The following is a 57671-nucleotide window of genomic DNA, read 5'->3' on the forward strand; positions in this document are numbered from 1 at the left end:
GATGACCCGGGGACGGGTTGTGGCGCCCTTGAGCTCGTGTGGGGTCCCGCCACGGTGTTCGGTCGGGTCAGCCGGTGGGCTGGCCGTTGCCGGGCGGCGTCGCACCGGTCGTACCGCCGCCTCCCTGGGTGGGCGGCGCGGTCGAGCTGTTCCCGGGCTTCGGGGTCTTGGACGTCGGCGGGGGACTCGGCGGCCCCGAGGTCGTCGGCGGCGAGCAGTCGATGACGCCCGGCACCGGGAAGCAGGAGCCTCCGCCGCCGTTACCGCCACCGTTACCGCCACCGTTGGCACCACCACCGTTGGCACCACCGTTACCGCCACCGTTGGCACCGCCACCGTTGGCACCACCGTTACCGCCACCGGCAGGAGTCGTGGCCGGCTGGGTCGGGACGCCGCAGTCCAGGCCGGGCAGGCAGGTCTCCGGACCACCGACCGGCTTCTGCGTGGTCGGCGCGACCGTGGTCGGCGCCGCGGTGGTCGGCGCGGCGGTGGTCGCCGAGGCACTCGCGGACGCCGAGTCGCTCGCCGAGGCCGAGGCCGAGGGCGATGCGGTGCTCGGCGCACCCGAGGCGTCCACCTCGGAGTTGACCTGGCCGGGGGTCGGGAAGTCGACCACCGGGGTATTGGCCAGGGCGGCCTTCATGTAGTTGGTGAAGATCTCGGTCGGCAGGTCACCACCGTAGAAGGTCTTGCCGCCGCCGGTGCCGATCAGCGAGAGCAGTCCCGGGTGGGTCGGGTCCTCACGGAACATCGAGACCGCGGTGGCCAGCTGCGGGGTGTAGCCGTCGAACCAGGCCGAGGTGCCCTTGTCGGTGGTACCGGTCTTGCCGGCCACCGGGCGTCCGACGGCCTGCGCCTTGGTACCGGTGCCCTTGTCCACCACGTCCTGCAGCACGCTGGTGATGTTGTCGGCCACCGCCTGGTCGAGCACCTGCTTCGCGGCGGGCTTGGTGAAGTTGGTCATCGGCTTGCCGTTGAACTCCACCTTGGTCACCGCGTACATGTCGGTCTGCTGACCGCGCGCCGCGAAGACCGAGTAGCCGGAGGCCATCTGGAGCGCGCTCGGGGTGGAGGTACCGATCGCGAAGGCGGCGGTGTTCTGGTTCTGCACCGGCATCGACGCCGGGTTCAACCCCATCTGTGCGGCCAGCTTGGCGACGTTCGGACCGCCGACGTCCTGACCGAGCTGGACGAACGGCACGTTGAACGAGTTGATCATCGCGTCGCGCAGCGTCACGTAGCCCTGCGGGCCGTTCTCGTCGTTCTTCTGCTTGAACGGGGTGCCGTCCGGGTTGGTGATCAGCGAACCGTCCGGCCTGCGGATCGTGCTCAGGTCGTCGGCGTTGTAGCGGCTGTCCTCGTTGATCCGCATCGGCTTGCCGTCCGGACCGGTCTGGGTCAGCACGCCGTCCTGCATCGCGGTGGCGAGCACGTACGGCTTGAAGGTCGAGCCGACCGGGACACCGCTGGTGTCGGCGTTGTTGCTGTACTGGCCCTTGTCGATGCCGGGACCGCCGTAGAGGGCCACCAGCGCGCCGTCACCGGGCACCACCGAGGCCGCACCCACCTGGACGAAGTTGTCGTTGTTGGGGCGCTTGTTCAGGTCCAGGTTCTGCTGGGCCATCTGCGCGACGGCGTTCGAGAGCATGTCCACCTTGTCCTTCTGCAGGGTGGTGTAGATCCGGTAGCCACCGTGGCCGAGTGCGGCGTCGGTGATCGTCGGGTCCTTGCTCTCGATGTACTTGTCGACGGTGTCGACGATGTAGCCGATCTGCCCGCTCATGTTGCTCGCGGGCTGCTGCTTGATCGGCTCGGGAATGCCGGCCTTGGTGCACTGGTCCATCTGGTCCTGCGTGATGACCTTGGTCTTCACCAGGTTGCCCAGGACGTACTCCCAGCGGCCGCTGCCCGGGTCGGTGGGCGTGCCGAACATGCGCGCGTGGTTCGCCGCGCTGAGCGAGGGGTCGTAGTAGCCGGCGCCCTTCAGCAGACCGGCCAGCATCGCGCTCTGGCAGGTGTTCAGGTCCTTCGCCTCGACGCCGTAGTAGGCGTGCGCGGCGGCCTGGACACCGTAGGAGTTGCGACCGAACCAGCTGGTGTTGAGGTAGCCCTCCAGGATCGTGTCCTTGGAGACCTGCTGGTTCAGCTTCAAGGTGATGAAGAACTCCTTGAGCTTGCGGCTGACCGTCTGGTCCTGACTCAGGTAGGCGTTCTTCACGTACTGCTGAGTGATCGTCGAACCACCCTGGGTCGCCTGCCCGGAGGCCATGTTGTAGACGGCGCGGGCGATGCCCTTGGGGTCGATGCCGTTGTCGGTGCGGAACGTCTCGTTCTCGGCGGCGATCACGGCGTCCTGCATGGACTTGTTGATCTGCGAGATCGGGACGATCTCCCGGCTGGTGGAGCCGGTGCGGGTCATCTCGCTGCCGTCGGCCCAGTAGTAGACGTTGTTCTGGACCGGGGCGATGTCCTTGAGCTGGGGCACCTTGGTCATCGAGTACGCGGTCCCGATCGCCGCGACGCTGCCGCCGAAGAAGATCAGGAAGACCGTCAGCACCTGCTTCCAGGACGGCAGCCAGCGGCGCACGCCGCTCTTGCCCCAGCGCGGGTAGTCGATGAACCGCTTCTTGCCCGGCGGCTTGGCGGCCGGGCCGCGACCCGGCCCACTGCCGCCGTTGCCACCGCCCTTGCGGCCACCGCCGCCGCCCTTCTGGGCGGCCTTGCGCATCTCGGCGCGGGTCAGCCTGGGCTGCTGCGCGGTCTGCCGCATCGCCTGCGGCCCGCCGGGCGGGCCGGCCCGCCGAGGGGTCGGCCGGCCAGGCGTGTCGTAGGACGGCGCACCGTCCGGCGGGTTGCCGTACGCGTACGGTCGTCCGCCGCTCTGCCGACCGGGCGGTTGTTCGTCGCCACCCGGGTTGGGCGACCGGCGCCGGTGTTCGCTCATTGTCCAGTAACTCCTAGGCCAGGCACGGGCGCCTGAAGACAGGGTCCACACTTCCGATGCTCGCAACCGCCCTAGGCCCATGGGTACGGCCGCTGCCCCGATGGTGGTCCTCGTGCACACGCGACAGCGTACGCATCTCGAAATGGGAGCCAATCGGGCAAAACTGATCAAACGTCGCGAATCGGCGGCAAATCATTACATGCCCGTTGCCAAGACACCCCTGCTTGGCCTTGACGCACGGTCACTACCGCACTCGTGAGGGGTCACTGCGTCGGCTCCGAAGTCTTGTGATCACATTCACCCATGCCCCTCTTGCCCCAATCGTGACCTCCGCCTATCGTTCTCGATATATCGAGTCGATACATCGCAGCGGCATAAGCTGCTGCGGTACAGCGTGTGTGAAGGGAGGCCGGACCGCGTGAGCAGGCGCTCGGGAGTGCTGGAGTTCGCCGTTCTCGGCCTGCTGCACGACGCCCCCATGCACGGGTACGAGCTGCGCAAGCGGCTCAACGTGCTGCTCGGCTCGTTCCGCGCCTTCTCCTACGGAACGCTCTACCCCTGCCTGAAGAGCCTGGTCGCCCAGGGTTTCCTGGTCGAGGACAACCCGGACACCGAGTACGTCCCGGCCACGGCGCTGAACGGCAAGCGGTCGAAGATCGTCTACCGGCTCTCCCCGGAGGGCAAGGAGCGCTTCGAGGAGCTGCTGGCCGACTCCGGCCCGGACGCCTGGGAGGACGAGCACTTCGGTGTGCACTTCGCGTTCTTCGGTCAGACCGACCGGGCGGTGCGGATGCGCGTGCTGGAGGGCCGCCGCAGCCGGCTGGAGGAGCGGCTGGAGCGGATGCGCAGCTCGATCGCCCGGACCCGCGAGCGGTTCGACGACTACACCCTCGAACTGCAACGGCACGGCTTGGAGTCGGTGGAACGCGAGGTCCGCTGGCTGAACGAGCTGATCGAGACCGAGCGGGCCAACCGGAGCGGGCGCACCGCCGCTCCGCCGGGGGGCAACGAAACACCACAGTCTTCGGACGGCCGTGGCGACGAGGGCGGATCCTCCGATCCGCCCCGGCCACCGCACGACCGCCCGGGGCGCTCCGCCTAGGAGCGCCGCTGCCGCGCCCGCCCAGTGCCACGCGGCGGAAGTGGGCGCAGTGCGCCCGTCAGACAGTCAGTTGAGAAGCAGGATGAGGGTCGCCGGCCTCCGGCGGACCTCCGAGATCACAGGGAGCAACCGGAATGGGTTCGGTTCGCGTAGCCATCGTAGGCGTGGGCAACTGCGCCGCGTCGCTTGTGCAGGGTGTCGAGTACTACAAGGACGCCGACCCGGCCGGCAAGGTCCCCGGGCTTATGCACGTGCAGTTCGGCGAGTACCACGTCCGTGACGTCGAGTTCGTCGCCGCGTTCGACGTTGACGCCAAGAAGGTGGGCCAGGATCTGGCGCACGCCATCGTCGCCAGCGAGAACAACACCATCAAGATCTGCGACGTGCCGCCGACCGGCGTCACCGTGCAGCGTGGTCACACCCTCGACGGCCTGGGCAAGTACTACCGGGAGACCATCGAGGAGTCCGACGAGACTCCGGTCGACGTCGTGCAGGTCCTGAAGGACCAGCAGGTCGACGTCCTGGTCTGCTACCTGCCGGTGGGTTCCGAGGACGCCGCCAAGTTCTACGCGCAGTGCGCCATCGACGCCAAGGTCGGCTTCGTCAACGCCCTGCCGGTGTTCATCGCGGGCACCAAGGAGTGGGCGGACAAGTTCACCGAGGCCGGTGTGCCGATCGTCGGTGACGACATCAAGTCGCAGGTCGGCGCAACCATCACGCACCGCGTGATGGCGAAGCTCTTCGAGGACCGCGGTGTCCTGCTGGAGCGCACCATGCAGCTGAACGTCGGCGGCAACATGGACTTCAAGAACATGCTCGAGCGTGAGCGCCTGGAGTCCAAGAAGATCTCGAAGACGCAGGCCGTCACCTCGCAGATCGTGGACCGTGAGCTGGGCGCCAAGAACGTCCACATCGGCCCGTCGGACTACGTCCAGTGGCTCGACGACCGCAAGTGGGCGTTCGTCCGCCTCGAGGGCCGCGCGTTCGGCGACGTTCCGCTGAGCCTCGAGTACAAGCTCGAGGTCTGGGACTCCCCGAACTCGGCCGGTGTCATCATCGACGCGGTGCGTGCCACCAAGATCGCGATGGACCGCGGCATCGGCGGCCCGATCCTGTCGGCGTCCTCGTACTTCATGAAGTCCCCGCCGGTGCAGTACTTCGACGACGAGGCCCGCGACAACGTCGAGAAGTTCATCAAGGGCGAGGTCGAGCGCTGAGCGCAGCGAAGTTCGCGACTGTTCAGCACTAAGCGCTGAGCGCAGCGAGTTCGCGACTCTTCAGCGCTGAGCACCCTGCGCTGAGCTCGTAGTCAGTGACGACGGCCGATGTTTCACGTGAAACATCGGCCGTCGTCATGACACCCTGTCGGGGTGGCGATCCCCCGACGGCCGGCCCCGGCCTCCAGCACCCAGCCCAACGGTCGCGCCACGCTCGGCGAGCTGATCAGAGCCCGTGACTTCCGCCGGCTGCTCACCGCCCGGCTGCTCTCCCAGCTCTCCGACGGGGTCTTCCAGGTCTCGCTGGCCGCCTATGTGATCTTCTCGCCGGAGCGCCAGTCCTCCCCCGCCGACATCGCCTCGATGCTCGCCGTGCTGCTGCTGCCGTTCTCGGCGATCGGCCCGTTCGCCGGCGTGCTGCTGGACCGCTGGCGCCGTCGCCAGGTGCTCTACCTGGGCAACCTGGCCCGCTTCGGACTCGGCCTGGTGACCGCCGGGCTGCTGCTCGGCCGGGCCCCCGAGTGGCTCTTCTTCGGCTCGGCGCTGCTGGTCACCGCACTCAACCGGTTCATCCTGGCCGGACTCTCCGCCGCCCTCCCCCGGGTCGCGCGCCCTGAGCAGCTGGTCACCGCGAACGCGCTCTCACCGACCGCCGGCACCGTCGCGGCCGCCTGCGGCGGCGGGATCGGGTTCCTCTTCCACCAGATACTGCCGCCCGGACCGAACGCCGATGCCGTCCTGGTGACCATGGCAGCCGCGCTCTACCTGGCCGCCGCCCTGGCCGCGCACCGGATGGACCCCGAGCTGCTGGGCCCCGAGCACCACCCCGACCGACCCGAGCTGCGCGCCGCACTCGGCCAGGCCGGCCACTCGCTCGCCGACGGGATCCGGCACCTGGTCCGGCAGAGCCGGCCGGCGCTGCACGCGCTCGCCGCGGTGACCGCCGCCCGGTTCTGCTACGGCGTGCTGATCGTCACGGTGCTGATGCTCTCCCGGTACACCTTCAACGACCCCGCCGACGCCCGCGGCGGCCTGGCCACGCTCGGCACCGCGCTCGGCTTCTCGGCGCTCGGCTTCTTCCTGGCCGCGGTCATCAGTCCGTGGTTCACCCGCCGGCTGGGGCTCACCGGCTGGATGACCGTCTGCCTCGGCTCGGCCGCACTCTTCGTCCCCGCGCTCGGCCTGCCGTTCTCGGCGCCGCTCGCGATGGCAGCCGCTCTGCTGCTCGGCGTGGTCACCCAGGGCACCAAGATCTGCGCCGACACGATCGTGCAGAACGCCGTCGAGGACGACTACCGCGGCCGCGTCTTCGCGCTCTACGACGTGCTCTTCAACGTCGCCTTCGTGGCCGCGGCCGGCGCCACCGCACTGGTGCTGCCACTGAACGGCAGATCGGCCACCGTGGTGCTCGGAGTCGGCCTGCTCTACGCACTGAGCGCACTGCTCTACGCCCGCGCTGCCCGCCGCTCCACGCCAGCCGTCGTCGCCGGGCAGGTGGCGGCCCCGAACAACTGACGGACCGCCACCTGCCCGCTCATCAGATCAGCTCACCGATCGCTTCCACATCCCCTCGGGCGCCTCGGGGAGGTTGTCCACAGGGGGCACGCCCCGGTTGTCCACAGAGGCGCGGCGGTCCCGCTGCTCGACATCGAGCAGGTAGCACCGCACCTGACGTGCGGTTTCGCTGTCGCGCAGGAGCATCGCGACGTTGAGGACGGTCCGCCGCGTGAACAGCGCGAGGGACCGGATCCCACAGAGTTCCTTGAAGCAACCCAGTTCGCCGCCACTCAGACTTCCTTGAAGGAAGCCAGTCGCGAGCCGCTCAACGGACTCCGCCGAGCACCTTGTCACAGCTCACCCGCAGGTCATTCCCCCTGCTGCTGGGCCGTCCACCACTGGCGGAGTGCCGCGACTGCTTCCTCGTGCTCCATCGGGCCGTGCTCCAGGCGCAGCTCCAGCATGTGCCGGTAGGCCGCGCCGACCTGCGGGCCGGGCTTCAGGTCGAGCAGCTCCATGATGTCGTTGCCGTCCAGCGCCGGGCGGATCGCGTCCAGCTCCTCGCGCTCCTTGAGCTCGGCGATCCGCACCTCCAGGCCGTCGTAGGTGCGGGAGAGGGCGAGCGCCTTCTTCTTGTTGCGGGTGGTGCAGTCCGAGCGGGTCAGCTTGTGCAGCCGCTCCAGCAGCGGGCCCGCGTCGGTCACGTAGCGGCGCACCGCGGAGTCGGTCCACTCGCCGCCGCCGTAGCCGTGGAAGCGCAGGTGCAGCTCGACCAGGCGCGAGACGTCGTCGGTCAGTTCCTTGGAGTACTTCAGCTCGCGCATCCGCTTGCGGGTCATCTTCGCCCCGACCATCTCGTGGTGGTGGAACGAGACGCGACCGTCCGACTCGAAGCGGCGGGTGCGCGGCTTGCCGATGTCGTGCAGCAGCGCGGCGAGGCGCAGCGTCAGGTCCGGGCCGTCCTGCTCCAGCGCGACGGCCTGCTCCAGGACGGTCAGCGAGTGCTCGTAGACGTCCTTGTGCCGGTGGTGCTCGTCCTTCTCCAGCTTCAGCGCCGGCAGCTCGGGCAGCACGTAGCCGGCCAGCCCGGTGTCCACCAGCAGCCGCAGGCCCTTGACCGCGTGCTCGGCCAGCAGCAGCTTGTTCAGCTCGGCCTGGATCCGCTCGGCGGACACGATGGTGATCCGCTCGGCCATCGCGGTCATCGCCGCGACCACCTCGGGCGCCGGGTCGAAGTCCAGCTGTGCGGCGAACCGGGCGGCGCGCATCATCCGCAGCGGGTCGTCGGAGAAGGACTCCTCGGGCGTGGCCGGGGTGCGCAGCACCCGGGCCTCCAGGTCGTCCAGCCCGCGGTGCGGATCGACGAAGCCGCGGCCCGGCAGGTCGACCGCCATCGCGTTGACCGTGAAGTCGCGGCGGACCAGGTCCTGCTCGATGGTGTCGCCGTAGGTCACCTCGGGCTTGCGCGAGGTGCGGTCGTACGCCTCGCTGCGGTACGTGGTGATCTCGATCAGGAAGCTGCCGTCGGCAGTGTCCTTGCGCGCGCCGACGGTGCCGAAGGCGATGCCGACGTCCCAGACGGCGTCGGCCCAGCCCTTGACCAGCTTGAGCACCTGCTGCGGCCGGGCGTCGGTGGTGAAGTCGAGGTCGTTGCCGAGCCGGCCGAGCAGCGCGTCCCGCACCGATCCGCCGACCAGGGCCAGCCGGAACCCCGCCGCCTGGAACCGCCGGGCGATCTCGTCCGCGACCGGTGAGACGCGCAGCAGCTCCTGCAGACCGCGCGTCTGGGCCTCGCTCAGGCCTGGCAGCATGCCGGCAGCGGTGGCGGGCACGGCGGCGGAGACGGTGGCGGAAGCAGGGATCGCGGCACTGGAATCATTGGCGTTGGACACGGCTCACAAGGGTACGTGCCGCGGGGCCGCGCCCGCCCCCGGCTTTTCCCACACCGGCTTCCCGCCGCTGCCGCGCCCGCGAAGGACGGCCCGCAACACTGCGGGCCGGGCGGCGTCGTTACCATGCCGGTGGGGAACCTCTCGCGCGGCGCGGCGCGTCGTTGCCGACAGCGCACCGCGGACGGCGCGAACCACGGCACCGGACGACACCGAAGACGACAGCGAACGAGAACGGCGAGGGCGAAGCGCGTGGGCGAGCCAGCACGGCACTCCGGAGGTCCCCGCAGGTCAGACCGGGGTCCGCGAGGACCGCTCCGGGCCCGGCTGGCCGCCGTGCTCGCCGGCGGCAGCGCGCTGGCCGTGTTCGCCGGGCTGGCCGTGGCGCCGCAGGCACTGGCCGATCCGGCGCTGGCCGCGGTCTCCGCCGACTACCCGGTCAGCGTGGCGATCACCGACGTGCAGCCCACGGACCCCAACGCCAACGGCACCGTGACGGTCTCCGGCACGTTCACCAACTCCGGCACCGGCCCGCTCAAGGGCGCCCAGGCGGGCCTCGCGGTCGGCCACAAGAACCTGCTGCGCAGCGAGATCGCCGGCGTGCTGAACCGCAGCGACCCGGTCGCCGCCGACGGCACGGTGATCAGCGGCACCCTCAGCCCCGCCGCCGACCTGGCCGCCGGTGCCACCCAGCCGTTCAAGCTCGCCGTCTCGATGAACGACCTGAAGCTGGACACCAACGGCGTCTACGAACTCGCGGTGGACGTCGAGGCCGGCACCACGGACGACGACTCGCCGCACCAGGTCGGCATCGGCCGCACGCTGCTGCCGTACTTCAACAACACCGGCGACACCAAGCAGACCCAGGTCGCCACCCTGTGGCCGATCACGCACGCCCCGGAGCTGGTCGCCCAGACCCTGTCGGACACCGACCAGACGCCGGTGCTGCGCGACGACAGCCTGGCCACCGAGCTCGCCCCCGGCGGCCGGCTCGACCGGCTGGTCAGCATCGGTTCCCAGCTCCAGTCGCTGACCTGGGTGGTCGATCCGGACCTGCTGGACGCCGTCTACGCGATGACCAAGCCGTACCGGGTGCAGCTGCCCAAGCACGGCGACGAGCCGGCCCAGAGCGACAACACCACCGCGGGCACCGGCCGCGACGTGGCCACCGCCTGGCTCGGCAAGCTGCGTGCCGCCGTCGCCAAGAACAACTCCGAGGTGGTCGCGCTCCCCTACGCCGACCCGGACCTCGCCTCGATCGCGCACAACGGCGCCGGCCTGGCCGGCCTGAACACCGCGCTCAGCAAGGCCCGCACGGCCGGCAAGGTGACCGTGGACGGCCGGCTCTCGGTCGACTCCAGGGACAACTACGCCTGGCCCTACCAGGGCTACGTCGACCCGCAGATCGTCGCGACCGCGAACAGCCTGGGCGAGAACCAGCTGCTGGTCAGCAGCGCGAGCCTGAGCGAGTCGCGGCTGCTGGCGTACACGCCCAGTGCCGCGCGCCCGATCGGCGACGGCCAGAGCGCGATCGTCGCCGACTCCACCGTCTCCGGGCTCTTCCAGGGCGACCTGACCAGTGCCGAGGCGAAGAGCTCCATCGAGCAGCGGTTCCTGGCCGAGACGCTGGCGATCACGCTGCAGTCACCGTCCAAGCAGCGGACCCTGCTGGTGATGCCGCCACGCACGCTGACCGCCGACGCCGCCCAGACCCTGGCGACCGCGCTGCAGGCCGCGCAGGGCGGCCAGTGGACCGGCGCCGTCACGCTGGACAACCTGGCCGCCTTCCCGGTCGATCCGGACGCCGCCACCACAGTCCCCGGCACCGATGCGTACCCCGGCGAGCTGCGCGCCGGTGAGCTGAGCACCAACGACTTCGCCGAGGTCTCCCAGATGCAGCAGGGCGTGGACCTGCTGCTGCGGATCCTCACCAACCCGCAGCGGGTCAGCAGCCCGTTCAGCGCCGCCATGGTCCGCTCGGTCTCCACCGCCTGGCGGGACCACCAGGGCGACGGCGCCGCGTACCGGGCCGGGGTGCAGGGGTACCTCCACCAGCTGACCGCCGCGGTGGCGATCCCGACGAAGAGCCACACCATCACTCTCGCGGGTGATTCCGGCGTGCTCCAGGTCAGCGTCCGCAACGACCTCCAGCAGCAGGTGACCAACCTGAAGCTGGTGCTCACCTCCGGGCAGACCAACCGGCTGAAGGTCGGGCGGGCCGTGGACATCACGCTGAACCCGGCCCAGAGCACCTCGATCCGGTTCATCGCCCAGGCCCAGGGCAACGGCCCGGTGCAGATGAAGGCCCAGCTGTTCACCGACGGCCCGGACTCGCAGCCGTACGGGGACCCGGTGAACTTCGTCGTCGATGTCACAGCAGTGCCCAGCGGCGTCTGGTGGGTGGTCGGCGCCGGCGGCGTGCTGGTGCTGCTGGCCGGGCTGCGGATCTACCTGCAGCGCAAGAAGCGGGGCGGCGAGCCGCACGAGGACCCGGACGCGCCGCTGCCGGTCGAGCCGTCCCCGGCGGATCAGCAGACTCCGCCGGCCGACCCGCAGGCACCGCGCGAGTCGCTCAACCTGGACACGCTCAACCTCGACACGCTGCGTCCCGAGCACCGACGGCACCCGGACGGCGGCGGCGTCCAAAGCCGGGATCGGGTGAGCGGTGATGAGACAGTAGGTCTCTGAGACCAGCGGGCCCACGCAGGGCCGCCCCGGACAGCGGTGAGGTGGAATGAGCGAGCGATGGGGGTACCCCCGGCCGCGGGCTGGGGGAGAGCTCATCATCAACAAGGTGCGCGTTCGCGAAGCGACCGCCGAGTCCTACGAGGCGGGCGCATGAGTGAGCGAAGCGGGCACCCCCGGCCGGAGGCTGGGGGAGGGCCCTCTCCGGACGCCGGGAAGCAGCCGGGTGGCGGCGACCGGACGCCTGCCGCCGCGGGCCCGTCGGCCGCACAGGCCGAGGAGTCCGACTGGTACCTCGCCGACACCTATGCCCGGGACCCGTACGCGGCCGACCCGTACGCCGCCGCCGACGGCCCGGGCCCGTACGAGCGCGCTGCCGAGGGCGCCGCGGAGTCGGCACCGGCCGGACCGGCGGCCGGGGGCGGCCGACAACTGCCGGCCCAGCAGGGCGCCGAGACCGGTCCGGCGGCCGATGGCCTGGAGGAGCCGGTGGTACCGGCCTCCCGCTGGGCCCGGCCGGCCGCCGTCGTCGCCGCACAGCTCGCCGCGCAGCTCGCGGCACAGACGACCCCCCGCAGCGCCACGGCACCGGGCTCGGTGCCGGGCCCCGCCGCACCGGCCGGCTCCCACCGGGACCCCGAACCGACCGAGTACGTCGGCGTGGACTCACTGCTCGGCCAGGCCGCCGGCGAACCGGGCGGCGACCTCGCCGAGCCCGCAGCAGCAGCCGAACTCGCGGGCGCGGGCGCGGCGCCGGTACTCGCCGCCGAGCCGCCGGAGCCGTTCGTCCCGGTCATCGAATTCGACCCGCCGCTGACCGCCGAGGAGATCGGCCTGCGGGCGAACCCCGCCGCGCCGCCGGCCGCCGCCACCGAACCGAGCGCCGCCGCCGGCCGCCCGGCCGGCCTGCCCCCGGTGATCGAGGGCCCGGACGGCCCGGACGGCCCCGAGCTCATCGGCATCGGCGACCTCGGCAGCCTCGATTCCCCACTCGACGAGCTCGGCGAGACCACCGGCCCCGCCTCGTCCGTCGGCCTCGTCCTCGAGGAACCGGCCGGCGCCGCCGACCTCCGCCCCGACGCGGATCCCGAGCTCGACCCCGACGCCGACCTCGACCCAGACCTCGACCCGGCCTCCGGCCGGCCGGCCGAGCCCGGCGCCGCCGCCAAGGTCGCCGGCCTGCTGAACTCCAGCGCGATCATGGCCGCCGGCACCCTGGTCTCCCGAGCCACCGGCTTCCTGCGCACCATCGTGATCGCCGCCGCGATCGGCGTCGGCACGATGGGCGACTCCTACACGGCCGCCAACACGCTCCCCACGCTGCTCTACATCCTGATCGGCGGCGGTGCGCTGAACGCCGTCTTCGTGCCGCAGCTGGTGCGCAGCATGAAGCAGGACGAGGACGGCGGCACCGCCTACGCCAACCGGCTGCTCACCCTGGTGATGGCCGGCCTGGCCGGCGTCGTCTTCGTCGCGGTGATCGCCGCTCCGCTGCTGGTGCAGCTGATCTCCCATTCGCTGATGGCCGACCAGGGCAGCGCCGACACCACGGTGGCGCTGGCCCGGTACTGCCTGCCGACCATCTTCTTCATGGGCATCCATGTGGTGATGGGTCAGATCCTCAACGCCCGCGGCCGGTTCGGCGCCATGATGTGGACCCCGGTCCTCAACAACGTCGTGGTCATCTTCACCTTCGGCATGTACCTCTGGGTCTTCGGCACCTTCGAGCACAGCCGGGTCACCCCGCAGGACGTCTCCCCCGAGGGCCTGCGACTGCTCGGCATCGGCACGGTGCTCGGCCTGGCAGTCCAGGCGCTCGCGATGTTCCCCTACCTGCGGGCGGCCGGCTTCCGGTTCCGGCCGCGCTTCGACTGGCGCGGGCACGGCCTGGGCAAGGCCGCCCGGCTCGCCAAGTGGACCTTCTTCTTCGTCCTCGCCAACCAGGCCGGCTACCTGGTGGTCACTCAGCTGGCCACCGCGGCCGGGCACACGGCCGAGTCGGCCGGCTACCTCGGCGTGGGCCTGGCCGCGTACTCCAACGCGCTGCTGATCTGGCAGCTGCCGATGGCGGTGATCACCGTCTCGGTGATGAGCGCGGTGCTGCCCCGGCTCTCCCGCTCGGCTGCCGACGAGGACGCCGGGGCGGTGCGCGACGACCTCTCCTACGGGCTGCGCACCTCCGCGGTCGCGATCGTGCCGGCCGCCTTCCTCTTCCTCGCGCTGGGCCCGCAGATCGGCAGCGCGATCTACGGCCTGGGCAACGGCGGCGGCGTCGCGCACGCCACCACGGCGGTCGGCTACATGCTGTCGGCCTTCGCCCTCGGCCTGATCCCGTACTCGGTGCAGTACGTGCTGTTGCGCGGCTTCTACGCCTACGAGGACACCCGCACGCCGTTCTCCAACACCGTCTGGGTGGCCGTCGCGCAGGCCGGCACCGCACTGCTCTGCTACGTCGTGCTGCCCGCCCAGTGGGCGGTCACCGGCATGGCGCTGGGCTACGGCGCCTCCTACGCGGTCGGCGTCGCGGTCGCGGTGCCCAAGCTCAAGCGGCGGATCGGCGGGCTGGACACCGGCCGGATCGTCCGGACCTACACCCGGCTGGCGATCGCCTGCGTGCCGGCCGCACTGGCCGCCTTCGTGCTCTCGCTGGCGCTGCACGCGCTGCTCGGCGGCCTGCTCGGCTCCTGGCTGAGCAGTGTGGTCACGGTCGCCCTCGCCGGGGCCGCTCAGCTGGCGGTCTTCCTGGCGCTGGCCCGGCGGATGCGGATCGAGGAGCTCAACGCACTGATCGGCATGGTCCGCAGCCGGCTCGGCCGCTGACCGCAGATCAGTTTGTCCACCTACCGAGCAACCAGGAACCGGCGGGAACCGGATGGCCCCGCCAACGGTCGTACTCAGGTGAGAAGAGTGGGCACAATTGTCTCGAACGACTTGGTCTGCAGACCCAGGTCCTCGCCTGCCCGCCTCCCGGGGCCCTGCCGGCGGACAGCTTGGACCGGGCGCTACAAGGGGAGGCATGACGACGGTGGCTGATCGCACCAAGGATCGCACCAAGGCAGTCGTCGACACACCAGCGGCCGAACCGGAAAGCGATATCACCGCCGAGATCACAGCCGAGATCACCGCTCCGCTGTCGGCCGCCGAGATCGCCGCCGAGCTGGCCTCCGGCTCGGCCGAGCCGGAGGACGACGACGCCGCCGAGCCCGGCGCCGACGACACCGGGCACACCGAACCGGCCCCGGCCGACGACGCCGACGCCGACGCGGATCAGGACGCCGCCGATCGGACCGCCGTCCTCCCGCTGCCCGCCGGACCGGCCGGGCCCGCAGCGCTCCCCGAGACGCTGCCGGTGCCGCCGCGGCACAGCGGCGACCGGATCGCCGGCCGCTACCGACTCGAAGAGTGCATCACGCAGACCGAGGTCTTCAGCAGCTGGCGGGCCGTCGACGAGAAGCTGCGCCGCGCGGTCGGCGTCCACCTGCTGGCGGCCGGTCACCAGCGCGCCGAGGGCGTGCTGGCCGCCGCCCGCGCCGCCGCGCTGCTCGGCGACCCGCGGTTCGTGCAGGTCCTGGACGCCGTCCAGGAGGGCGAACTGGTCTACGTGGTCCGTGAGTGGCTGCCCGGCGCCACCGACCTCGCCACGCTGCTCGCCACCGGACCGCTGGAGGCCTACGACGCCTACCAGATGGTCCGTCAGGTCACCGACGCGATCGCCGCCGCGCACCGGGCCGGCCGCTCGCACCTGCGGCTCACCCCGCGCTGCGTGCTGCGCACCGACACCGGCCAGTACCGGATCAACGGCCTGGCCGTGGACGCCGCGCTGCGCGGCCTGCCCGATCAGAGCGCCGGACACACCGACACCCGGGCCATCGGCACGCTGCTCTTCGCGGCGCTGACCCACCGCTGGCCCTTCCCCGAGGACCGCTACGACCTGAAGGGCCTGCCCAAGGACCTCGGCGAGGTACCCCCCGACCAGGTCAGGGCCGACGTCCACCGCGGCCTGTCCGAGCTCACGGCCCGCGCGCTGTTCGACAAGCCACCGCGCCATCTGGAGCCGATCGACACCCCGGCCGAGCTGGCCACGGCGATCGGTCTGCTGCCCCGGATCCGCCAGCCCGAACCCGACCCGGCCACCACGGCGCTGCGCTACCCGTCCCCACCCCGCCGCACCGCGCCCCCGCAGCGACCGGCCCCGCAGACGGCCGTGCTGCCCCCTGTGGCGGCCCCGCACCCGTCGGCCCGACCGATGGCCCACCCCGCGGCCCGACCGGGCCGCCGCCGGGCCAAGCAGCTGCTCAAGTGGACCGTCTCCGTCGTCCTGCTGGCCGCGATCGGCTACGGCTCCTGGCAGCTGGCCGGCCAGCTCGGCGGCAACACCGGCCAGAAGCAGGCGCTCGGCACGCCGGCTGCGGGCACCGGCGCCTCGTCCGCCTCCTCGGCGCCGCCGTCGGCCGCCCCGACGGCGCTGAACATCGCGGACGTCACCTCCTTCAACCCGTACGGCAGCGGGCCGATGCACCCCGAGCTACTGGGCGCCACCCATGACGGCGATCCCAACACCGCCTGGACCACCGACGGCTACTTCGACAACCTCACGAAGATCGGCCACGGCACCGGCCTCCTGGTGGACCTCGGCTCGGCGAAGTCGGTCAGCTCGATCAACGTCCTCTTCAACGGCTCGACCACCGCAGAACTCCGGGTGCCCAGCGCCGCCGGGGACAGCCAGCCGGTCAAGCTGGACGACTTCGGCCAGCCGCTCGCCCAGAACACCGGCAGTACCGCGCAGTTCCAGCTCGGCACACCGGTCCACACCCGCTACCTCTTGATCTGGCTGACCAGCCTCCCGTTGGATGGGACCGGCAGATACCGCGGCCAGGTGGCCGAGATCAAGGTCGCCGGCTGACCGGCCGGACCGCCGCGGCAGCAACGCCCGCCGGTCCACCGGTGGGCTGGGGCGGCTCCGAAGGGCAGCACAGATGGCAGGATCGGCAGAACGGCCCCCACCGGCCGGTGAGCCGCGCGACGCCGAGGTGAGCAACGCCGAGGTGAGCAACGCTGAGGCGAGCGACGCCGAGCTGCTCGCCGCGCACGTCGCTGGGGACCCGGCCGCCTTCGGCCTGCTCTTCGCACGGCACCGCGACCGGCTGTGGGCGGTGGCCGTGCGCACGCTCGGCGACCGCGAGGAGGCCGCCGACGCCCTGCAGGACGCACTGGTCTCCGCCTTCCGCGCCGCCCACAACTTCCAGGGCCGCTCGGCCGTGACCACCTGGCTGCACCGGATCGTGGTCAACGCCTGTCTCGACCGGGCCCGCCGGGCCGGCACCCGGCGGGCCGACTCGCTGGACGAGCACCCGCAGCAGCTCGACGCCGCGCTCGGCAGCGCCGAACCCACCGACGCCTTGGTGCTCCAGCGCGAGCTGCGCCGCGAGCTCGGCGCCGCACTCGCCTCGCTGCCGCCCGAGCAGCGGGCCGCACTGGTCCTGGTGGACATGCAGGGCTACCCCGTGGCGGAGGCCGCCGAGCAGCTCGGGGTGCCGGTCGGCACCGTGAAGAGCCGGTGCGCCCGTGGCCGGGCCCGACTGCTGCCACTGGTCCGCCACCTGCGCCCGGCCGAGAACGCTGGCGAGAGCGCCGCCGCGGCGGACGGGCGACGCAGTGCCACCGCGGCGGACGGGCCACGCAGTGCCACCGTTTCACGTGAAACATCGCCACCCGGAACACCGGCTCGCGCGAGTGCACCGACCACGCCCCCGTCCGTTGTTTCACGTGAAACACGCGAAACAACGGATGCTCCTGCGGAACCCGGGAACCCGGAACCACCCGGCTCCGTCCAACCCCGGGGCGCTGCCATCCCCAACCAAGACCTGAGCCTGGAAGGAGACGCGAAGACCCGATGACGAACCAGACACCCGATCCGGTCGAGACGGCCCCCGCGTCCCATCCGACCGTCGAGCAGCTGGCCGACCTCCAGGAGGAGCTGCTCTCCCCCGCCGAGGCCGAGCAGCTGCGCGCACACCTGGCGGGATGCCTGGAGTGCACCGAGACGCTGGCCGCACTGACCGAGCTCGCCGAGCTCCTCGGGGCCGAGCTGCCGCCCGCCATGCCGGACGACGTCGCGCTGCGGATCGACGCGGCGCTCGCCGCCGAGGCGAGCACCCGCGCCGCCACCGCGGCCACTGCGGCCAGTGCGGCCACCCCTGCGGCCCCGACCGCACCGGCCGCCCCGACACCGCCACACGCTCTGACCGACCCGGGCGCACCGTCGGCCGGCCGCCCCGGCGGCACCGCCCCGCCCAGGCGCGCGGACGGCGGCAGCGCCGACGGCAGCGGGCCCGGACGCCGGGCACCGCGTCGGCACCGCCGGCGGCTGCTGCTCGCCGTCGGCGCCGCCTGCCTGGCCGTGCTGGGCCTCGGCACGGCGGTGCTCGTCTCGGGCAACGGGCAGCAGTCGGCGAGCGACTCCGCCGCCGCGAGCCGGCCCTCGGCCGCGGCTCCCGCGACGCCCGGCGCCGCCGTACCGCCGGGCTCCCTGGGGCCCGCGTACTCCAGCGCGCCCGAGTACACCGCGGCCGGCCTGTCGACCCAGATCCGGGCCCTGCTGCCGGCCGGCCCCGAGACCGTGCCACACGCCCGCACCGAACAGAGCACCCCGGCCACCACGCTGCCGTCCTGCGTCGAGCAGGCCGTCACCGGGCACGCCGGCGAGCAGCCGGTCGCGACCGGCCACGGTCGCTACGGCAACGCGGCCGCGGACGTCTACGTGTTCAAGATCGATGCCGATCCGAGCCGGCTCGACGTGTTCCTGCTCTCCCCGGGCTGTGCCACGGCGACCCCGCCCGGCCCGGCCACGGTGCTGCTGCACCAGGAGGTCCCCGCCCGCTGAGGCCCGGCCGGCCGCGGGCCGATCCATCATCCGGTGGGGCGGTGGTCGCATCCCCCCCGGGGAATGCGGGAGACTGGGGAACCGTTGTCCCGGGCGGCGGAGCAGGAACCGCCACCCTCCCCGCCTGGCGCGGGTCGCGATGCGAACCAGGAGATGCAGTGAGCGACGTCCGTAACGTGATCATCATCGGCTCCGGCCCGGCCGGGTACACGGCTGCGCTCTACACCGCGCGCGCTTCACTGAAGCCGCTCGTCTTCGAGGGTGCGGTGACCGCCGGCGGTGCGCTCATGAACACCACCGAGGTGGAGAACTTCCCCGGCTTCCGGGACGGCATCATGGGCCCCGAGCTGATGGACAACATGCGCGCCCAGGCCGAGCGGTTCGGCGCCGAGCTGGTCCCGGACGACATCGTCTCGGTCGACCTCACCGGCGACATCAAGACCGTGACCGACTCCGAGGGCGTCGTGCACCGGGCCCGCGCCGTGATCGTCACCACCGGCTCGCAGCACCGCAAGCTCGGCCTGCCCCGCGAGGACGCGCTCTCCGGCCGCGGCGTCTCCTGGTGCGCCACCTGTGACGGCTTCTTCTTCCGCGACCAGGACATCGCGGTCGTCGGCGGTGGTGACACCGCGCTGGAGGAGGCCACCTTCCTGTCCCGCTTCGCCAAGAGCGTCACGGTCATCCACCGCCGCGAGGAGCTGCGCGCCTCCAAGGCGATGCAGGAGCGCGCCTTCGCCGACCCGAAGATCAGCTTCGCCTGGAACAGCGCGGTCGAGGAGCTCCACGGCGACCCGAAGCTGAGCCACGTGACGCTGCGCGACACGGTCACCGGCGAGCTGCGCGAGCTGCCCGTCACCGGCCTGTTCATCGCGATCGGCCACGACCCGCGCACCGAGCTCGTCAAGGGCCAGCTGGAGCTCGACGAGGAGGGCTACCTCAAGGTCGACGCGCCGAGCACCCGGACCAGCCTCACCGGCGTCTTCGGCGCCGGCGACGTGGTGGACCACACCTACCGGCAGGCGATCACCGCGGCCGGCACCGGCTGCGCCGCCGCGCTGGACGCCGAGCGCTACCTCGCCAAGCTGGCCCACGAGGAGGCTCAGGCCGCCGTCCCCGTCGGCGCCTGACCCCTGCCCGGCCCAGCGCCGCAGCGGCGGCGAAACAGATCGCCGCTCGGCGTTGTTGTCCCTTCTGTAGAACGAACCCGCAGTAACCCACCGCACAGCGACCTTTAGGAGATCCCGTGGCCGGCGCCACCATCACCGTGACCGACGCGACCTTCGAAGCCGAGGTCCTCAAGAGCGAGAAGCCCGTCCTGGTCGACTTCTGGGCCACCTGGTGCGGCCCGTGCCGCCAGGTCGCCCCGGTGCTCGACGCGATCGCCGCGGAGTACGCGGACGAGCTGACGATCGCCAAGGTCGACGTCGACCAGAACCCCGCCGTCGCGGCGAACTACGGCGTGGTATCGATCCCGATGCTCAACGTCTACGTCAAGGGCGAGCTGGTGAAGACGATCGTCGGCGCCAAGCCGAAGGCCGCCCTGCTGCGCGACCTGGCCGACATCATCACGGTCAAGTAAGCAGGCTGAGCAAGCCTCGCTGATCGCCGAGAGGGCGGGCCCGACACCGGGCCCGCCCTCTCGCGTTGTGCGGCTGACAACGGCACCGCCAGGCCGCTCAGAACGGCCGCAGCGCCGGTTCCTTGCGGGCCCCGCCGAGCAGTCGCTCCAGCGCACCCTCGACATCGCCGCGCCAGGAGAGCGTGGAGCGCGCCTCCAGCCGCAGCCGCGGCGAACGGTGGTGCGGGCGGACCGTCTTGAAGCCCACCGCCCGCAGATGCTCGGCCGGCAGCAGACAGCTCGGCAGCTCCGCGCCGGTCGCTCCGAACGCCTCGATCGCCCGGACTCCCCGAGCCAGCAGATCCTTCGCCACCGTCTGGACCAGCACCCGCCCGAGGCCCTGTCCCTGGAACGGCGGCAGCACCCGGCTGATCATCAACTGCACGGCATCGGGCGAGACCGGGCTGGTCGGAAAGGACTGCGAGCGCGGCACGTAGGCCGGCGGGGCGTACAACACGAAGCCGGCCGGCACCTCGTCCACATAGGCGACCCGCCCGCAGGATCCCCACTCCAGCAGCACGGCCGAGATCCAGCTCTCCTTCTCCTGCGCCGCCTTGCCCCCCTCGACCGCCTCCCGCCCACGCACCGGATCGAGCTCCCAGAAGACGCAGGACCGGCACGGCTCAGGCAGATCCGCCAGATTGTCCAGGGTCAGCGGGACGACCTTGCGGCCCATGCAGCACACACCTCCTTGGTCGGTTCCTCCCCCGGGAGCCGCCCGAAATCCAGACTCCCATGTCCCACCTCGCACAGATGCCAATGGGTGCATGTTTCACGTGAAACATGCACCCATGCGCGCCGGAGGAGCATCCCGGCATCCCGCTCAGCTCTGCGAGAGCCGCAGCCCGTCCTCTCCCGGCGCCAGGCTGTCCAGGATCCGGTTGAGGTCCTCCACCGAAGCGAACTCCAGCACGACCTTGCCCTTGCCGAGCTTTCCGTTCCGCTGCGAGACCTCGACCTTCACCCGGGTCTCGAACCGGTCGGAGAGCCGCCCGGCCAGATCGTTGAAGGCCGGCGAGAGCAGCTTGCCCGCCTTCGGCCCGACCGGCCGCTGCGGCTTCTCCTCGTGGTCCATCAACGCCACGATCTCCTCGGTGCTGCGCACCGAGAGGCCCTCCGCGATGATCCGGCGGGCCAGCGTGTCCTGCCGCTCCACGTCCGACACCCCGAGCAGCGCCCTGGCGTGCCCCGCGCTGAGCACCCCAGCCGCCACCCGGCGCTGTACCGCGGCGGAGAGCTTGAGCAGTCGCAGCGTGTTCGAGACGTGCGAACGGGACCGGCCGATCCGGTCGGCCAGCTCGTCATGGGTGGAGCCGAAGTCGCGCAGCAGCTGGTCGTAGGCGGCAGCCTCCTCCAGCGGGTTCAGCTCCGCCCGGTGCAGGTTCTCCAGCAGCGCGTCCAGCAGCAGCTTGTCGTCCTCGGTGGCCCGGATGATCGCGGGGATCTGCTCCAGCCCGGCCTCCCGGGAGGCCCGCCAGCGCCGCTCACCCATGATCAGCTCGAAGCGCCCGCCGGCGACCTGACGGACCACCACCGGCTGCAGCAGACCCACCTCCTTGATGGAGGCGACCAGCTCGGCCAGCTTGTCCTCGTCGAACACCTCACGCGGCTGCCGCGGGTTCGGCGAGATCACGTCCAGCGGCAGCTCCGCGAACCGCGCGCCGCTCACCGGCGCCAGCTCCGGCTCCGCCGCCGACTCGCGCATGCTCTCCGCTGCCTTCGCCGCCACCGTGCCACGGCCCGGCGGCAGCACCGGAACCGCGCTGGGCGAGACGGCACCGGTCGGCAGCACCGCCGCCGCGCCCGATCCGGGCCGCGCCGCGGCGACCGTCGCCGCGCCGCCGGCAGACTCCGCCGAACCGGCCGGCGGGATCAGCGCTCCCAGCCCACGTCCCAGACCCCTGCGCCCACTCACCGATTGCCCTCCATCGTGCTCTGCTCTGCCGTCGGTGCCACCTGCGCGCCGATCGTGTGCCGGTGCCTGCCCACCGCGCCGAGGACGTCCGCCGCCGCCTGCTCGACCGCCGTCGGGCTCTGCAGCCCGGCCGCCCGCAAGGCCAGTTCACGCGCCGCCTCCAGGTAGGAGAGCGCGCCGGACGACCCGGGATCGTAGGTGAGCACGGTCTGCCCGTAGCTCGGCGCCTCCGAGACCCGGACCGAGCGCGGGATCGCGGTGCGCAGCACCTCCGAGGTGAAGTGGTTGCGCACCTCCTCGGCGACCTGCGCGGCGAGCCGGGTACGGGCGTCGTACATGGTGAGCAGGATGGTCGAGACGTGCAGCGCCGGGTTGAGGTGCGCCCGCACCAGCTCCACGTTGCGCAGCAGCTGGCCCAGTCCCTCCAGCGCGTAGTACTCGCACTGGATCGGGATCAGCACCTCCTGCCCGGCCACCAGCGCGTTGACCGTCAGCAGCCCCAGCGAGGGCGGGCAGTCGATCAGGATGTAGTCCAGCGGCTGCTCATAGGCCGCGATCGCCCGCTGCAGCCGGCTCTCCCGGGCCACCAGCGAGACCAGCTCGATCTCGGCGCCCGCCAGGTCGATGGTGGCCGGGACGCAGAAGAGCCCCTCCACCGCGACCACCGGCTGCACCACGTCGGCCAGTGGCTTGCCCTCCACCAGCACGTCGTAGATCGACGGCACCTCGGCATGGTGGTCGATGCCGAGCGCGGTCGAGGCGTTGCCCTGCGGGTCGAGGTCGATCACCAGCACCCGTAGCCCGTGCATGGCGAGCGCAGCGGCCATGTTGACGGTGCTGGTGGTCTTCCCCACCCCGCCCTTCTGGTTCGCCACGACGATGACGCGGGTCGCGGGCGGCCGGGGCAGGCCCTCGCCCGCCCGCCCCAACGCCTGCACGGCGGCCTGCGCCGCCCGCGCGATGGGGGTGTCATCGATCTGGTCGATGGTCTCCGAGTCCTGCATGGGGGTCAGTGTTTCACGTGAAACCGGAGCGGCAACAGCCGCTGTCGGGCCGCGGCCGAGCCCACGGGGAAACCGCAGGTCGAAACTGACGGAAAGCAGGGAGCGACGTTTCACGTGAATCACGATGCCCGCATTGTCCGGAATCCGACGGCACGACACTCCGGGACGACATGACACTCCGGGACGACATGACACTCCGGGACGGCGTCACTCCTGGAAAGGCCGGAGGCCCCGGGGCGTACCGCACCCCAGGGCCTCCGGCCGAACTCCTGAAACTCCGCGTTCCGACGTGTTCCGCAGGACCGCTCAGCGCCGACGGCGCCCGGCGGCGCGCGGCTCGCCCACCCGGCTGCCGGCCCGCCCGGCTCGGGCCGCCTTCGCCCGCCGAGTCGCCGCCTTCACACCACCGGGGCTCTCGCCGGCCTTCACCTGGACGACCCGGGTCGCCGCACCCAGCGTCCCCTCCCCCACCGGGATCACCGCCCACTCCACGGCGCCGAGCTTGCTCAGCGCCGAGCGCGAGTCCGCCAGCTCCTGCTCCGCGGTGTCGCCCTTGAGCGCCAGCATCTGCCCGTACGGACGGAGCAGCGGCATTCCCCAGCCGGCCAGCCGGTCCAGCGGCGCCACCGCGCGGGCCGTGACGATCTCCACCGAGATCTTCCCGACCATCTCCTCGGCCCGGCCGCGCAGCACGGTCACATTGTCCAGACCGAGCTCGCGCACCACCTCCTCCAGGAAGGTGGTCCGGCGCAGCAGCGGCTCCAGCAGCGTCACCGAGACGTCCGGACGGGCCAGCGCCACCGGGATGCCCGGCAAGCCGGCCCCCGAGCCGACGTCGCAGAGCGTCGCATCGGCCGGCAGCAGCTCCGAGAGCACCGCGCAGTTCAGCACATGGCGGTCCCACAGCCGTGGCACCTCACGCGGCCCGATCAGCCCGCGCTGCACGCCGGCCGTCGCCAGCAGCTCGGCGTAGCGCTGCGCCGCCTCGAACCGCTCGCCGAAGATCTCCCGCGCCACCGGCGGGGCCTCAGCCAGGTCCGCCGGCACACCGTCGGCCGCCGCACTCTCCGTCGCCATCTCAGCCTCTCCGCTCACCGATCACACCGACCCCCGTGAAGCACCGTTTCACGTGAAACATCCCCCCGCGAACCCGGCAGCTCCCGAACTGTTCCCAGGACAGCACAACTGCCCCGGGAACTGACGACCCCGTCCGCACGGCGAACCGTGCGAACGGGGTCGGACGAACGACGATCCCCGGGCCTCAGCCCGCCAGGACCACCACACACCGCTGGGGCTCCTCGCCCTCCGACTCACTGCGCAGCCCCGCCGCGGCCACCGCGTCGTGCACCACCTTGCGCTCGAACGGCGTCATCGGGCGCAGCTTGACCGACTCGCCGGTCTGCTTCGCCTGCTCCGCCGCCTGCGCGCCCAGCTCGGCCAGCTCTTCCCGCTTGCGTGCCCGGAAGCCCGCGATGTCCAGCATCAGACGGCTGCGCTCACCGGTCTCGCGATGCACCGCCAGGCGGGTCAGCTCCTGGAGCGCCTCCAGCACCTCCCCGTCCTGGCCGACCAGGCGCTGCAGCGCCCGGTCGTTGCTCTCGCCGACGATGGAGACCAGGGCCCGGTCGCCCTCGACGTCCATGTCGATGTCGCCGTCCAGGTCGGCGATGTCGAGCAGACCTTCCAGGTAGTCGGCCGCGATCTCACCCTCCTGCTCCAGTCGAGCGACCAGGGTGTCGGCCGAATCGGCCTGCACGGACTCAGCGGCCTGGTCGGCCTCGACGGCAGAGGTGGTGCCTTCCGTCACGGGAGGGACTCCTTCGGGGATGGGGCCCATCGATTGCGGGCCGAGATCGAGGATCAGAGAGGGGTTCCGTCGCACCGCGAACGGAACGGGCTCACACCCGCAGGCTCAGGACTTCTTCCGGGGCCGCTGGCCGCCCTGCTGCGAACCGCGCTTCGCCGAGCCGGACCCGCCGCCCTGCTTGGCCGCCGGACGCTTGCCCTGGGCCGCGGCGGGCTTACCGGCCGCCGACGAGCTCGGGACGGCATCCTCGGGCGTCGCCACCGTGACCTCGTCATCGGCGACCGTGTCGTCCTTGGTCGCCTCGGCCTTGGCGCCGGTGTGCACCTGCTGGCGCTGCGCCTTGGTCAGGTTCCGCGGCTGCTGCCGGCGCACCTGCACCGACTCCTCGACCACGGCGGCGGCCTGCGCCTGCGCGGTGGCCGTCTTGACGCCGAAGATCCCGAACGGACCGTTGCCCTTGATGACCGAGCCATCCGGGTTCAGCCGGCCGGCCGCCTTCAGACGGGCCTGACGCTCGTCCCAGGCCTTGCTGCCGGGCGTCGGGTTGTTGCGGATGACGATCAGCTGCTGGCCCATCGACCAGACGTTGGTGGTCAGCCAGTAGACGAGCACACCGACCGGGAAGTTGATGCCCATCACGGCGAACATCACCGGGAAGACGTACATCAGCATCTTCTGCTGCTGCATGAACGGCGTCTTGACCGACAGGTCGACGTTCTTCGTCATCAGCTGGCGCTGGGTGATGAACTGCGAGAGCGACATCATCACGATCATCACCGCGGTGACGAGCTTGACGCTGACCTCGGGGCTGTTCACGAAGGTCGCCGAGAGCGGCGCGCCGAAGATGTGCGCGTGGTGCGCGCTGGCCAGCAGGTCGCCCTTGATGACGCCGATCGGCTGGTTGTGCGCGACATGGCTCAGCACGCCGTACAGAGCGGTGAAGAACGGCATCTGCACGAGGATGGGAAGGCAGCTGGAGAACGGGTTGGTACCCGCCTCCTTGTACAGCTTCATCATCTCTTCGGACTGGCGCTGCTTGTCGTTCTTGTAGCGCTCCTGGATGGCCTTCATCTTCGGCTGGATCGCCTGCATGGCCCGGGTCGCCTTGATCTGCTTCACGAAGAGCGGGATCAGACAGATCCGGATCACGACCACCATCGAGGCGATCGCCAGACCCCAGGCCCAACCACTGTCGGGCGCGAAAATGTGGCTGTACAGCGCGTGGAACTGGGCAATGATCCAGGACACAGCGGTGTACAGGGGGTTCAGGAAGGACCAGGTCACCGGTCAGACTCCTTGAGCATTGGGCTTGGTCGTCAGGCTTGCGGACATCGGGCCTACCGACGTCTGACCAGCAGCCGTCGAGCCTGAGGTGACCGGGCCGTCAGCCGCGGAGCCGACCGGCTCCGGACTCGCGGCACTACCGGTCCTGGGCTGCACCAGGGCGCGCAGCCGCTGGTGCCATACGGGACGCTTGCGCGGTGGGACGTGGTCCACCCCACCCGGGGACCAGGGGTTGCACCGCAAGATCCGCCAGGCGGTCAGCACACTGCCTTTGAGCGCACCGTGCGTACGCACCGCCTCGTACCCGTAGTGCGAGCACGAGGGGTAGTAGCGGCAGACCGGACCGAGCAGTGGACTGATGGTCCACTGGTAGACCCTGATCAGCCCCATCAGCAGGTACTTCATCGCGCTGATCCTCCTCCCGAGGAGGCCGGATCCGTGCGGAGCAACCGCTTCAGCGCCGCATCCAGGTCGTGTGCCAGGTCCTGGTACGAGGCCGATGCCGCTGAGGGCAACGCCCGTACCACTATCAGGCTACCTGCGGGCAATGCGCCCAGACGCTCGCGCACGAGGTGACGCAGGCGACGTTTTACCAGGTTGCGCACCACGGCCGGACCGACAGCCTTGCTCACGACGAAACCCGCACGCGCCGAGGGAGTCCCCTCGGCGACGTGCGGGTGGGAGTCGCTGTACCCGCCGACCGGCTCCGGCTGTCCGTCCTCTCTGCGGAGATGGACGACCAGCAGGGGCCGACCGGCTCGACGACCGCGTTTTACCGCGGTCGCGAAGTCCTGGCGCCGCCGCAGCCGATTCTCGGAGGGCAGCACTACAGACCCTGCGCGCGGATCAGGCGGAGATGTTGGTGCGGCCCTTGGCACGGCGGGTCGCCAGGATGGCGCGGCCGGCGCGGGTACGCATACGCAGCCGGAAGCCGTGGGTCTTGGCGCGACGACGGTTGTTCGGCTGGAAGGTGCGCTTGCTCACTCGGGGGCTCCTGGGGTGAATCGTAGGATGACGATTTGCAGCTTGGCCGTCACCGTGCGTCCGCGTGATCTCCCCTGCAGAACTGGGAAATCCGGCCCGTTTCCCCAGGTCCGCTGGGGTTCAGGCAATCCACGGCGCCCGTGCTGCGCGCCTTCTGGAAGCGGGGCGGACCCGCGGACATGCGGCAGCGGCCATCGACAACTCGACCTGGTTACGGTACGCGGACGGGGGGTCGAGGGTCAAACCGGCCGTTTCGCCGGGCGCCGGCGCGGTCGCGCCGGGTGCCCCGCCGGACCCCGCGCCCGTCCGGGATGTACACAGCCTGTGGACAACAACTTGAATCAGCTCTGTCCGCTGACTACCGTTGCAGGACTTGTCTGGTTTTGTTCATCGACCTGAACCAACCAGCTTGGCTCGATCAACTGAGCCGGGCCAGGATCACCCCCTTCGGGGGAACGAGAAAGCGTGCACCAGTGGCTGATGTCAACAGCGACCTCGTCCCCGCCTGGGCGAAGGTCGTCGAGCGGCTGGTCAACGACACCTCGGTCGGTGACAAGGACAAATTGTGGGTGCAGCGCACCCAGCCGATGTGGATGATGCACGACACCGCCCTGCTGGCCGCCCCGAACGAGTGGGCGAAGCAGGTGCTGGAGGGCCGGCTGCTGCCGCAGCTGACCGACGGGCTGAGCCAGCAGTTCGGTCGCCCGGTCCGGATCGCCGTGATGGTCGATGCCAACGCCGTGCCGCCGAGCCCGGCCCCCGCCGCTCCGCTCGCGCCGCCGGTCCCCGAACCCCAGCCCGAGCCGATGCCCGGGGCCGAGGAGCAGCCCGGCTGGCAGCCGCCGTACCAGGAGCGCGGCTACCGCGAGCAGCCCTACGAGGAGTACCCGTACCAGGGCGAGCGCGGCTACCCGGAGCAGCAGTACCCGCCGCAGCAGTACGGCGACTACCAGTACCCCGCGGCCGAGCGCGGCTCCTACCCCGAGCAGCAGTACCCGCCGCAGCGCTCCTACCAGGAGCGGCCCTACCGTGACTGGGAGAGCGGCGAGCGGCCGCCGGCCCCCGAACCGCACCCGGGCGCCGGGCACCCGCAGGCGCCGGGCGGTCACGGCGAGCCCGCCCAGGGCGACCTGTTCGGCGGCGCCTACGACTCCACGGCCGAGGAGCACCGGCACCGCGGCCCGCGCCCCGGCGCCGGCCGCCGCGACCTGCGTGATCTCCCGCCCGGCCGTCCCGGGGGTCAGCCGCCCCAGCCCGGCCCCGCCCAGGGCGCCACGGGCCCGTCCGGGGCACTGCGCGGGAACGGCGGCGGCAGCGGCGACGGTGAGTCGCCCGAAGCCGGCCGCCCGAAGCCGGCCGGCCTGCCCGAGCGGGTCGCCGACCGCACCCCGGTGCCGGGCGTACCGGCCCCGCCCGGCGCGCCGTCGGCCGATTCACGCAAGGACGAACCGGCCGCCCGGCTCAACCCCAAGTACCTCTTCGACACCTTCGTGATCGGCGCGAGCAACCGCTTCGCGCACGCCGCGGCGGTGGCGGTCGCCGAGGCCCCGGCCAAGGCGTACAACCCGCTTTTCATCTACGGCGAGTCCGGCCTCGGCAAGACGCACCTGCTGCACGCCATCGGCCACTACTCGCGCAGCCTCTTCCCGGGCACCCGGGTGCGGTACGTGAGCTCGGAGGAGTTCACCAACGAGTTCATCAACTCCATCCGGGACGGCAAGGCGGACGCGTTCCGCAAGCGCTACCGGGACATGGACATCCTGCTGGTCGACGACATCCAGTTCCTCGCGAGCAAGGAGTCGACCCAGGAGGAGTTCTTCCACACGTTCAACACGCTGCACAACGCGAACAAGCAGATCGTGCTTTCCTCCGACCGGCCGCCCAAGCAGCTGATCACCCTGGAAGACCGGCTGCGCAACCGGTTCGAGTGGGGTCTGATCACCGACGTCACGCCGCCCGAGCTGGAGACCCGGATCGCGATCCTGCGCAAGAAGGCGATCCAGGAGCGGCTCAACGCCCCTGCCGACGTGCTGGAGTTCATCGCCTCGCGGATCACCCGCAACATCCGCGAGCTGGAGGGCGCGCTGATCCGGGTGACCGCGTTCGCCAACCTGAACCGCTCGCCGGTCGATCTGGAACTGGCCGGCATCGTGCTCAAGGACCTGATCCCGGGCGGGGACGAGGACGCCGGGCCGGAGATCACCGCGCAGGTGATCATGCAGCAGACCGCCGCCTACTTCGGCCTGAGCGTCGAGGACCTGTGCGGCTCATCGCGCAGCCGGGTGCTGGCGACGGCCCGGCAGATCGCGATGTACCTCTGCCGCGAGCTGACCGACCTCTCGCTGCCGAAGATCGGCGCCCAGTTCGGCGGCCGCGACCACACCACGGTGATGCACGCGGACCGCAAGATCCGCTCCCTGATGGCCGAGCGGCGCTCGCTCTACAACCAGGTCACCGAGCTCACCAACCGCATCAAGAGCTAGCCACAGCAGCCCGTTTGAAGGGGCGGCCCGGATCCTCGCCAGAGGACCCGGGCCGCCCCTTTTCGTCGCTTGGAGATGTGTGTGAAGTCAACTGCCGCGGGGAAGGCTTGCAAGCAGCTGACGTCCCGACAGCCCCCGGCCGCTTTCGTACATCTGAGCAGCAATTCGAACAGCGCAGGCCGGACGAGCCGCTGTCCACAGCAACGGGTGTTTTTCCCCGTCCACAGCCTGGGGAGCTCGGAGTTATCCCGAATTCCTCCACAGCCGCCGCACCGCTACGCTCTTCGCCGCAGGTCAGCCCCCTGTGTACTTGTGCACAACGGTTATCCACAGGATGTGGACAGTTGGCGGCCCGTCAACTCGGCTTCCGGGTTGTCCACCGGCCGTCCCCAGGGAGCGGCCAGTTATCCCCAGCTTCTCCACAGCAATATCCACTGTTCGACAACCTTCGCTGCCGGTTCATCGCCCGGTGTGAAAGGCGTCACGAGATGTTGACCGAGGCCCGTGGATAACCGGGGCAAGATCTGGGGAAGGCCCTGGGGATAACCTGTGGATACGTAGGGTGCCCTGTGAGTAACGCTCCGCTGTCCACAGTGGCGCCTGGTTATCCACCGGCTGGGTCCACACCCACTGTGGACAAAAAACAGGGCCTGACCTGCGGAAACGGGGTTATCCACGGTATCCACAGGCCCTACTACTACCACTACACCTATAGACCCCTTGACTCGTTCAACAGCGGGGTGCGCCGAAAACTGTGGACAACTCGTTCCCGACATCTGTTCGGCTTGCTCCCGCCCGTCTGCCCCGACTGTCGGCGGAGTACGTCAGACTGTCCTTCGGCACCTGGAGAACGGGTGCCCCAGTGCGAACAAGATCAGCAGCGACAGCAGGACCCAGGAGGCGGTTACCGGTGAAGTTCCGGGTGGAGCGTGACGTCCTCGCGGAGGCGGTGGCCTGGGCTGCCCGCAGCCTCCCCGCGCGGCCGCCGGTGCCGGTGCTCGCCGGCCTGCTGCTGACCGCCCAGGACGGCAGCCTGGCGCTGTCCGGCTTCGACTACGAGGTCTCGGCCCGGGTCGAGCTGGAGGCGGACGTCGAGGAGGCCGGCACGGTTCTGGTCTCCGGCCGGCTGCTGAACGACATCTCCCGCAACCTTCCCAACAGGCCTGTGGAGATCTCCACCGACGGCCAGCGGGTCAGCGTGGTCTGCGGCAGCTCGCGGTTCACCCTGCCGACCCTGCCGGTGGACGAGTACCCGGCGCTGCCGCAGATGCCGACCGCGACCGGCACGGTCTCCGGCGAGGTCTTCGCCTCGGCGGTCAGCCAGGCCGCGGTGGCCGCCGGCCGTGACGACACGCTGCCGGTGCTGACCGGTGTCCGGGTCGAGATCGACGGCGACCGGATCACCCTGGCCGCCACCGACCGCTACCGGTTCGCCGTCCGCGACCTGCTCTGGAAGCCCGAGCAGCCGGACATCTCCGCGGTCGCGCTGGTCCCCGCCCGCACGCTGCAGGACATCGCGAAGTCCCTGGGCAGCGGCGACACCGTCTCGATCGCGCTCTCCTCGGGCGGCGCCGGCGAGGGCCTGATCGGCTTCGAGGGCGCCGGCCGGCGGACCACCACCCGCCTGCTGGAGGGTGAGTTCCCGAAGTTCCGCACGCTCTTCCCGACCGAGTTCAACGCCGAGGCCTCGGTGCAGACCCAGCCGTTCCTGGAGGCGCTCAAGCGCGTCTCGCTGGTCGCCGAGCGCAACACCCCGGTCCGGCTCAGCTTCGAGCAGGGCGTGCTGACCCTGGAGGCCGGCTCGGGCGACGACGCCCAGGCCACCGAGCGGATCGACGCCGACCTGCAGGGCGACGACATCTCGATCGCGTTCAACCCGGGCTACCTGGAGGAGGGCCTGAAGGCGATCGACTCCGCCTTCGCCAACCTGTCCTTCACCACCCCGACCAAGCCCGCGCTGCTCAGCGGCAAGCCCGCGCTGGACGCCGAGAAGGACGACGCGTACCAGTACCTGATCATGCCGGTCCGCCTCTCCGGCTGACGCCGGGCCAACTCGGGTCGTCCGCGGCCCGGCTGGAGCGCCGGCTCGGCTGCCGGGCTGATCGCGACATTCCGGTTGATCCCGACCTGACGACATAGCGCCGTCCCCAGGCTCTCCCCGACCCTGGGGACATTCGCGCGGCGTAGGCTCGGAGCGCGGCAACGGCGCCGCCGTCAGGCACGACACCCCAGGTAAGGACTTGTCATGGAGCTCGGCCTCATCGGTCTCGGCAAGATGGGCGGCAACATGCGCGAGCGCATCCGCCGCGCCGGCCACACCGTCATCGGTTTCGACTTCAACCCCGATCTCACCGACGTCGCGAGCCTCCAGGAGCTGGTGACCAAGCTTCAGGGTCCGCGCGTGGTCTGGGTGATGGTTCCCGCCGGTGCGGCCACCCAGGCGACCGTCGAGGAGCTGGGCGAGCTGCTCTCCCCCGGCGACGTGGTGGTGGACGGCGGCAACTCGCGCTGGACCGACGACGTCAAGCACGCCGAGCTGCTGGCCGCCAAGGGCATCGGCTTCGTCGACTGCGGCGTCTCCGGCGGCGTCTGGGGCCTGCAGAACGGCTACGCGCTGATGTACGGCGGCGAGCACGCGGACATCGCCAAGGTCCAGCCGGTCTTCGACGCCCTCAAGCCCGAGGGCCAATTCGGCTCGGTGCACGCGGGCCGGGTCGGCGCCGGCCACTTCTCGAAGATGGTCCACAACGGCATCGAGTACGCGATCATGCAGGCCTATGCCGAGGGCTGGGAGCTGCTGGAGGCCGTGGACAGCGTCACCGACGTCCGCGAGATCTTCCGCTCCTGGAAGGAGGGCACGGTCATCCGCTCCTGGCTGCTCGACCTGGCCGTGGACGCCCTCGACAAGGACGAGCACCTGGACAAGCTCAAGGGCTACGCCGCCGACTCCGGCGAGGGCCGCTGGACCGTCGAGGCCGCGATCGACCACGCGGTGCCGCTGCCGGCGATCACCGCCTCGCTCTTCGCCCGCTTCGCCTCGCGGCAGGACGACTCGCCGCAGATGAAGATGATCGCCGCGCTGCGCAACGAGTTCGGTGGCCACGCGGTCGAATCCAAGTAACGAACCCCAGAAGGCGAGCCCAGTCCAGTCCCATGCACGTCGCGCACCTGTCGCTCGCCGACTTCCGTTCGTACGCCCGGGCCGAGGTTCCGCTCGACCCGGGCGTCACGGCGTTCGTGGGGCCCAACGGCCAGGGCAAGACCAACCTGGTCGAGGCGATCGGCTACGTGGCGACGCTGGGCAGCCACCGGGTGGCCACCGACGCCCCGCTGATCCGGCTCGGCGCCGAGCGGGCGGTGGTCCGCACCTCGATCGAGGACCGCGGCCGGACCACCCTGGTCGAACTGGAGATCACCCCGGGCAAGGCCAACCGGGCCCGGATCAACCGCTCCGACAACGTCCGCCCGCGCGACGTGCTCGGCCTGCTGCGCACGGTGCTCTTCGCCCCCGAGGACCTCGCCCTGGTGAAGGGCGACCCGGGCGAGCGCCGGCGCTTCCTGGACGAGCTGCTGACCGCCCGGGCCCCGCGGCTGGCCGGCGTGCGCCAGGACTACGAGCGGGTGCTCAAACAGCGCAACGCGCTGCTGAAGACCGCCGCGATGGCCCGCCGGGCCGGTGGCGGCAAGGCCGGCGACCTGGCCACGCTGGAGGTCTGGGACGGCCACCTGGCCCGGGCCGGAGCCGAGCTGACGGCCTTTCGGATCCAGCTGGTGGCGGCGCTGCGGCCGCTCGTCGAGCAGGCCTACGAGACGCTGGCACCGGGCGGGGGGCCGACCCGGCTGGAGTACCGCTCCTCCTTCGAGGGCGAGCTGCCGAACAGCCGCGAGGAGGCCGAGCAGCAGCTGCTCGCGGCGCTCCAGGCGGCGCGCAAGCAGGAGACCGAGCGCGGGCTGACCCTGGTCGGCCCGCACCGCGACGAGCTCCAGCTGCTGCTCGGGCCGCTGCCGGCCAAGGGCTACGCGAGCCACGGCGAATCCTGGTCCTTCGCGCTGGCGCTGCGGCTCGCCTCGTACGAGCTGCTGCGCGCGGACGGCGGCGAGCCGGTGCTGATCCTGGACGACGTCTTCGCCGAGCTGGACGCCAGGCGGCGGGAGAAGCTGGCCGAGCTGGTGGCCGGCGGCGAGCAGGTGCTGGTGACCGCCGCGGTCGCCGAGGACGTGCCGAAGGCGCTCGCCGGCGCGCGCTACACGGTGGCCGAGGGAGCGGTGACCCGGATCACCGGGTGAGGCGCCGTTGCCCGGTCCCACCCCGTACGCTGGTCTGTCCACAGCCTGGGGACGAAGGAGCACACCGGGTGAGCGAGTCAGAACTGTCCGGCGTCGATCTGGCCCGGGTCGCGCTGCGAGCCGCCAAGGAGCAGGCCCGCCAGCGCGGCGAACAGGTCCGCGAGAAGCGTGAGGCGAAGCGGCACGGGCTGCGCAGCGGTGCCCGCGCGGACGGCCGGGACCCGGTCCCGCTGGGCGCCGCGCTGAATCGTTTGATCACGGAGCGTGGCTGGGAGGCGCCGGCCGCGGTCGGCGGCGTGATGGGCCGCTGGGCCCAGATCGTCGGTCCGGACATCGCGGCGCACTGCACGCCCGAGCAGTTCTCGGAGGCCGAGGCGGTGCTGACGGTGCGTTGTGACTCCACCGCCTGGGCTACTCAGTTGCGTTTGCTGGCAAGGCAGTTGGTGGCCCGGCTGAACCACGAGCTGGGTCACGGCACGGTCCGGGTGATCAAGGTGCTCGGCCCGGCGGCACCGGAGCGCAAGTACGGCCGGCTGCGGGCGCCGGGCAGTCGCGGTCCGCAGGACACCTGGGGCTGATCCGCCCGGCGCGCGGCCGCACACGGAGCGCACACCTCCGGAACCGCTGACGGCCCTTGTGAGGCCACTGAGCCCCCAGGGCGAGTATCGGGTCATGTGCGGAGGGGATTTGGGGCGGCACATCCGCCCTCAGAGCCCGTAGAACGCCCATCTCTGTCAGTCGTACCGGTAGACTGGTGCCCAAACACTGCCGCTTGCGGTAACTGAGTCGAAACACTGTGGTCGCACGCTCGCCCGAACCCGGGCGGGGATGCGGCCCGTGCTGTGCCAGAGAGGGCGCTTCGTGGCCGATTCCGGCGAGTCCAGCCAGTCCCCTGTCCCCACCGACCCGGCCTCGGGTGCCTCCTACAACGCCAGCAACATCCAGGTGCTGGAGGGGCTTGACGCTGTTCGCAAGCGCCCCGGTATGTACATCGGTTCGACCGGTGAGCGCGGCCTGCACCACCTGGTCCAGGAGGTGGTGGACAACTCCGTCGACGAGGCGATGGCGGGGCATGCCGACACCATCGACGTGACGATCCTGGCGGACGGCGGGGTCCGGGTGGTCGACAACGGCCGCGGCATCCCGGTCGGCATCGTGCCCGGCCAGGACAAGCCGGCCGTCGAGGTCGTGCTGACGGTGCTGCACGCGGGCGGCAAGTTCGGCGGCGGCGGCTACGCGGTCTCCGGCGGTCTGCACGGCGTCGGCGTCTCGGTCGTCAACGCGCTCTCCACCCGGCTCGCGATCGAGATCCACACCGACGGCTCCCGATGGACCCAGGAGTACAAGCTGGGCGCTCCGACCGCGCCGCTGGTCCAGCACGAGACGACCGAGCGCACCGGCACCAGCGTCACGTTCTGGGCCGACCCGGACATCTTCGAGACCACCGTCTACTCGTTCGAGACGCTCTCGCGCCGGTTCCAGGAGATGGCCTTCCTCAACAAGGGCCTGACCATCTCGCTGACCGACGAGCGCCCGGAGCACACCGACGACGAGGGCAAGCCGCTCTCCGTGACGTACCACTACGAGGGCGGCATCGCCGACTTCGTCACGCACCTCAACTCCCGCAAGGGCGACCCGGTGCACCCCTCGGTGATCGACTTCGAGTCCGAGGACAAGGACAAGACGATCTCGGTCGAGGTCGCCATGCAGTGGAACTCCTCCTACACCGAGGGGGTCTACAGCTTCGCGAACACCATCCACACGCACGGCGGCGGCACCCACGAGGAGGGCTTCCGCGCCGCGCTGACCGGCCTGGTCAACCGCTACGCGCGGGACAAGAAGCTGCTCCGCGAGAAGGACGAGAACCTCTCCGGCGAGGACATCCGCGAGGGCCTGACCGCGATCATCTCGGTCAAGCTCGGCGAGCCGCAGTTCGAGGGCCAGACCAAGGACAAGCTCGGCAACACCGAGGCGAAGACCTTCGTCCAACGTGTCGTGCACGAGCAGCTGAACGACTGGCTGGACCGCAACCCGGTCGAGGCCGCGGACATCATCCGCAAGTCCATCACCGCGGCCACCGCGCGGATGGCGGCCCGCAAGGCGCGCGACCTGACCCGCCGCAAGGGCCTGCTGGAGAGCGCGTCGCTGCCGGGCAAGCTGAGCGACTGCCAGTCCAAGGACCCGGCCGAGTGCGAGATCTTCATCGTCGAGGGTGACTCGGCCGGCGGCTCGGCCAAGCAGGGCCGCGACCCGCGCACCCAGGCGATCCTCCCGATCCGCGGCAAGATCCTCAACGTCGAGAAGGCGCGGATCGACAAGGTGCTGCAGAACACCGAGGTCCAGGCGCTGATCTCGGCCTTCGGCTGCGGCATCCAGGAGGACTACGACGAGTCCAAGCTGCGCTATCACAAGATCGTCCTGATGGCCGACGCCGACGTCGACGGGCAGCACATCCGCACGCTGCTGCTCACCCTGCTGTTCCGCTTCATGCGGCCGCTGGTCGAGGCCGGGTATGTGTACCTGGCGATGCCGCCGCTGTACAAGATCAAGTGGGGCAAGGACGACTTCGACTACGTCTACTCCGACCGCGAGCGCGACTCGGTGATCGAGGCGGGCGTGTCGGCGGGTCGCCGGCTGCCCAAGGACGATGCGATCCAGCGCTTCAAGGGTCTGGGCGAGATGAACGCCGAGGAGCTGCGGATCACCACCATGGACGCCGCGCACCGCCTGCTGATGCAGGTGACCCTGGAGGACGCGGCCCGTGCCGACGACCTCTTCTCGGTCCTGATGGGCGAGGACGTCGAGGCCCGCAGGTCCTTCATCCAGCGCAACGCCAAGGACGTCCGCTTCCTGGACGTGTGATGAGAAGTCACTTCGCAGCTCACCAAGCGACCGTGATGGATCGCACACTCCAGTCACGCGTGAAAGGAAACTGACCACCAGTGGTCGACGAGAACCGTCCCGACGGCGAGCAGCCGGACACCAGCACCGCCACCGACACCTTTGTCTCCCGGGTCGAGCCGATCGAGCTCGAGACCGAGATGCAGCGCTCCTACCTCGACTACGCGATGAGCGTGATCGTCAGCCGGGCCCTGCCGGAGGTGCGCGACGGCCTCAAGCCGGTGCACCGCCGGGTGCTGTACGCGATGTACGACGGCGGCTACCGGCCCGAGAAGGGCTACTACAAGTGCGCCCGCGTCGTCGGCGACGTGATGGGCAACTACCACCCGCACGGCGACACCTCGATCTACGACACCGTGGTGCGCCTGGCCCAGCCCTGGTCGCTGCGGATGCCGCTGGTGGACGGCAACGGCAACTTCGGCTCCCCGGGCAACGACCCGGCCGCGGCCATGCGCTACACCGAGTGCAAGATGATGCCGCTGGCCATGGAGATGATGCGCGACATCGACGAGGAGACCGTCGATTTCGCCGCCAACTACGACGGCCGCTCGCAGGAGCCGACCGTCCTGCCCGCGCGCATCCCCAACCTGTTGATCAACGGTGCCACCGGCATCGCGGTCGGCATGGCCACCAACATCCCGCCGCACAACCTGCGCGAGGTCGCCTCCGGTGCGCTCTGGGCGCTGGAGCACCCCGAGGCGTCCAACGAGGAGCTGCTCGAGGCGCTGATCGAGCGGATCAAGGCGCCGGACTTCCCGACCGGTGCGCTGATCGTCGGCCGGCGCGGCATCGAGGACGCGTACCGGACCGGGCGCGGCTCGATCACGATGCGCGCGGTGGTCGAGGTCGAGGAGATTCAGGGCCGCCAGTGCCTGGTGATCACCGAGCTGCCGTACCAGGTGAACCCGGACAACCTGGCGCTGAAGATCGCCGACCTGGTGAAGGACGGCCGGGTGGCCGGCATCGCGGACGTCCGCGACGAGTCCTCCTCGCGGACCGGCCAGCGCCTGGTGGTCGTGCTCAAGCGCGACGCGGTCGCCAAGGTGGTGCTGAACAACCTCTACAAGCACACCGACCTGCAGACCAACTTCGGCGCCAACATGCTGGCGCTGGTGGACGGCGTGCCGCGCACGCTCTCGCTCGACGCGTTCATCCGGCACTGGGTCAGCCACCAGGTCGACGTGATCGTGCGGCGCACCCGGTTCCGGCTGCGCAAGGCCGAGGAGCGGGCGCACATCCTGCGCGCGCTGCTCAAGGCGCTGGACATGATCGACGAGGTCATCGCGCTGATCCGGGCCTCGGAGTCGGCCGACGCCGCCCGCAGCGGCCTGATGAACCTGCTCACCATCGACGAGCTGCAGGCCAACGCGATCCTGGAGATGCAGCTGCGCCGGCTGGCCGCGCTGGAGCGCCAGCGGATCATGGACGAGCACGACGAGCTGCAGCGCAAGATCGACGAGTACAACGCGATCCTGGCCTCGCCGTCCCGTCAGCGCGAGATCATCTCCGAGGAGCTGACCGCGATCGTCGAGAAGTACGGCGACGAGCGGCGCTCCACGCTGATCCCCTTCGACGGCGACATGTCGGTCGAGGACCTGATCGCGGAGGAGGACATCGTCGTCACGATCACCCGTGGCGGCTACGTCAAGCGCACCCGCAGCGACCTCTACCGCTCGCAGAAGCGCGGCGGCAAGGGCGTGCGCGGCGCGCAGCTGAAGCAGGACGACATCGTCGACCACTTCTTCGTGACGACCACGCACAACTGGATCCTGTTCTTCACGAACAAGGGCCGGGTCTACCGGGCCAAGGGTTACGAGCTGCCGGACGCCGGGCGGGACGCCCGCGGCCAGCACGTGGCGAACCTGCTGGCGTTCCAGCCGGAGGAGCACATCACCCAGGTGATGGCGATCCGCACCTACGAGGACAAGCCGTACCTGGTGCTGGCCACCCGCGAGGGCCTGGTCAAGAAGTCCCCGCTGAAGGACTACGACTCGCCGCGCTCCGGCGGTCTGATCGCGATCAACCTGCGCACCGACGAGAACGGCCGGGACGACGAGCTGATCGGCGCCGAGCTGGTCTCCGCCGAGGACGACCTGCTGCTGGTCTCCAAGAAGGCGCAGTCGATCCGGTTCACCGCCACCGACGAGGCGCTGCGCCCGATGAGCCGGGCCACCTCCGGCGTCAAGGGCATGGCGTTCCGCGAGGACGACGAGCTGCTCTCGATGAACGTGGTCCGTCCCGGGACCTTCGTCTTCACCGCGACCGACGGCGGCTACGCCAAGCGGACCTCGGTGGACGAGTACCGGATCCAGGGCCGCGGCGGCTTCGGCACCAAGGCCGCGAAGATCGTCGAGGGCCGTGGCTCGCTGGTCGGCGCGCTGGTGGTCGAGGAGACCGACGAGATCATGGCGATCACGCTGTCCGGTGGGGTGATCAGGACAAGGGTTTCCGGCGTTCGTGAAACCGGACGTGACACGATGGGCGTCCAACTGATCAACCTCGGAAAGCGCGACGCGGTGGTGGGCATGGCCCGCAACGCGGAGGCGGAGGACGAGGAGATCGCCGAGGACGAGGTGGGACCGGACGCTGTGGCGGACGCCGCACCGGCGTCCGAGGACGTCGCCGCACCGGCCCCTGACCTGGGCTGACGCGGTTACCGCAGCCGGTTGCTCCGAGTGACGCTCGGGGCGTACCGGCTGCCCCGGTTTCGGGCTTCTCAGCTTGATGCCGCACAGTGGAGTGCCGACCGGGTTCGCAAGCCGCGAATCCGGCGGGACTCGGCAGTCTCAACCAGCATGGGAGGACCAGAGTGAGTGGGACCACGGGCGCCGCGGGAGGTGCCGCTCCGGGCGGTGCGCCGTACGGAGGTGTGCCTCAGTCGCCGGCTGAGCACCCCGCGGCGTCCACCTCGCTGATGTCCGCAGTGGGCTCCGGCGGAGGGTACGGCGCGCAGCCGGGCACGCCGCCGGTGCCCCCGCCGCCGGGCGCGCCGCCGGCGAACGGCTACTCGACGCCGACCACCTACACCAAGGGCCAGCCGACCCCGGCCCGCGGTACCCGGGTGAACAGCGGCGCACCCGCGCCCGCGCCGGCCCCCGCGCCGCGCCGGCCCGCGCCGAGCGCGCCTGCCGCCCCCGCGCCGTCCGGCCTGGCCGGCAAGGCCCGCAAGGCCCGGCTGCGGGTCACCAAGGCCGACCCGTGGTCGGTGATGAAGGTCAGCTTCCTGCTGTCGCTGGCGATCGGGATCATCCTGATCGTGGCGGTCGGCGTGCTCTGGACCACGCTGGACTCGCTCGGCGTCTTCTCCTCGATCGCGAAGACGCTGAAGGAGGTCACCGGCAACTCGGACAGCGCCTCCAGCGGCATCAACCTGATGGACTACATCGGGTTCGGCACGGTGATCACGTACACCGCGCTGCTCGCCGTGGTCGACGTGATCCTGCTGACCGCGCTCTCCACGCTGTCGGCGTTCATCTACAACGCGGCGGCCGGCTTCACCGGCGGCATCGAGCTGACGCTGGCGGAAGAGGACTGACGGACGGACTTCCTGGCGCCCCGTCAGTCTGACGATCAGTCTGACGGGCAGTCGGATCGTGGTCGGCCGGTCGGCCGGCGGTCCGAAAATCACGAAGTACGAACGAATTTCGCGGAACGCCTCCGCTGCGGGCCCCCTCGGTTGTTTGATCGAGTCGGGGCCCGCGGTCATTCGGGTGACAGGAGTGGGGTTCCGGCGTGCCGCCGGGACGCCGTGCTGTCGGTCCGGATTGGCTGGGACGGCCTTGCACGGCTACCGGTTCGGCTCACCGGGCAGTCTCCGCGCGACGGCTGCCCACGAGGTTGCTCGGAGGTTCCACGTCATGGCACAGATCGCTCAGCAGCTGGTCGGCGCGCTGGAGGGTCTGCTCGGCACCAGAATGCCGTTCCGCCTGCAGGCCTGGGACGGCTCCCTGGCGGGCGCACCGGACGCCCCGCTGCTGGTGCTGCGCAACCGCCGGGCGCTGCGCCGACTGCTCTGGGCACCGGGCGAGCTCGGCCTGGTCCGCGCGTACGTCTCCGGCGATCTGGAGCTCGGCCCCGGCGAGGACCTGTACGGCGTGCTCAGCGAGGTGGCGCACTTCGTCGAGCGCCCCGAACTGCGCGGCCTGCACCTGGGCCTGGCGGACGTCGGCGGCCCGGCCGGGCGCCGGGTGATCACCGCGCTGGCCCGGGCCGGGGCGATCGGCCCGCAGCCCCCGCTGCCGCCGGAGGAGGCCCGCCCCGAGGGCCGGCTGCACAGCCGCAGCCGCGACCGCGCCTCGATCAGCCACCACTACGACGTCGGCAACGACTTCTACCGCCTGGTGCTCGGCCCCTCGATGGTCTACTCCTGCGCGTACTGGACGCCCGAGGGCAAGAGCCTGGAGGACGCCCAGAGCGCCAAGCTCGACCTGATCTGCCGCAAGCTCGGCCTGCGGCCCGGCATGCGCCTGCTGGACGTGGGCTGCGGCTGGGGCTCGCTGGTGCTGCACGCGGCCGAGCACTACGGGGTCAGCGCGGTCGGCGTGAGCATCTCCGCCGAGCAGGTGGCGCTGGCCCGGGAGCGGGTCGCCGCGGCCTCGCTGAGCGACCGGGTGGAGATCCGGCTGCAGGACTACCGGGAGATCCCGGACGGGCCGTACGACGCGATCTCCAGCGTCGGCATGGCCGAGCACGTGGGCAGCGAGCAGTACCGGGTCTACGCGACCGGCCTGTACGGCCTGCTGGCCCCCGGCGGCCGGCTGCTGAACCACCAGATCGCCCGCCGCCCCAGCCTGCCCGGCGAGCCGTACGTCACCAGCCCGTTCATCTCGCGGTACGTCTTCCCCGACGGCGAGCTCTCCCCGGTCGGCAGCACGGTGACCGAGCTGGAGCAGGCCGGCTTCGAGGTGCGCGACGTCGAGTCGCTGCGCGAGCACTACGCGCTGACGCTGCGCGAGTGGGTGGCCAACCTGGAGGCCGGCTGGCCGCAGGCGGTCAAGCTGGTGGGTCTGGGCCGGGCCCGGGTCTGGCGGCTCTACATGGCGGCCTCGGCGCTGGCCTTCGAGGAGAACCGGATCGGGATCAACCAGGTCCTCGCCGTGCGCACCGCCCCCCGCGGCGTCAGTGGGCTGCCGGGCACCCGTGAGCAGTGGCTGGCCGCCGCCCCGGGCACCACCGCCGCCGCGCCGGCGCCCCGCGCCGAGCCCACCGCCGGACCGGAGCCCGAGTCCGCCGCCGAGCCGGCCGACGCCGCCGTCCTGCGCCTTGCGATCCCCGGTACCGGCGGGGCTCCGCGGGCGGATTTGGGAGATCGGCCGTCGGTCCGCTAATCTTTCAGTGCGGCAAGGGCCTATAGCTCAGACGGTTAGAGCGCTTCCCTGATAAGGAAGAGGCCACAGGTTCAAGTCCTGTTAGGCCCACCTGCGGAAACGCCCCGGATGGAACTCCATCCGGGGCGTTTCGTTTTATCCGCCGATCGCCCGCCGGGCCGGTCGCCGATCGGCCGCCGGTTCCGGTTCTGCGGCGGCCGGAAATAGCGGTTCGCGCGCGGTGGTGGGCCGAGCGGGCGAAGCGATCGGCGCGGCGGGTTCGGACGCGGAACGATCCGGCGCGTCAAACCGTTGTCAGGGTCTGCGGGTTGAGGCGACGACAGCCGGTCTCGAACAGGACACGGGTGTGTATCATCGGCCGCAGGACGGCCTACCCGGCCGACCGCCGTTGTACGTGCACATTCGAAGGGTTCGCAGTCCCGGCCGATCCCGTCCGGGTACCCCACTGCTGAGCCCGCCCATGCTGAGAAGGACGAGGTCCCGCGGTGAAGAAGCTCCTCCTGGTCGCCCTGGTCGCCCTCGGCGGCTTCTTTGTCTACCGTCAGGTGCAGGCCGACCGTGCCGAGCAGGACCTGTGGACCGAAGCCACCGACCCGATCCCGGCCGGCCGCTGACCATTCTGCTGTGACGGCGGGAGGCCCGCACGGGGCCTCCCCCGCCGGTTCACCGGTGCTGCGTTATGCCCGTGTGGGGAATACCTGCGCTGGATCGTCCGGCGACCCGGTACGCTGTTTCCTGACAGCGCCCGGTGCGCCGTCGAGGGGCTTTAGCTCAGTTGGTAGAGCGCTGCCTTTGCAAGGCAGATGTCAGGAGTTCGAGTCTCCTAAGCTCCACAGAAGCCGTACAGCTTGACCGACCGATGGCCGGTCCGGGTTCACCCGGACCGGCCATCGGCGTCTGCGCTTCGGGACGGGCCGGAGCCCTGGGCCCAGCGCTCTAGGCGCGGTCGTCCGGTGGGGAGTCCGGGGCGTCCTCGTCGGCCGGGCCCGAGCCGTTCAGCGGGGCGGTCGAGTCCGCGGCGGTGGCGCCGGAGGCCGGGTGGCGGCGGTTCGGCGGGCCCTGCACCTCGGGCGGCTCGACCAGCCACTCCGGCTCGCTCTGCTTGCGGTACCAGTGCCAGATCAGCACGCCGCTGCCGACGGCCACCGTGCCGGCGATCGCCAGACCGGCCGCCATGGTGCCGCGGTGGCACCGGCGGGCGTTCTTCGCGGCCAGCTTGTCCACCTGGGCGGCGGTCACCTTGCCCTGCAGCGCGGTGAGCGCCGCCGAGCCGCGTGACTGGGCCTCCTGCGCCATCGGGACGGCGACGGCCCTGGCCTCGTCCAGTGCGCTGCTGAACCGGGGCAGCGCCCCGGTGCGGGCGTGGTCCGCCGCCCGGTCGGCGGAGTGCTTGGCGGCCAGCGCGGCCTCCTGGGCCCGGTGGACGGCCTTCAGGGCGCTCTCCTGGGCGTTCGGCGGCAGCTTCGCGAAGGTGTGCTCGACGTGCGGGGCGAGGTGCTTCACGTAGCCGACCCGGGCCGAGTGCGCGGCCGTCGCGGTGCCCGCCCTGGCCTGCTCGGCGGCCACCTCCAGCCGGGGCCCGAGCGACTCCAGGGCCGGCCCGAGCCGCTGGCGGGCCTCCTGGGCGTAGTGCGCCGCGCTCTCCCTGGCGCCGGTGGCGTACGGCGCGAGCGTGTCCAGGGTCCGACCGGCCGACTCTCGTGCGGTGTCCAAGCGGGTCACAGGTGTTTCCTCCTCCTGGGTGGCGTCGTCCTTGTGCACATATCCACCTGGTTCGAGATCATGCATCCCTATTTGTCCTACCGCGCGGCGGGCTGGGCCGTCTGCGGGGCGCCGCAGCGGAGGCCGCGCGGGCGGGCGTGGGATGATGTTGCGGTCAGAAGAAGCAGATAAGGAAGGCACATCTCGTGGCCGAGGAACTGTTCGCGACCCTCAAGACCAACCACGGCGACATCGTGATCAAGCTCTTCCCGAACCACGCCCCGAAGACGGTGGCGAACTTCGTGGAGCTGGCCGAGGGCACGCGTGAGTGGACCCACCCCGGGACCGGCAAGAAGAGCAACGACCGTCTGTACGACGGCACGATCTTCCACCGGGTGATCGAGGGCTTCATGATCCAGGGCGGCGACCCGCTCGGCCAGGGCATCGGCGGCCCGGGCTACAAGTTCGCCGACGAGTTCCACCCCGACCTGGCGTTCACCAAGCCGTACCTGCTGGCGATGGCCAACTCCGGCCCGGGCACCAACGGCTCGCAGTTCTTCGTCACGGTCGCCCCCACCGCGTGGCTGACCGGCAAGCACACCATCTTCGGCGAGGTCGAGGGCGAGGCGAGCCAGAAGGTCGTCGACGCGATCGCCACCGTCAAGACCGGCCGCAACGACCGCCCGGCGCAGGACGTCGTCATCGAGTCGGTGGAGATCACCCGCCGCTGACGCCTGTCGGCGCCGCCACGGCGGCAGTAGCCTTGACGGTCCCGGTGCTCCTCCGCGCGGCGGAGGGCGCACCGGGATCTGTCGTTGAGAGGAAGTCCGGATGGCCCAGGACGAGCCCGGCCAGCCCGTGGGCCCCGCCCAGGACGGGCACCGGCTGCCCGGCTGCTACCGCCACCCCGAACGCGAGACCGGCGTCAGCTGCTCGCGCTGCGGGCGGCCGATCTGCCCGGACTGCATGGTGAACGCCTCGGTGGGCTTCCACTGCCCGGAGTGCGTGCGCGGCGAGCAGGCGGCGGCCGGCCCCCGGCCGCGCCCGGCGACCACCAGGTTCGGCGGCCGGCTCACCGGCGACGGCGCGGTGGTCACGAAGGTGCTGATCGCCATCAACCTGGCGGTCTTCCTGATCGCGGCCTACGTCGACAAGTCACTCGGCGGGCAGAACACGCCGGGCAGCTGGGAGCTGTTCAGCGCGGTCGCGCCGAACGGGACCGGGTACGGCGTCGCGGCCGGCCCTGACCAGTGGTACCGGCTGCTCACCGCGACCTTCCTGCACGTCCAGCTCTTCCACGTGGGCTCGAACATGCTGGCGCTGTGGTGGATGGGTCCGCCGCTGGAGCGGGTGCTGGGCCGGCTGCGCTTCCTCGCGGTGTACCTGGTCTCCGGGCTGGGCGGCAGCGCGCTGGTCTACCTGGTGGCCGGGGACGGGGTGCGCTCCTGGGGTGCGTCCGGGGCGGTCTTCGGCATCTTCGGTGCCACCGCCGTGCTCTACCGGGTCGCCCGGCAGCCGCTGGGCCCGGTGGTCGCGCTGATCGTCTTCAACCTGGTGATCACCTTCGCGGTGCCGGGGATCGACTGGCGCGCGCACGTCGGTGGGCTGGCCTCGGGGGTGCTGCTCGGCATCGGCATGATGCACGCGCCACGCGCCAACCGGAACCTGGTGCAGGCGGGCACGGTGGTGCTGATGCTGGCCGCGGAGCTGGCGATGGTCCTGGTGGCGACGGCGCGCTTCACCGGTTGAGCCGGTTGACCCGGTTCAGCTGATTGAGCCGGTTGACCCGGTTGGCTGGGTGACCCCGGCTGCCTGGGGGCGCGCACGGGCCGGCTGTGCATCGATCGGACGGCCGCGGTTGTCCACCGCCGTCCACGGTTTTCCACCGTCCGGGCGGTCCATCGGCGCAAGTTGTCCACAGTGTGCAGCGGTCTGCGCACAGGCTGTGCGACCAGACGTTGTCCGAAGGTCGATCTACGCGTGTCCAGCTGTTACTTCGTCAGCTGGAGGGTGTTCGGACGAGGGTGGTCGGAGCACCCGCCGCAGTGTGGTATCCACCGTCGGCACCGCAGTTATCCACAGGATGCGTTGACTTTTCCCCACTGTGGATAACCGTGTGGATAAGAGCACGGTAGGACTATCCCCGATCGGCGTTCGGACAGCACGACGTACCGCCCCACCGGTCGGGTGAGGCGGTACGGGGACGAGCCGGGGACGTACCGGGGAGCGCGCGGTGGCGCTACTTCCACTGGGTGGAGACGCCGAAGCCCGCGGCGATGAAGCCGAAGCCGGCCAGGATGTTCCAGTTGCCCCAGGACTCCACCGGCCAGCTGCCGCTCGTCACGTAGTAGGTGACGATCCAGATCAGCCCGATCAGGAACAGCCCGAGCATCACCGGGGCGACCCAGTTGCGACCGGAGCTGATCTTGACTGCGGTCGCCGAGGTCGGCGGGATGTAGTCGGACTTCTTGCGGAGTCGAGACTTCGGCACGAGGGGCTCTCCTGTCGATGCGCTGTGAGACCGCGCAGGGTGCAGCGGGGGCGGGGCGGCTGTGGGAAGACCGGGTCCGTACGGGAGATGCTCCGCACATGCCACCGGCGTCCGTTAGCGTAGTGGCTCGCCGGGTCGGAAGGAGATAAGGGTACGGTGCTTAATTCGTCGATTCCCGGCGAGTCCGCCGCGAGCCCGCCCCCTCGGCGCCCCGGCTCCGCCCGAATTGTCGGCCGTGCCCTGACCTGCGGTGTCTTCGCCCTGGCCGGCGTCCTCTTCTACGTCAGCGCGCACGCCTCGCACGGCATCGATCTGCGCTCGGACAACTCGCTGCTGCAGCTCGGGGACGTCATACAGCAGCGCAGCGACCAGAACCAGCAGACCCAGGCCCAGCTCACCGACCTCCAGCAGCGCGCCGACCAGCTCGCCAAGCAGCAGGGGCTCAGCCCGGCCGACGCCGACCGGCTGGCGACCCTGCGGCAGCAGGCCGGGCTCGACCCCCTGCAGGGCCCGGGCCTGACCATCACGCTCAACGACGCGCCGCCCGACGCCACCGCCCGGATCCCCGGTGTCCCCGAGCCCGGCGTCAACGACCTGGTGATCCACCAGCAGGACATCCAGGCCGTGGTCAACGCGCTCTGGCGGGGCGGCGCGGCCGGCGTCCAGGTGATGGACCAGCGGCTGATCTCCACCAGCGCGGTGCGCTGCGTCGGCAACACGCTGCTGCTCCAGGGCCGGGTCTACTCGCCGCCCTACGTGATCCGCGCCGTCGGCCGGACCGCGGAGCTGCACGCGGCCGTGGACGCCGACCCCTCGATCCGCAACTACCTGCAGTACGTCACGGCCTACGGGCTGGGCTGGAAGGTGCAGGAGAGCACCGAGTTGACCATGCCGGGCTACACCGGAACCACCGACCTGCACACAGCCGTCGGACAGTAGGGGAACCGCTCCCCCGGACGGACCGGGACCCGGCGGATACCACGGCCGGGCTCACCGGAGGATCCAAAAGCCCACAGCCGCCGTCAGGCTCAGCTTCGAGGTCTACTCTGGTCCCCACCGCCCATCAGACAGGGAGCACCATGTACGGCTGGATCTGGCGACGCCTCCCGGGGAACGCCCTGGTGAAGGCCGTCATTTCGCTGCTGCTGATCCTCGGGGTGATCTACCTGCTCTTCCAGTACGTCTTCCCGTGGGCGGAACCGCTGCTCCCCTTCAACGACGTCACTGTGGACAACAGCGGCACCGGCTGACGCGCCCGCCGCGGCGCACCCCCCTCGCACCCTCGTACCTCACACGGAGTCAGCACGTATGGCCTCGCCCGTCACCGCACCGCGGATCCTCGTGGTGGACAACTACGACAGCTTCGTCTTCAACCTCGTCCAGTACCTCTACCAGCTGGGCGCGACCTGCGAGGTGGTCCGCAACGACGAGCTGACGGCCGAGCACGCGACCCTGCGGGACGGCGACCAGGGGTATGACGGCGTGCTGCTCTCCCCTGGTCCCGGGGCGCCGGAGGAGGCCGGGGTCTGCATCGAGATGGTGCGGCACTGCGCGCGGATCGGGCTGCCGCTCTTCGGTGTCTGCCTGGGCCTGCAGTCGATCGCGGTGGCCTACGGCGCGGTGGTCGGCCGGGCACCCGAGCTGCTGCACGGCAAGACCTCGCTCGTCACGCACGAGGACGGCGGCGTCTTCGCCGGCCTGCCCTCGCCTATGACGGCCACCCGCTACCACTCGCTGGCGGTCGAACCGGCCACCGTGCCCGCTGAGCTGGTGGTCACCGCGCGGACCGAGAGCGGTGTCATCATGGGTCTTCGGCACCGTGAGCTGCTCGTCGAGGGCGTGCAGTTCCACCCTGAGTCCGTGCTCACCGAGGGGGGACACCGGATGCTCGCCAACTGGCTCGCGGAGTGCGGCGATCCGGAGGCGGTCGGCCGCTCGGCCGGCCTCGCTCCGGTGATCGGCCGGGGCTGAGGACGTGACAGCGGTGCGCCCGGAGGGGCGTCAGGACGCCCACCGGGGCTACGGCGAGCAGCCGGGCCCCGGAGCGTCGGAGAGCGGGCCGGGGCGGGGGACGTACGGGCAGCAGTACCCGCCGTACGAGCAGCAGCCGCAGCAGCCGTACGGTCAGCAGCCGTACCCACCGCAGCCCTACCAGCAGCAGCCGCCGTACCAGCAGCCGCCGCAGCCGCCGCAGCAGCGCAGGCAGCCGTACCCGCAGGGCGGATACGCCGCGCCGGCGCAGCCGGAGCCGCAGCCGGAGCCGGACGGCTGGGGCGTGTACGAGCCCGAGGAGCCGGCCACCCAGGCCGTCGAGTACCCGTGGCTGGCCGACCAGACGCTGCAGCTGCGCACCATACGCGCGGCCGACGCCACGTCGGCCGAGGCCGGGGCGGGCGGCCGTGAGGAGCCGCGGCGGGCGGCCGGCGGCAACGTCTCGCTGCGCTCCGGCAGCGGCCGTCGCCGGGCCTCGGGGGCACGCCGGCCGGTCGTGCGTCCCAAGGAGTCCAAGGGCGTGCTGGCGGCGCGGTTCGTCGGCGAGCTGTGCATAACGCTCGGCCTGGTGATGCTGCTCTTCGTCACCTACCAGCTCTGGTGGACCAACGTGCAGGCCGACGCCTCCGCGAACGGCACCCGCAACAGCCTGGAGAAGCAGTGGGCCGCGCCCGGCGCCCCGCAGCCGTCACCCGGTCAGTCGAAGGCCCCTGACGCGGGTGTCTTCGCTCCCGGCCAGGGCTTCGCGATCCTGCACGTGCCCAAGATCGGCATCACGTACCCGATCGCCGAGGGCACCGACAAGGAGAAGGTGCTGGACCACGGCCTGGTCGGCCACTACGTCGGCACCGCGATGCCCACCGACGCGAGCGGCAACTTCGCCGTCGCCGCCCACCGCACCACGCACGGGCAGCCGTTCCGCCGGCTGGCCGAGCTCTCCCCCGGCGACAAGATCGTGGTGGAGACCGCGACCACGTTCTACACGTACGAGGTCGAGGGCGGGATCCCGGAGACGCCGCCGACCGACGTGGCGGTGCTGCAGCCGATCCCGAAGGGCTCACCGTTCAGCCAGGCGGGCAAGTACATCACCATGACCACCTGTACGCCGGAGTTCTCGGCGCGCGGTCGCCTGATCGTCTTTGGCAAGATGATTGCTGAACAACCGAGGAGCCAGGGGCAGCCTCCGGCGTTGACGAACTCCTAGGGGCCCGGCGCCCCTTCGGGGACGTACGGGCCGGTTCGCCGCCCGTACGTCCCCAGCACGCGAGGCGGTATCCCCGTGACGCAGCACCCGAGCAGCTCCGCTCCGCGTCGGCGGTCCCGGTGGACAGTGGGCCTGAGCATGCTGGGGGAGCTGCTGATAACGGCCGGCCTGGTGCTGGCCCTCTTCGTCGGGTACTCCCTCTGGTGGACCGACCTGACGGCCGATCACCACGCGGGGCAGGCCGGCGCCAAGCTGCGGCAGTCCTGGACGGCGCCCGCGCCGTCGGCGGGCCCGGTGGCCGGGCCGGCGTACCAGGGCGGGGACGCGATCGGCTTCCTGCACGTCCCGGCAATGGGCAAGGACTACTCGGTGCTGATCCGCCCGGGTACCGGCCCGGAGGTGCTCAACGAGGGCGTCGCCGGCGTCTACCAGGAGCCCTACCGCGCCGCCATGCCCTGGGACGCCACCGGCAACTTCGCGCTCGCGGCGCACCGGGACGGGCACGGCGCGAAGTTCCACGACCTGGACGCGGTCGACAAGGGTGACGCGGTGGTCGTCGAGACCCGGGACGACTGGTACGTCTATCGGGTGGATGCGGTGCTGCCGCAGACGTCGAAGTACGACACCGGCGTCATCGCCCCGGTCCCGGAGGGCGCCGGCTACACGAAGCCGGGCCGCTACATCACGCTGACCACGTGCACGCCGGTGTACACGTCGCGGTACCGGATGGCGGTGTGGGGCAGCCTGGTCCGGGTGGACCGGATGGACGCGCTGCGGACACCACCGGCCGAGCTGCGGGACTGACGGGCCCCCGGACAGCCGAAAGGGGCTGTGGACGACCGTTGCGTCGTCCACAGCCCCTTCTCAGCTGCTCGGCTCGGGCCCGCTAGGGCTTAGCCGTTCCCGTTCCCGGGCGGTGTGTTCCAGGGCCAGGTGATGCCGCCCCCGGCCCCTTTGGCCGGCGAGGCCGGCGGGGTGGTCGCCCCGCCCGGCGGGGTGGTCGGGGGAGTCGGCGGGGCCGCCTGGGTGATCAGCTGGACGCTGCTGTTCGGCGGGACCAGCTGGTTCGGACCCGGGTTCATCTGGTTGACGACGGACTTGTCGTCGCTCGGACCCGAGATCGTGTACTGCAGGCCCTTGGCGAGCAGTGCGGCGGTCGCTTCCTTGACCGTCTTGCCCGTGACGTCCGGCACCTGGACGTTCTGCGGCGTCGCGTAGATGGTCAGCTGGACGGTCGAGTTCGGCGCCGCCTTCTGGCCCGCGTTCGGGGTCTGCGAGGCGACCGTGCCGACGACCTGGCCGGCGTTGGTGGACGGGGTGGTCTTCGAGGAGTCGACCGTGAAGCCGGCGGCCTGCAGCGCCTGGGTGGCGGCGTCGCTGGTCTGGCCGACCACACCGGGCACCGCGACCTTGGCCGGACCCTGCGAGATGGTCAGGGTGATCGTGGCACCGGGGTTGGCGTTGCCGGTGACGTCCTGGGAGATCACCGAGTCCTGCGGGACGGTCGGGTCGTTGGCGTACTTGGGGACGACCTGGAAGCCCGCGGTGGTGAGCGCCTGGGTGGCGGCGTCCTTGGGCTTGCCGGTGACGTCCGGGACCGGGGTCTGGCCGGGGCCGGTGGAGAGCTGGACGGTGATCTGCCCGTTCGAGGCCATCTGGGTGCCGGCGGCCGGGCTCTGCTGGCAGATCAGGCCGCTGGCGATGTTCGCGCAGGCGGTCGGGGCGCCCTGGGTCAGCGTCAGCTTCGGGCCGGCGCTGTGCATCGCGGTGGTGGCGTCGTCGACGCTCTTGCCGGTCAGCGTGGGCACGGTGATCTGGCTGCTCGCGGCCCCGGCATTGCCGCCCTTGAACATCGCGGAGGCGACGAAGAACGAGCCGACCAGGACCAGCACGGCCGCCACGGCCAGGATGATCCAGGAGGTGTTGCTCTTGCGCGGCGGCTCGTCGCGGCGGCGGCCGGCGCGGCCACCGTCCTCGTAGCCGTCGCCGCCACCGGCGTAGGTGTCGTCGTAGCCGTTCTCCTGGTAGCCGGCCGGCGCGCCCTGGTGGTAGCCCTGCTGGCCGCCGACCGGGGAGAGCATGGTGGTCGGCGCGCTGCCGGGGCCCTGCTGGGGCAGCATGCTGGTCTGGCCGTACGGGTCGTGCTGCTGGGCCGGGTAGCCGTTCTGGTCGTAGCCGTAGCCGCCCATGCCGTAGGCCGCCGCCTGCTGGGCGGCGACGACCGGCAGGCCGTCGAGGAAGCGCTCGATGTCGTCGCGCATCTCGTCGGCGCTCTGGTAGCGGTAGTCCCGGTCCTTGGCGAGCGCCTTGAGCACGATCGCGTCGATCTCCGGGCGCACCTCGGGGTCGTACGCGGACGGCGGCTGGGCCTCCTCGCGGACGTGCTGGTAGGCGACCGCGACCGGGGAGTCGCCGACGAACGGCGGCCGGACGGTCAGCAGCTCGTAGAGCAGGCAGCCGGTGGAGTAGAGGTCCGAGCGGGCGTCCACGGTCTCGCCCTTGGCCTGCTCCGGGGAGAGGTACTGGGCGGTGCCGATGACGGCGGAGGTCTGCGTCATCGTCATGCCGGCGTCGCCCATCGCGCGGGCGATGCCGAAGTCCATCACCTTGACGTTGCCCTGCCGGGTCAGCATCACGTTGGCGGGCTTGATGTCGCGGTGCACGATGCCGGCCCGGTGCGAGTACTCCAGGGCCTGCAGGATGCCGATGGTCATCTCCAGCGCGCGCTCGGGCAGCAGCCGGCGCCCGGAGTGCAGCAGCTCGCGCAGCGTGGAGCCCTCGACGTACTCCATCACGATGTACGGGATGGAGATGCCGTCGATGTAGTCCTCGCCGGTGTCGTAGACGGCGACGATGGCGGGGTGGTTGAGCGAGGCCGCGGACTGTGCCTCGCGCCGGAACCGGGCCTGGAACGAGGGATCCCGGGCCATGTCGGCGCGGAGCGTCTTCACAGCGACGGAGCGGCCGAGCCGGGTGTCATGGGCGAGGTAGACCTCGGCCATGCCGCCGCGTCCGAGGACGCCGCCGAGCTCGTACCTGCCGCCGAGGCGACGAGGCTCTTCCATAGTTCCGACCCTCTCCCTCACCGGGCGGTGAGGATATGACGTAGGTGTCCCCGCACGTTTCAGTAGTGACGCTGCCTTCGCCACGATGGTTCTGTGACGCCCACTGGCCCGGTCAGCCGGGGCAGCCGGACACATGTCGCCGCTGCGGATACGCTACCGGTCACCTGCTCGACAACTCGACACGCCCGGCAGCTGAGACCAGACCGGTATCCGACAGCCCAGTATCGCCGACGGCGGGGAGAACCCGGAGAGCCGTCACCGGTCGATCACTGGCCGATGGCCGCCTGCATGATCGTCTTGGCGATCGGGGCGGCGAGGCTGCCGCCGCTGATCTCGTCACTCTGGGCGGCGCCGTCCTCGACCACCACCGCGACGGCGACCGGCACGTTGTTGCCGACCTTCGCGTACGAGACGAACCAGGCGAATGGCAGGCCGCTGTTGTCCTGGCCGTGCTGGGCGGTGCCGGTCTTGCCGCCGACCTCGACGCCGTTGATCTTGGCGTTCTGGCCGGTGCCGTTCTGCACGACGTCGACCATCATCGACTGGAGCTTCTGCGCGGTGGCCGGGCTCACGGCCTGGTCCATCTCGTGCTCGCTGTGCTTGGAGATGACCGAGCCGGAGCCGGTGCGCTCCTCGTCGACCAGGTACGGCTGCATCAGCTTGCCGTTGTTGGCGATCGCGGCGGCGACCATCGCCATCTGCAGCGGGGTCGCGGCGGTGTTGTGCTGGCCGATCGCGTCCTGGGCGGTGCCGTCCGGCGTGGAGTCGGACGGGAAGGTGCTCTTCGCGGACTTGATCGGGATCGAGACCGAGCTGTTGAAGCCGAACTTCTGCGCCTGGTTCAGCAGCTTCTCCTCGCCGAGGTCGGCGCCGAGCTTGCCGTAGACGGTGTTGCAGGAGATGGTCAGCGCGTACTTGAGCGTGGCCTGGCCGCACTGCTCGTCCGGGCTGTCGTTGCGCAGCACGGTGTTGGTGCCGGGCAGGACGTAGGTGTCCGGGGTGTCGGTCTGGTCGTCCGGATTCTGGTACTTGCCGGTCTCGAACGCGGTGGCGGCGGTGACCAGCTTGAACGTCGAGCCGGGCGGATAGGTCTCGCTGAGCGCCCGGTCCAGCATCGGCTTGCTCGGGTCCGCGTTGAGCGAGTTCCAGTTGTTCTGGTCGGGGTTGATCGAGTTGCCGGCGAAGCTGGCCGGGTCGTAGGACGGCGTGCTGACCAGCGCCAGGATCGCGCCGGTGCGCGGGTCGATCGCGACCGCGGCGCCCTTCTTGCCGTTCAGCCCGTTGAAGGCGGCCTGCTGGACCTTGGGGACGATCGTGGTGATCACGTCGCCGCCGGTCTTCTGCTTGCCGGTCAGCAGGTCCATCGTGTTGCCGAAGAACAGCCGGTCGTCGGTGCCGGCCAGGATGCCGTTCTCGGCGTAGTCCAGGCCGCTGTTGCCGAAGGCCTGGGAGGCGAAGCCGGTGACGGGGGCGTACAGCGGGCCGTTGGTCCAGCCGCGCTTGTACTTGTAGAGGTACCCGGTGGTGAGGTTCGACTGGGTGAGCGCCTGCTGCCCGCCGGCGGCGAAGATGTTGCCGCGCGGGTAGGAGTACTGGTCGTAGACGTTGCGGCGGTTGTGCGAGTCGTTCGCATAGCTGTCCGCGACCACGGCCTGCACCCAGTTGGCGCGCAGCAGCAGGGCGAAGATCAGCACCATGCAGAAGACGGAGACCCGTCTGATGGGCTTGTTCATGAGACGGTCCCCTCCTCGTTCCCGGTGCCGTGTGGTCGTTCCCGGTGCGTGCGGTGCGGCGGTGCGATGGTGCGGCGAGAGTCATTCAACCGCACAAACGGTTACGCACTGACCGCCCGGGTCGGTTCCCGGCCCGGTTCGGCGGCCGGGCGCCGGGCGGAGTCGCTGATCTTGAGCAGGATCGCGACCAGGCACCAGTTGGCGATCACCGGGGAGCCGCCCTGCGCCAGGAACGGCAGTGCCATGCCGGTCGGCGGGATCAGCCCGGTGACGCCGCCGGCGACCACGAAGACCTGGAGGGCGAAGCCGGCCGAGAGCCCGGCGGCCAGCAGTTTGCCGAACGGGTCGCTGGTGGCCAGCGCCGTGCGCAGGCCGCGCTGGACGATCAGCCCGTACAGCACGAGCAGTGCCATCAGGCCGGTCAGGCCAAGCTCCTCGCCGAACGAGCCGAGCATGAAGTCGCTCCTGGCGGCGAAGCCGAACACCCAGGAGCGGCCCTGGCCGAGCCCGGTGCCGGTGACGCCGCCGGTGCCCAGGGCGAGGAGCGCCTGGCCGGTCTGTTCGGTCGCGCCGGGCGCCGGGTGCGCGGCGAACGCGGTCGGCGGGTGCAGCCAGGCGTCGATCCCCACCCGCAGGTGCGGCGCCCCGGCGGCGGCCAGTGCGGTGCCGGCGGCGAGCAGCAGGCCGATGACGACCCAGCCGGTCCGCTCGGTGGCGATGTAGAGCATCACGACGAAGAGGCCGAAGAAGAGCAGCGAGCTGCCCAGGTCGGTGTCCAGGACCAGGATCAGCACACTGAACAGCCAGACCAGCAGGATCGGGCCGAGGTCGCGCCGGCGCGGCAGGCAGAGGCCGAGCAGACGGTGGCCGGCCAGGGCCAGCGTCTCGCGCCTGGTCACCAGGTAGCCGGCGAAGGAGACCGCCAGGACGATCCTGGCGAAGTCGCCGGGCTGGATCGAGAAGCCGCCCAGGTGCAGCCAGATCCGCGCAGCGCCGTCGGAGCCGCCGGCCGGGAGGAAGGCGGGGAGCAAGGCGGGGACGGCCAGCAGGGCCAGTGCCAGCGCCATCGAGGCGTGCCTGCGGCGCTGCAGGGTGCGGTGATCGTGGAGCAGGGCGATCACCGCGAGGAAGAGCGCGATCCCGAGCGCACACCAGAGCAGTTGGTGGGTGGCGGCCGAGGGGCTGCCGCGCAGTGGTTGGCCGGCCCGGTCCAGCCGCCAGATCATCACCAGGCCCAGCCCGTTGAGCAGGGTGGCCAGGGGCAGCAGCAGCGGGTCGGCGTGCGGGGCGTACCGACGCACCGCCAGGTGTGCGGTGAGCGCCAGCGCTGCCATGCCCGCCCCGTACGCCGCCATCCCGGCGGGCAGCTCGCCGTCCATCGCCAGGCCGGCGTCCGCATAGCCGAGGACCGGCAGCACCACGGCGAAGGCGAGCAGTGACAGCTCGGTGCGCCGCTGGTCCGGGGCGCCGAGCGGTTCGAGGGCGACCGGGCGGATCCGGTCCCCCGTCCGACCGAACCGCCCGGCGGGGCGCGGGTCGGTCGTCGGGGGCCGGCTCATGGTCGCGGTCCGGTCAGGAGCCGGTGCAGTTCCCGGCCAGCCGCTGCTCGTCCGCGGTGAGCGGGGGCGGGCCGGTCGGCGTGGGGGAGGCGCTGGGCGTCGGAGTGCTGGGCGCCGGGGCGCTCGTGCTCGGCGCCGGCTGGGCCGGTGACTCGGCCGGGGCCTGCGGGGTGGTCGTCGGGCTCGGCGTGGCACCGGCCTTCGGCAGGGTGCCGACCCTGGGCGCCGTGTAGTACGCGGCGCTGCTCGCCGGCGGGGTGCCGGTGTCGCCGGCGGCCGGCTTGGCGCCCTCGGCGACCTTCTTGCAGACCGTCGCCTGCGCGTCCAGGCTCTGGACCTGTTGCTTGGCGGCGTCCAGGCTGTCGGCGCTGATGGTGTTCTTGAGCTGGGCCTGCTGAGAGCTCGGCAGGTACTTGACCTCGACGCTCGGGTAGTCCTGGTAGACCGAGGAGAGGCTCAGGCCGGGCAGGCTCTGGTTGACGCCGCGGTAGACGGCGACGTGGCCGCCGCTGTCGGCCACGTAGTACCGGTCCTGGGTCCACTGGTAGCCGCCGTACGCCGCGCCGCCGACCAGGCCGAGCGCCACCACGGTGATCGCCGAGCGCTTGAACCAGCGGCGCTTCTTCGGCTGCTCGACCGGGGCGGGCTCCTCCTGCGGATACTCCTCGGGCTGGTACTCGCCACCGGGGGCGCCGGGGTCGGCCGGGCTGCCGTAGCCGTCGGCCGCGCCGCCGTAGCCCTCCTGCGGGTAGCCGGCGTAGCCGTCCTGGGCGTAGCCCTCCTGCGGGTACCCGCCCTCGTGGTAGCCGTCCTGCGGGTAGCCGGCCTCGCCGTAGCCCTCGGCGGGGCCGAAGCCGCCCTGGCCCTGGTAGTTGTCAGCCGGGCCGAAAGCGCCCTGCGGGGCCGGCGGCCGGCCCAGGCCGGCGGCGCGACCCGCCGGGGTGTCCAGCACCTGGTTGTCCATCACGGTGCCGTGCGGGCCTTCGGCGACCGCGCCGACCACCACGGGCACGGCCGTGAACTGGCCGCTGAGCGTGTCGCTCGGGCCGACGTCGAGTACATCTGCGACGACGCAGGTGATGTTGTCGGGGCCGCCACCGCGCAGCGCGAGCTGGATCAGCTCCTGGATCGTCTGCTCGGGCGCGTAGAAGCTCCCGAGCGTCTCCTCCAGCGTCTGGTGGCTGACCGGGCCGGAGAGGCCGTCGGAGCAGATCAGGTAGCGGTCGCCGGCCCGGACCTCACGGATCGACAGGTCGGGCTCGACCTGGCCGCGGCCGTCCAGCGCGCGCATCAGCAGGGAGCGCTGCGGGTGGGTCTCGGCCTCCTCCGGGGTGATCCGGCCCTCGTCCACCAGCCGCTGCACCCAGGTGTGGTCCTGGGTGATCTGGCTCAGCGAACCGTCACGGAGCAGGTAGGCGCGCGAGTCGCCGACGTGCACCATGCCCATCCGCTCGCCGGTCCACAGCAGCGCGGTGAGCGTGCAGCCCATGCCCTCCAGGTGCGGATCCTGCTCGACCATCACGCGCAGCCGCTCGTTGGCGGCCTGCACGGCGTCGTTGAGCAGGGTCAGCAGGTCGGCGTGCGGGTCCGACTCGTCCAGCGAGATGATCGAGCTGAGGGCCTCGGAGGAGGCGACCTCGCCGGCGGCCGCGCCGCCCATGCCGTCGGCGACCGCCAGCAGACGCGGGCCGGCGTAGCCGGAGTCCTCGTTCCCCTCCCTGATCAGACCCTTGTGGGATCCGGCGGCGAAACGCAGCACGAGGCTCATACGGTGCGTGCCCCCCTCTGGGCCTCGCGCGGGGCCGCGGCGCCGCTCACGCGGCCGGCCCGGCTGGTCATGGACGGGGTGCTGTCCCTCATGCGCCTACTACTTCCGCAGTTCGATGACGGTCCTGCCGATACGGATCGGCATGCCCGGCTGGAGCGGTGTCGGCGAGGTCAGCCGCTGCCGGTCCAGATAGGTGCCGTTGGTGGAGCCTAGATCCTCTACGGTCCACTGCCCAGTCTGGTCGGGGTAGATCCTGGCATGACGCGAGGAGGCGTAGTCGTCATCGAGCACGATGGTCGAGTCATGGGCCCGGCCGAGTGTGATGACCTGG

General features: G+C 71.1%; 44 protein-coding genes, 2 tRNA genes and 1 pseudogene (1 of these 47 cut by a window edge). 29 read left to right on the plus strand and 18 right to left on the minus strand.

Annotation, left to right across the window (positions count from 1 at the left end; all coding sequences use genetic code 11):
* Positions 1–67 precede the first annotated feature (67 nt).
* Positions 68–2944 (minus strand): transglycosylase domain-containing protein, encoded by a 2877-nt coding sequence (locus AC060L_RS03220; RefSeq protein WP_483796841.1) that lies wholly within the window; start codon positions 2942–2944, stop codon positions 68–70.
* A 418-nt stretch (positions 2945–3362) separates the two neighbouring features.
* Between AC060L_RS03220 and AC060L_RS03225 the strand changes: the two genes are divergently transcribed.
* The 3 genes from AC060L_RS03225 (at position 3363) to AC060L_RS03235 (ending at position 6778) form a co-directional block, all read left to right on the plus strand.
* On the plus strand, positions 3363–4046 hold the full coding sequence (locus tag AC060L_RS03225; protein WP_483796842.1) for a PadR family transcriptional regulator: 684 nt from the start codon (positions 3363–3365) through the stop codon (positions 4044–4046).
* Between the two features lie 134 nt (positions 4047–4180).
* On the plus strand, positions 4181–5263 hold the full coding sequence (locus AC060L_RS03230; RefSeq protein WP_483796843.1) for an inositol-3-phosphate synthase: 1083 nt from the start codon (positions 4181–4183) through the stop codon (positions 5261–5263).
* Positions 5264–5416: 153 nt separating this feature from the next.
* Positions 5417–6778: an MFS transporter gene (locus AC060L_RS03235; RefSeq protein ID WP_483796844.1), complete on the plus strand. Its 1362-nt coding sequence runs from the start codon at positions 5417–5419 to the stop codon at positions 6776–6778.
* Between the two features lie 350 nt (positions 6779–7128).
* Here the strand turns inward: AC060L_RS03235 and AC060L_RS03240 are convergent, their stop codons facing one another.
* Positions 7129–8571, minus strand: coding sequence for a CCA tRNA nucleotidyltransferase (locus AC060L_RS03240; RefSeq protein WP_483797055.1), 1443 nt, complete (start codon positions 8569–8571; stop codon positions 7129–7131).
* A gap of 204 nt (positions 8572–8775) precedes the next feature.
* Between AC060L_RS03240 and AC060L_RS03245 the strand changes: the two genes are divergently transcribed.
* The 7 genes and pseudogenes from AC060L_RS03245 (at position 8776) to trxA (ending at position 19796) form a co-directional block, all read left to right on the plus strand.
* The gene (locus AC060L_RS03245; RefSeq protein WP_483796845.1) at positions 8776–11337 is read left to right on the plus strand and encodes a DUF6049 family protein; all 2562 of its coding nucleotides are present in this window, start codon (positions 8776–8778) and stop codon (positions 11335–11337) included.
* 150 nt (positions 11338–11487) lie between these two features.
* Positions 11488–14154 carry a murein biosynthesis integral membrane protein MurJ gene (gene murJ, locus AC060L_RS03250; protein ID WP_483796846.1) on the plus strand — a complete coding sequence of 889 codons (2667 nt, stop codon included), beginning with the start codon at positions 11488–11490 and terminating at the stop codon, positions 14152–14154.
* Positions 14155–14350: 196 nt separating this feature from the next.
* Entirely contained in the window at positions 14351–16237 is a 1887-nt protein-coding gene (locus AC060L_RS03255; RefSeq protein WP_483796847.1) for a protein kinase family protein, read from the plus strand.
* A 73-nt stretch (positions 16238–16310) separates the two neighbouring features.
* A pseudogene (gene sigM / locus AC060L_RS03260) lies at positions 16311–16940 on the plus strand (RNA polymerase sigma factor SigM); the annotation flags it as partial.
* Positions 16941–17227: 287 nt separating this feature from the next.
* Positions 17228–18217 carry an anti-sigma factor family protein gene (locus AC060L_RS03265; RefSeq protein ID WP_483796848.1) on the plus strand — a complete coding sequence of 330 codons (990 nt, stop codon included), beginning with the start codon at positions 17228–17230 and terminating at the stop codon, positions 18215–18217.
* Positions 18218–18375: 158 nt separating this feature from the next.
* Complete coding sequence (gene trxB, locus AC060L_RS03270) at positions 18376–19344, plus strand: thioredoxin-disulfide reductase (RefSeq protein ID WP_483796849.1); 969 nt, start codon at positions 18376–18378, stop codon at positions 19342–19344.
* Between the two features lie 116 nt (positions 19345–19460).
* On the plus strand, positions 19461–19796 hold the full coding sequence (gene trxA / locus AC060L_RS03275) for a thioredoxin (protein WP_483796850.1): 336 nt from the start codon (positions 19461–19463) through the stop codon (positions 19794–19796).
* A 97-nt stretch (positions 19797–19893) separates the two neighbouring features.
* On the opposite strand, the gene AC060L_RS03280 is transcribed toward trxA, so the two are convergent.
* From AC060L_RS03280 to rpmH, 9 genes are all read right to left on the minus strand, one after another.
* On the minus strand, positions 19894–20511 hold the full coding sequence (locus tag AC060L_RS03280) for a GNAT family N-acetyltransferase (protein ID WP_483796851.1): 618 nt from the start codon (positions 20509–20511) through the stop codon (positions 19894–19896).
* Between the two features lie 147 nt (positions 20512–20658).
* Positions 20659–21750, minus strand: a complete 1092-nt coding sequence (locus AC060L_RS03285; protein ID WP_483796852.1) for a ParB/RepB/Spo0J family partition protein — start codon at positions 21748–21750, stop codon at positions 20659–20661.
* Positions 21747–22727: a ParA family protein gene (locus AC060L_RS03290; RefSeq protein ID WP_483797056.1), complete on the minus strand. Its 981-nt coding sequence runs from the start codon at positions 22725–22727 to the stop codon at positions 21747–21749. The genes AC060L_RS03285 and AC060L_RS03290 overlap by 4 nt, the downstream gene beginning before the upstream one ends.
* Positions 22728–23060: 333 nt before the next feature.
* The gene (rsmG, locus tag AC060L_RS03295) at positions 23061–23831 is read right to left on the minus strand and encodes a 16S rRNA (guanine(527)-N(7))-methyltransferase RsmG (RefSeq protein WP_483796853.1); all 771 of its coding nucleotides are present in this window, start codon (positions 23829–23831) and stop codon (positions 23061–23063) included.
* 184 nt (positions 23832–24015) lie between these two features.
* Positions 24016–24561 carry a Jag family protein gene (locus AC060L_RS03300; protein ID WP_483796854.1) on the minus strand — a complete coding sequence of 182 codons (546 nt, stop codon included), beginning with the start codon at positions 24559–24561 and terminating at the stop codon, positions 24016–24018.
* A 105-nt stretch (positions 24562–24666) separates the two neighbouring features.
* The gene (gene yidC, locus AC060L_RS03305) at positions 24667–25845 is read right to left on the minus strand and encodes a membrane protein insertase YidC (RefSeq protein ID WP_483796855.1); all 1179 of its coding nucleotides are present in this window, start codon (positions 25843–25845) and stop codon (positions 24667–24669) included.
* Between the two features lie 3 nt (positions 25846–25848).
* A complete protein-coding gene (gene yidD / locus AC060L_RS03310) occupies positions 25849–26250 on the minus strand; it encodes a membrane protein insertion efficiency factor YidD (RefSeq protein ID WP_483796856.1) in 402 nt (133 codons plus the stop codon).
* On the minus strand, positions 26247–26672 hold the full coding sequence (gene rnpA, locus AC060L_RS03315; RefSeq protein WP_483796857.1) for a ribonuclease P protein component: 426 nt from the start codon (positions 26670–26672) through the stop codon (positions 26247–26249). The genes yidD and rnpA overlap by 4 nt, the downstream gene beginning before the upstream one ends.
* A 19-nt stretch (positions 26673–26691) precedes the next feature.
* The gene (gene rpmH / locus AC060L_RS03320) at positions 26692–26829 is read right to left on the minus strand and encodes a 50S ribosomal protein L34 (RefSeq protein WP_035799375.1); all 138 of its coding nucleotides are present in this window, start codon (positions 26827–26829) and stop codon (positions 26692–26694) included.
* Between the two features lie 473 nt (positions 26830–27302).
* Here rpmH and dnaA point away from each other — a divergent pair, with 473 nt between their 5' ends.
* From dnaA to AC060L_RS03380, 12 genes are all read left to right on the plus strand, one after another.
* On the plus strand, positions 27303–29312 hold the full coding sequence (gene dnaA, locus AC060L_RS03325) for a chromosomal replication initiator protein DnaA (RefSeq protein ID WP_483796858.1): 2010 nt from the start codon (positions 27303–27305) through the stop codon (positions 29310–29312).
* Positions 29313–30222: 910 nt separating this feature from the next.
* The gene (dnaN, locus tag AC060L_RS03330) at positions 30223–31353 is read left to right on the plus strand and encodes a DNA polymerase III subunit beta (RefSeq protein WP_483796859.1); all 1131 of its coding nucleotides are present in this window, start codon (positions 30223–30225) and stop codon (positions 31351–31353) included.
* Positions 31354–31557: 204 nt separating this feature from the next.
* Positions 31558–32433: a phosphogluconate dehydrogenase (NAD(+)-dependent, decarboxylating) gene (gene gnd, locus AC060L_RS03335; RefSeq protein WP_483796860.1), complete on the plus strand. Its 876-nt coding sequence runs from the start codon at positions 31558–31560 to the stop codon at positions 32431–32433.
* A 32-nt stretch (positions 32434–32465) separates the two neighbouring features.
* A complete protein-coding gene (gene recF / locus AC060L_RS03340) occupies positions 32466–33599 on the plus strand; it encodes a DNA replication/repair protein RecF (RefSeq protein WP_483796861.1) in 1134 nt (377 codons plus the stop codon).
* A 68-nt stretch (positions 33600–33667) separates the two neighbouring features.
* Positions 33668–34177 carry a DciA family protein gene (locus tag AC060L_RS03345; RefSeq protein ID WP_483796862.1) on the plus strand — a complete coding sequence of 170 codons (510 nt, stop codon included), beginning with the start codon at positions 33668–33670 and terminating at the stop codon, positions 34175–34177.
* A 259-nt stretch (positions 34178–34436) separates the two neighbouring features.
* Positions 34437–36461 carry a DNA topoisomerase (ATP-hydrolyzing) subunit B gene (gyrB, locus tag AC060L_RS03350; RefSeq protein WP_483796863.1) on the plus strand — a complete coding sequence of 675 codons (2025 nt, stop codon included), beginning with the start codon at positions 34437–34439 and terminating at the stop codon, positions 36459–36461.
* An 80-nt stretch (positions 36462–36541) separates the two neighbouring features.
* Positions 36542–39148 carry a DNA gyrase subunit A gene (gene gyrA, locus AC060L_RS03355; RefSeq protein WP_483796864.1) on the plus strand — a complete coding sequence of 869 codons (2607 nt, stop codon included), beginning with the start codon at positions 36542–36544 and terminating at the stop codon, positions 39146–39148.
* 266 nt (positions 39149–39414) lie between these two features.
* Positions 39415–40035: a DUF3566 domain-containing protein gene (locus AC060L_RS03360; RefSeq protein ID WP_483796865.1), complete on the plus strand. Its 621-nt coding sequence runs from the start codon at positions 39415–39417 to the stop codon at positions 40033–40035.
* A 322-nt stretch (positions 40036–40357) separates the two neighbouring features.
* Positions 40358–41827 (plus strand): class I SAM-dependent methyltransferase, encoded by a 1470-nt coding sequence (locus tag AC060L_RS03365; RefSeq protein ID WP_483796866.1) that lies wholly within the window; start codon positions 40358–40360, stop codon positions 41825–41827.
* Positions 41828–41843: 16 nt separating this feature from the next.
* Positions 41844–41917, plus strand: a tRNA-Ile gene (locus AC060L_RS03370).
* Between the two features lie 395 nt (positions 41918–42312).
* Entirely contained in the window at positions 42313–42441 is a 129-nt protein-coding gene (locus AC060L_RS03375) for a DLW-39 family protein (RefSeq protein WP_211786189.1), read from the plus strand.
* A gap of 146 nt (positions 42442–42587) precedes the next feature.
* Positions 42588–42660 (plus strand) — tRNA-Ala (locus AC060L_RS03380).
* A gap of 103 nt (positions 42661–42763) precedes the next feature.
* Here the strand turns inward: AC060L_RS03380 and AC060L_RS03385 are convergent.
* Entirely contained in the window at positions 42764–43588 is an 825-nt protein-coding gene (locus tag AC060L_RS03385) for a DUF5324 family protein (protein ID WP_483796867.1), read from the minus strand.
* Between the two features lie 146 nt (positions 43589–43734).
* Here AC060L_RS03385 and AC060L_RS03390 point away from each other — a divergent pair, with 146 nt between their 5' ends.
* Positions 43735–44259, plus strand: a complete 525-nt coding sequence (locus AC060L_RS03390; RefSeq protein WP_483796868.1) for a peptidylprolyl isomerase — start codon at positions 43735–43737, stop codon at positions 44257–44259.
* A gap of 100 nt (positions 44260–44359) precedes the next feature.
* Positions 44360–45277 (plus strand): rhomboid family intramembrane serine protease, encoded by a 918-nt coding sequence (locus AC060L_RS03395; RefSeq protein ID WP_483796869.1) that lies wholly within the window; start codon positions 44360–44362, stop codon positions 45275–45277.
* 490 nt (positions 45278–45767) lie between these two features.
* On the opposite strand, the gene crgA is transcribed toward AC060L_RS03395, so the two are convergent.
* The gene (crgA, locus tag AC060L_RS03400) at positions 45768–46019 is read right to left on the minus strand and encodes a cell division protein CrgA (RefSeq protein WP_483796870.1); all 252 of its coding nucleotides are present in this window, start codon (positions 46017–46019) and stop codon (positions 45768–45770) included.
* Positions 46020–46175: 156 nt separating this feature from the next.
* Here crgA and AC060L_RS03405 point away from each other — a divergent pair, with 156 nt between their 5' ends.
* From AC060L_RS03405 to AC060L_RS03425, 5 genes are all read left to right on the plus strand, one after another.
* The gene (locus AC060L_RS03405) at positions 46176–46958 is read left to right on the plus strand and encodes a DUF881 domain-containing protein (RefSeq protein WP_483796871.1); all 783 of its coding nucleotides are present in this window, start codon (positions 46176–46178) and stop codon (positions 46956–46958) included.
* Positions 46959–47098: 140 nt separating this feature from the next.
* On the plus strand, positions 47099–47269 hold the full coding sequence (locus AC060L_RS03410; RefSeq protein WP_483796872.1) for a hypothetical protein: 171 nt from the start codon (positions 47099–47101) through the stop codon (positions 47267–47269).
* 58 nt (positions 47270–47327) lie between these two features.
* Positions 47328–47990, plus strand: coding sequence for an aminodeoxychorismate/anthranilate synthase component II (locus AC060L_RS03415; protein WP_483796873.1), 663 nt, complete (start codon positions 47328–47330; stop codon positions 47988–47990).
* A gap of 4 nt (positions 47991–47994) precedes the next feature.
* Positions 47995–49215: a class E sortase gene (locus AC060L_RS03420; RefSeq protein ID WP_483796874.1), complete on the plus strand. Its 1221-nt coding sequence runs from the start codon at positions 47995–47997 to the stop codon at positions 49213–49215.
* 138 nt (positions 49216–49353) lie between these two features.
* Positions 49354–50019: a class E sortase gene (locus AC060L_RS03425; protein ID WP_483796875.1), complete on the plus strand. Its 666-nt coding sequence runs from the start codon at positions 49354–49356 to the stop codon at positions 50017–50019.
* Between the two features lie 89 nt (positions 50020–50108).
* On the opposite strand, the gene pknB is transcribed toward AC060L_RS03425, so the two are convergent.
* The 5 genes from pknB to AC060L_RS03450 all read right to left on the minus strand — a co-directional run.
* Complete coding sequence (gene pknB / locus AC060L_RS03430) at positions 50109–52280, minus strand: Stk1 family PASTA domain-containing Ser/Thr kinase (RefSeq protein WP_483796876.1); 2172 nt, start codon at positions 52278–52280, stop codon at positions 50109–50111.
* Positions 52281–52546: 266 nt separating this feature from the next.
* Complete coding sequence (locus AC060L_RS03435; protein ID WP_483796877.1) at positions 52547–54013, minus strand: peptidoglycan D,D-transpeptidase FtsI family protein; 1467 nt, start codon at positions 54011–54013, stop codon at positions 52547–52549.
* 101 nt (positions 54014–54114) lie between these two features.
* Complete coding sequence (locus AC060L_RS03440) at positions 54115–55572, minus strand: FtsW/RodA/SpoVE family cell cycle protein (protein ID WP_483796878.1); 1458 nt, start codon at positions 55570–55572, stop codon at positions 54115–54117.
* A 13-nt stretch (positions 55573–55585) separates the two neighbouring features.
* A complete protein-coding gene (locus AC060L_RS03445; RefSeq protein WP_483796879.1) occupies positions 55586–57340 on the minus strand; it encodes a protein phosphatase 2C domain-containing protein in 1755 nt (584 codons plus the stop codon).
* Between the two features lie 99 nt (positions 57341–57439).
* Positions 57440–57671: the final stretch of an FHA domain-containing protein FhaB/FipA gene (locus tag AC060L_RS03450; RefSeq protein ID WP_483796880.1), read on the minus strand. It continues 365 nt past the right edge of the window; 232 of the gene's 597 nt are visible here — the last part of the coding sequence; its start codon lies beyond the right edge, outside the window; it ends in the stop codon at positions 57440–57442.

The organism is Kitasatospora sp. NEAU-69, assembly GCF_057158765.1.

Bases quoted from the DNA above. Each gene is read 5' to 3' on its own strand.
- AC060L_RS03220 (WP_483796841.1), bottom strand. From the start codon at position 2,944: ATGAGCGAACACCGGCGCCGGTCGCCCAACCCGGGTGGCGACGAACAA.
- AC060L_RS03230 (WP_483796843.1), top strand. From the start codon at position 4,181: ATGGGTTCGGTTCGCGTAGCCATCGTAGGCGTGGGCAACTGCGCCGCG.
- AC060L_RS03240 (WP_483797055.1), bottom strand. From the start codon at position 8,571: ATGCTGCCAGGCCTGAGCGAGGCCCAGACGCGCGGTCTGCAGGAGCTG.
- AC060L_RS03245 (WP_483796845.1), top strand. From the start codon at position 8,776: ATGCCGGTGGGGAACCTCTCGCGCGGCGCGGCGCGTCGTTGCCGACAG.
- murJ (WP_483796846.1), top strand. From the start codon at position 11,488: ATGAGTGAGCGAAGCGGGCACCCCCGGCCGGAGGCTGGGGGAGGGCCC.
- AC060L_RS03255 (WP_483796847.1), top strand. From the start codon at position 14,351: ATGACGACGGTGGCTGATCGCACCAAGGATCGCACCAAGGCAGTCGTC.
- AC060L_RS03265 (WP_483796848.1), top strand. From the start codon at position 17,228: ATGACGAACCAGACACCCGATCCGGTCGAGACGGCCCCCGCGTCCCAT.
- AC060L_RS03280 (WP_483796851.1), bottom strand. From the start codon at position 20,511: ATGGGCCGCAAGGTCGTCCCGCTGACCCTGGACAATCTGGCGGATCTG.
- rsmG (WP_483796853.1), bottom strand. From the start codon at position 23,831: ATGGCGACGGAGAGTGCGGCGGCCGACGGTGTGCCGGCGGACCTGGCT.
- yidD (WP_483796856.1), bottom strand. From the start codon at position 26,250: ATGAAGTACCTGCTGATGGGGCTGATCAGGGTCTACCAGTGGACCATC.
- gnd (WP_483796860.1), top strand. From the start codon at position 31,558: ATGGAGCTCGGCCTCATCGGTCTCGGCAAGATGGGCGGCAACATGCGC.
- recF (WP_483796861.1), top strand. From the start codon at position 32,466: ATGCACGTCGCGCACCTGTCGCTCGCCGACTTCCGTTCGTACGCCCGG.
- AC060L_RS03360 (WP_483796865.1), top strand. From the start codon at position 39,415: ATGTCCGCAGTGGGCTCCGGCGGAGGGTACGGCGCGCAGCCGGGCACG.
- AC060L_RS03365 (WP_483796866.1), top strand. From the start codon at position 40,358: ATGGCACAGATCGCTCAGCAGCTGGTCGGCGCGCTGGAGGGTCTGCTC.
- AC060L_RS03395 (WP_483796869.1), top strand. From the start codon at position 44,360: ATGGCCCAGGACGAGCCCGGCCAGCCCGTGGGCCCCGCCCAGGACGGG.
- AC060L_RS03410 (WP_483796872.1), top strand. From the start codon at position 47,099: ATGTACGGCTGGATCTGGCGACGCCTCCCGGGGAACGCCCTGGTGAAG.
- AC060L_RS03415 (WP_483796873.1), top strand. From the start codon at position 47,328: ATGGCCTCGCCCGTCACCGCACCGCGGATCCTCGTGGTGGACAACTAC.
- AC060L_RS03425 (WP_483796875.1), top strand. From the start codon at position 49,354: ATGCTGGGGGAGCTGCTGATAACGGCCGGCCTGGTGCTGGCCCTCTTC.
- pknB (WP_483796876.1), bottom strand. From the start codon at position 52,280: ATGGAAGAGCCTCGTCGCCTCGGCGGCAGGTACGAGCTCGGCGGCGTC.
- AC060L_RS03435 (WP_483796877.1), bottom strand. From the start codon at position 54,013: ATGAACAAGCCCATCAGACGGGTCTCCGTCTTCTGCATGGTGCTGATC.
- AC060L_RS03440 (WP_483796878.1), bottom strand. From the start codon at position 55,572: ATGAGCCGGCCCCCGACGACCGACCCGCGCCCCGCCGGGCGGTTCGGT.
- AC060L_RS03445 (WP_483796879.1), bottom strand. From the start codon at position 57,340: ATGAGCCTCGTGCTGCGTTTCGCCGCCGGATCCCACAAGGGTCTGATC.